Genomic DNA, 57671 nt, shown 5'->3' with positions numbered 1-57671 from the left:
ATTTATTGAGAAAAGCAGGATACAACGTTAAACCAATAATGAACTAGTACGGTTTTGAAAGAAAAAGAACAAGAATTTTTAACCCGAATTGAAAAGCACAAAGGAATCTTATACAAAGTTTCTAAAATGTACATGGACAATCATGATGATCAACAGGATTTGTTTCAGGAGATTGTTTGTCAGCTTTGGAAATCGTATGAGTCCTTCCGGAACGAAAGTCAGTTTTCGACCTGGATGTACCGGGTAGCCGTAAATACCGCAATCGTTTTCCTAAAAAAGGAAAAACGAAAGGTTGATAAGTACGAAATAGTCTCAGAAAACATTAAAGACGACGAAGGAGATTCGGCTATAAAAGAAAGTCAGTTAGAACATTTTTATAAAGCAGTTCAAAAACTGGAAAAAATTGACAAAGCCATTATCTTCTATCAACTAGAAGGATTCTCACACAAAGAAATTGGCGAAAACTTAGGGATTTCGGAAGGTAATGCCAGAGTAAAATTAAACAGAGCAAAAGAAAAATTAAAAGAAATTATAAAAAATCAAGGTTATGGATTTTAACGATATACAAAACGCATGGAATAATGAGAAGACTGAAAATGTCCTTCTACCTGATAATTTAGAAAAAATACATTCAGCAAATACGCCTTTGGATAAAATTAGAAAAAATTTAAAAAATGAATTAATTTACCAGACGATCTCTGTTCTCTTAATCGCATTTACACCGTATATTTTTCATTTTGAGCAAAAATTCATAATGCCTTTTTATTTGTTGTTTAGCATGTTTACGGCGGTTTGTGTTTATTATTTGGTAAAGCTTTATTTGTTTTATAAAAGACTAAACAACATTGCCTTAAAAACAAAAGACAATTTATACGAAACCTATTTTGATATTAGACTCAATATGGAATTGTACAAAACGTTTGGTTTTGCTTTAACCCCTTTTATGGTTTTATTCCTGGTGGTTTTTGTCTATTATCAAGCTTTAAAATCGGCCAATTTTAGCATTCTTGAGTTTAACAATACAGAACTAATTAGCATATTTTCTGTTGTTGTTTTTACCATGCTTTTTATGGGATTAATGTTGGAATGGTGGGTTCATTTTTTCTATGGTAAGTACGCCAAAGAAATAAAGAAAGTAATAGACGAATTAAAAGAAGAGTAAAAAATGCAGCCCATCGTAATGATGGGTTTGTTGTTTTATTGGTATTTTTGCATGTTATTAAAACAAAACAATGAAAATATTTGTAACAGGAATTTCTACGGATGTTGGAAAAACGATTGCTTCTGCTATTGTTGTCGAAGCTTTGGAAGCAGATTACTGGAAACCGATTCAGGCGGGAGATTTGGATAATTCGGATAGTCATAAAGTAAAAGCTCAAGTTTCGAATTCTAAATCACAATTTTATCCAAATGCATATCAGTTAAATACGCCAGCGAGTCCGCATTTGGCAGCTGAAATTGATGGAATTATAATTGATTTAAAACATATTCAGGAACCAAAAACAGCTAATCATTTGGTAATCGAAGGTGCTGGCGGAATTTTTGTTCCGTTAAACGAAAAAGATACGATTATAGATTTAATTCAGCCAGAGTATAAAGTGATTGTAGTTTCAAGGCATTATTTAGGAAGTATCAATCATACTTTATTGACCATTGAAGCCATTCAAAACAGAGGATTAAAGGTGTCCGGAATTATCTTTAGCGGAAGCGAAAATAAAGCAACAGAAAGTTTGATTTTGAATAGAACGGGCATCAAAAATATCGGAAGAATTGACGAAGAACCTTATTTTGATCAAAATGTAATTCGCGAATACGCCGATTTGTTTAAAGATAATCTTCTCGCATTAGAAGAATCTAAAATCTAAAATCAGAAATCTACAATTTACAACAGATGACTTTACAAGAAAAAGACAGACAATACCTTTGGCATCCTTATACCCAGCACAAAACTTCGCAAACGCCAATAGCTATTTCAAGAGGAAAAGATGCTTTGCTTTGGGACGAAAACAATAAAGAATATATTGATGCCATTGCATCGTGGTGGGTAAATCCGTTTGGGCACAGTAATAAAATTATTGCTGATGCGATTTACAAACAACTGACAACTTTAGAACACGTTTTATTTGGCGGCTTTACCCATCAACCTGCGATTCAGGTGGCTGAAAAATTAATGGATATTCTTCCAAAAAACCAGCAGAAAATCTTTTTTTCAGACAATGGTTCAACTGCTGTTGAAGTGGCAATCAAAGTAGCGTTGCAATATTTCTTCAATAAAAATGAAAAGAGAACTACGATCATTGCTTTTGAAAATGCCTTTCACGGCGATACCTTTGCTGCTATGGCAGCAAGCGGAATTTCATTTTACACGCAGGCTTTTCAGGGAATGTTTATTGATGTGGTTCGGATTCCGGTTCCTGTAAAAGGAAAAGAACAAGAAAGTTTTGATGCTTTAAAAAATGTAATTCAAAATCATAACTGTGCCGGATTTATCTTTGAACCTTTGGTTCAGGGTGCGGCCGGAATGGTTATGTATGAACCTGAAGCTTTAGCTGAATTAATCAAAATTTGTACAGCAAATAACGTTTTAACAATCGCTGATGAAGTGATGACAGGTTTTGGTAAAACAGGTAAAACCTTCGCTATGGATTATGTCTTAGAAGATCCGGATATGATTTGTTTGTCCAAAGCTTTGACCGGAGGGACAATTCCGATGGCAATTACAACTTTTACCCAAGATGTTTTTGATGCTTTTTATGATGATGACATCAATAAAGCGTTGTTTCACGGGCATACGTTTACAGCGAATCCAACGGGTTGTGCTGCTGCATTGGCAAGTATCGATTTACTGCAAACGGATGAAATGCAGGCTAATATTGAAAGGATCAATAAGAACCATTTAGCATTCAAAAAGAAAATTGAAAGCCATCCAAAAGTAATTACCGCCAGAACCTTAGGAGTTATTTTTGCAGTAGAAATCAAATCAGATGCTGAGGAAAGCTATTACGGCTCAATGCGTACCAAACTATATAATTTCTTTATTGACAAAGGTGTTATTTTACGCCCCGTTGGCAATATTGTGTATATTCTTCCTCCCTACGTTATGACAGATGAACAACTTGAAAAAGTATATTCGACGATTGAAGAAGCTATTATAATGGTATAGTTTTTTTTACCATATAAGTCATATCAGCTCATTTGAAAAACTTACTTACATAACTAACTTATATGGCTTAATTTTACATTAAAACATGGCGAACTTTGCGTAAACTTTTGCGAACTTTGCGGTAAATAAAAAGACATTGAATACTAAAATCGCTATAACTGCTTTTTCTTCCCTATCACCATTAGGAAATAATGCCGAAGAAGTCTGGAAAAAATATCTAAACAACCAACATTGTTTTTCAACACAGTTTCTTGATCAGCAGGAAACTTCGGTTGCTGCTTTAAGTAATGAATCAAAACAAATTGTTATTGCAGTTCGGGAATCAGATTCTAAATATAAATTTTTGGATGATTCGGTTTTGTTTGCTTTGAAAGCTTCGAGACAAGCCTTTAAAAAAGCCGGTTGGAATTCAGAAGATATTTTCGGAATCAATATAGGATCTTCACGTGGAGCAACTGATTTATTCGAAAAACATTATAAAGAATATATTGATACCGGAAAAGCGCAGACTTTGGCTTCGCCAACTACGACTTTGGGAAATATTTCGTCCTGGATTGCGCATGACCTACAGACTACAGGTCCTGAAATTTCACATTCTATTACTTGTTCTACCGCTCTTCATGCTTTATTAAATGGAGTTGCATGGCTGAAATCGGGAATGGCAGATAAATTTTTGGTAGGTGGAAGTGAAGCACCTTTAACCGATTTTACGATTGCTCAAATGCGTGCTTTAAAAATCTACTCCCGCATTAATCAGTCTGAGGAAACTTGGCCAAACTTGGCATTTGATTTTGAAAAAACACAAAACACGATGATTTTGGGCGAAGGAGCCGCAGTTTGTTGTTTGGAAGCAGGAGAAAAAGAAAATGCTATTGCGTATGTTACAGGCGTTGGGTATGCCACCGAAATTTTAGAGCATAACATATCTATTTCTGCAGAAGCTGATTGTTTTCAGAAATCCATGAAAATGGCTTTAAAAGAAACGGATTTAAAAGATGTCGACGTTATTGTGATGCATGCTCCTGGAACCATAAAAGGGGATCTAACCGAAATGCGTGCTATCGAAAAAGTATTTGGAGAAAATTTACCTTTGCTGACCACCAATAAATGGAAGATTGGCCATACTTTTGGAGCTTCAGGAATGTTGAGTTTTGAATTGGCACTTTTGATGATACAACATGATACATTCATCAATGTTCCTTTTGCAAAACAGCAAAATAAAAAGAAATCGATTCAAAAAATACTGATTAATGCCGTTGGGTTTGGAGGAAATGCAGTTAGTATTCTGATTGAAAAAGCATAATTCATAACAATATTGAAATAAAAAAAGGCTCAAAGTTTTACAACTCTGAGCCTTTTAATTTTTATAAAAGCTTCAAATTAATTGATGCTGTTGAGCATATCTGCAATTTCATCTAATCTTGGTGTCAGGATAATTTCGATTCTACGGTTTTTAGCTTTCCCTTCAGGAGTTGCATTACTTGCCAAAGGTGAAAATTCGCTGCGTCCTGCTGCTGTTAATTTTTGTTTGTTGATTTTAGCATTTTCGCTTAAAATAGCCACAATTGCTGTTGCTCTTTTCGTTGATAAGTCCCAGTTGTTTGCAATAGGGCCTGAACTTGAATATGGATCATCATCTGTATGGCCTTCAATAAGAACCGAAAGATCAGGATTATCGCCTAAAACTTTTCCAAGTTCTACAACTGCTTTTCTACCTTCTGTACCTACTGCCCAGCTTCCTGAATTAAAAAGTAGTTTATTTTCCATAGAAACATATACTTTTCCGTTTTTCTGTTCAACAGTAAGACCTTTTCCTTCAAAACCATTTAAGGCTTTAGACAGGGTTTCTTTCAGGGTTCTCATTGCGGCTTCTTTAGCTGCAATCATCGCTTCTAATTCATTCAAACGATTTGCTGTTTTGTCTAAACGTGCCTGTTCTTCCGCTAAAGCTTTTGATTTTGCTTCTAATTGTGCTAACAATTCACGGTTTTTACTCATGTTCTTCTCCAATGCATCGTTACTGTTTTTCTCTAATGCATTATAAGAATCCTGTAAAACTTTGAACTTCTTTTGTTCAGCAGCTAAATCGGCTTTTTGTTTTTCAAGCTCTGCTTTAGTACTGTTTAAATCTTTAGTTAATTTATCACGATCTAATTCTAATTGATTTTTTGCTTTTTGTAATTCGGCATTTTCATCAGCAATAGAACGATTTTCTTTTTTTAAATCTGAATATTTAGATTCAAGATCGTTGTAAATTTTCTTGGATACGCAGGATGTTGAAAGTGCTAAAATCAGTAATCCGAGTGAGACTTTTTTAATCATTTTACTTTTGGTTTTATGTGGTATTAATAATCTAAATTTCTTATTTAACGGAGAGCTTAGCCCTGATGGGAGGGAAAATCCTTTTGTGCCGGGGTTCGGCGCAAAAGACTTGGAAGGACAGCAGGAAATTGCTCCTCCGAAATCCAAATCCAACTGAACTTATTTGTACGTTTTAAAACGCTATTCTCTTTACAATAACAATACCAAAATTACTCGATTTCGACTAAAACAGGGCAATGGTCTGAATGTATGGCATCTGGCAAAATAACAGCACGTTTTAACCTGTGCTCTAAAGGTTCGCTCACCAGATTATAATCAATTCGCCAGCCTTTATTATTTCCTCTTGCTCCGGCGCGGTAACTCCACCACGTATAATGATGCGGATCTTTGTTGAAATGACGAAAACTATCAATAAATCCCGTTTTCATAAAACCGTCAAGCCAGGCACGCTCTGCAGGTAAAAATCCGGATACGGTTTTGTTACGAACAGGATCATGAATATCGATGGCTTCATGGCAGATATTGTAATCTCCACAAATAATTATATTGGGAATAGTAAGTCTTAGCTCGTTTACATACGTTTGAAAATCATCCATAAACATAAACTTATGATCTAATCTTTCAATATTGGTTCCGGAAGGAAGATACAAACTCATTACCGAACAATCATCAAAATCGGCACGAAGATTACGTCCTTCAAAATCCATGTGGTGAATCCCGGTTCCGTAAACAACATTGTTGGGTTTAATTTTAGATAAAATAGCGACTCCGCTATATCCTTTTTTTGTTGCAGGGTAGTAATACTGATACGGATAACCTGCAGCTGTAATATCTGCGGTCGGAATTTGTTCTTCAGTTGCTTTAATTTCCTGAAGACAAATTACATCAGGATTTGCCTGTTGAAGCCAGTTGATAAATCCTTTTGAAATCGCAGCGCGTATTCCGTTTACATTATAAGAAATAATTTTCATTCGGTTTTTTTAGATTCCCAAAAGTAATAAAAATGCGGAAAGTTTGCATAACAAACATTAAAAGTAGAGTTTTTTGTTATCTTTGTTCGCTGTTCTAATAAATTAAAAATAGTACATGGGTTTAGTTACCGCGAAAGAAGTTGCAAAGGCAATAAATGTTGATAAGTACGGAGTTTTTGGTACTTTTTCAGGCTGGATTCTTATGAAGGTTCTTAAGATATCAACCCTTAATAAAATATACGATCATAACAAACATTTAGAAGACGTTCCCTTTTTGAACGGAGTATTAGACGAATTACAAATTAAGTTTGAAATCCCCGAAGAGGACTTAAAACGTTTGCCAAAAGACGGCGCTTACATCACAATTTCGAATCATCCGCTTGGAGGAATAGACGGTATTTTGCTTTTGAAATTAATGCTCGAAAGAGAACCTAATTTCAAAATTATCGCCAATTTTTTATTACACCGAATTGTGCCGCTTAAAAAATACATCATGCCTGTGAATCCTTTTGAAAATCATAAGGATGCCAAATCAAGTGTGGTGGGAATTAAAGAAACGTTACGCCATTTAAGTGATGGAAAACCGTTGGGGATTTTCCCTGCCGGGGAAGTTTCGACCTACAGAGATGGAAAGCTGGTAGTTGATAAACCTTGGGAAGAAGGCGCTTTGAAACTCATCAGAAAAGCTAAAGTTCCTGTTGTTCCTATTTATTTTCATGCTAAAAACAGCAGATTATTTTATTGGCTTTCTAAAATTGATGACACTTTACGCACCGCTAAATTACCATCAGAATTGCTAACGCAAAAGGACCGTGTGATTAAGGTTCGTATTGGAAAACCAATTTCTGTCAATGAGCAAAATGAAATTGAATCTTTTGAAGAGTATTCAGAATTTTTAAGAAAGAAGACGTACATGCTGGCCAATCCTTTTGAAAAGGATCATAAATTACTGGATACTGCTAATTTAAAAATTCCGAAAGCACCTAAAAAAATTGCGACTCCAGCCAATGAGTTACAGATGATTGATGAGGTAAATATGCTTAGAGGAAGTAATTGCCGCTTATTACAGAGTAAAAATTACGAAGTGTTTTTTGCAACAGCGAAATCAATTCCGAATATTCTTCATGAAATTGGCCGTTTACGTGAAATCACTTTTCGCGAAGTTGGAGAAGGAACAAACGAATCTATCGACTTAGATAAGTTCGACCAATATTATCACCATATGTTTTTATGGGATGAGGATACTAAAAAAATTGCCGGTGCTTACCGTATGGGATTAGGCTCTGAAATTTATCCAAAATATGGTCTTGAAGGTTTTTATCTGAATGATCTTTTTAGATTTGAACCGGAACTGCATGATATGATGCACAAATCGATCGAAATGGGTCGGGCTTTTATCATAAAAGAGTATCAGCAAAAACCAATGCCTCTTTTCTTGTTATGGAAAGGTATTATTCATACAACATTACGTTATCCGGAACATAAATATTTATTGGGCGGCGTGAGTATCAGCAATCAATTCTCTGATTTCTCTAAATCTTTGATGATTGAGTTTATGAAATCAAACTATTATGATCCTTATATTGCACAATACATTCATCCAAAAAAAGCCTATAAAGTAAAACTGAAAGATGCCGACAAAGATTTCATCTTCGACGAAGCCGAATCAGACTTAAACAAATTTGACAAAATTATTGATGAACTGGAACCTGGAAATTTACGTTTGCCTGTTTTAATTAAAAAATACATCAAGCAAAATGCCCGTGTAGTTGCTTTTAACGTGGATCCTTTGTTTAATAATGCCATAGATGGTTTAATGTACATTAGAATCGCAGATATTCCGGAAAGCACTATGAAACCGGTTATCGAAGAATTTCAGATAGAATTGGAGCGTAAACTATCCGAAAAAGAGGATATCAATTAAAAAGAAATATATAAAATAAAAAATCCCAATCGAGCGATTGGGATTTTTTATGTTTTAAAACCAAGGCTTTCTACCCACTTGGTATGTTTGATAGAAATCTTCGTCAGTTTTTGTTAGATAGATAATCCCTTCTATTAATCCAATTAAACCACCTAACCCACATACCAGGTTAAGCAATATCTGAATTATTCCTTCTTTGGTATAACCTAAAATAAATTTATGAATTCCCAGATAACCAAAGATTATTCCTAAAACTCCAGCTAAAACTTTTTTGTTTTCTTCTCTTCGAATTGGAGGGTTGTTCCAGTGTTCAGTTGGTCTTGTAGTTTCCATTTTATAATTATTGTAATTCAATGTTTCCTATTTCACTAATCTCTTCAAAATCATTTTTAGGATCTGGACCATAATTATTTTCTCCGCTATCTCCTTCAGTACAAAGTAAAATCAATAACCAAATAGCTCCAATACCGGGAATTAAAGCAATAAAATAAAACCATCCGCTTTTTCCAACATCATGTAACCGTCTCACGACTACTCCTAAAGTCGGTAAAACCGTAGCTAATGAATAAAAACAAAATACCATATAACCGATAAATAACCCACCCAAAGCACTATCAAAAAGAGAACCTAAAATAGCTCCAACAACAACAAATGATATTAAAAGTATAAATTGCATAAGAGTAAAATACCAATATTCACTTCTTCTTGCTCTTCCATTAAAATTTGCATAATTTTCAAAAACCACTTTTTTGTACCATTCAATCATAATTAATAAATTAGTTTAGTTAATTCCTACTCTTTTAGGATTTTCAGTTACTCCTTTTTTAAAATTTTGTTAAATTTAACAACAATATTAAAAAAAAATAACTTCAAAAACTAATCCGGCAAATTAATTTTACAGAAAAAGCCTGTTATAAAAACCTAAGTCTAAAACGAAAATTACTTTAAGTTAAGCCCTTTAATTTTATCGACAATTACCTGAGCAAGACGTTCGTGGCTTTCGAATGTCCAGCCTGCAATATGTGGTGTCAGAATCACATTTTTACCATCTAACAGATATTGAAAAGCCTCAGGAGTGTTTTTATCCTGAAAAAGAGTTTCAAAAGATAGTTTTTCATATTCCAGAACATCCAGACCTGCCCCCAAGATCTTTTCAGACTTCATAGCTTGAACTAAATCTGCCGTAACTATATTTTTACCCCTAGAGGTATTAATAATCCAAAATGGCTTTGAAAATGCGTTTATAAAATCAGTATCAACCATTTTGTCTGTTTCCGGTGTCCATGGAAGATGCAGGCTCAAAACATCTGTTTTTTGCTGTAATTCCTGCAATGAAACCTGTTTTGCATGTTCATCTCCTACGTTATCCAAAATATCATAACACAAAACAGTGACGTCAAAACCTAGCAGTTTTTTTGCAAATGCTTTTCCCATGTTACCATATCCAATAATGCCAACGGTTTTTCCATCAAGTTCATATCCCCTGTTACTTTCGCGGTTCCATGCTCCTGAACGAATTTCACTATCAGCCTGATTCAGTTTATTGAAAAGTGATAAAATCATTCCCAATGTATGTTCTGCAACAGCGTTGCGATTACCTTCGGGTGCTGCAATTAAATGAATATCTTTTGACAAAGCATACTCACAATCAATACTCTCTAAACCCGCTCCTACTCTGGCAATAAACTGTAAATTGGTTGCTTTATCTATAAATTGTTTATCGATTTTAAAACGGCTTCGAATTACGATTCCTTTATAATCCTGAATTTTTGCTTCAATTTCTTCTTTTGAAGACTTAAAATCGGCATGATTCTCAAAACCTGTTTCTTCTAACTGATTCCATAAAATTGGATTATTGCTGTCAATATGTAAAATTTTAATACTCATGATTGAAGTTCTCTAAATGAAAAAACAAATTTATCAAAAAAAGCCCGCTTTACATTTTAAAAAATCATTTTGGCCATTTTAAAAATTTCACATTCTTAAAAAGCACCACCAGCTTTGTAAAACAATCCCTCATCATTTTTTATCCGCTATATATTTTTTAACTTTGGAAATTCAGGAATTAGAGCCAAAATTGGCCAACTGCAAATTAATCTGTAAAAATCAATAATGAAATTAACCAGAACGTTTAAAGACTTTTTTGAAAGTGAAAAATCAGGAGGTCTTATATTAATCTTTGTCACAATCTCTTCTTTATTATTAGCCAATTCTGATTCAGCTGCTGAATATATTGGTCTTTGGAATACCCATATTGGTCATCATACCGTTACTGAATGGATTAATGACGGATTAATGACTATCTTCTTTTTGATGATTGGTCTTGAATTAGAACGTGAAATTTACAAAGGGGAACTTTCGAGTCTAAAAAATGCCGCTTTACCAATTTTTGGCGCTTTTGGGGGAATGCTTGTCCCTGCAGGATTATTCTTATTGCTAAATTATGGTACACCCACTCAAAGTGGAGCGGGAATTCCGATGGCAACTGATATTGCTTTTGCAATTGGAATTTTATCCCTTTTAGGAAATAAAGTTCCAACTTCTTTAAAAGTATTTTTAACTGCTTTGGCTGTTATTGATGATTTAGGCGCTATTTTAGTCATTGCCATATTTTATACCAAAACAATTGCCTTTGCAAACCTTGCAATTGCAGGCGGAATATTGGGCTTTTTATTCTTTTTAAACCGAATGAAAGTAACCAATCTGATTCCTTATTTGGCAGGTGGAGCAATTATGTGGTTTTATATGTTAACATCTGGGGTTCACGCAACAATAACCGGAGTTTTAATCGCGTTTGTAATTCCGTTTGAAGATGGAAGCTCAAAAACCAATTCCTATAAACTACAACACTTTTTACACAAACCCGTTAACTATTTTATACTCCCAATATTTGCTTTAGCCAACACAGCGATCGCAATTGCATCAGATTGGCACGAAGGATTAAGCCATCCAAACGCTTACGGAATTATGTTGGGATTAATCGTTGGAAAACCATTAGGAATTACATTGGTTTCTTTTGCTAGTGTAGCCCTTGGAATTTGTGCTTTGCCAAAAGATTTAAAATGGAAACATATTGCAGGAGCTGGAATGTTAGGCGGAATTGGATTTACAATGTCTATTTTTGTAACGATATTGGCTTTTAATGATACCGAAACTATCGATTTTTCTAAAATAGCTATTTTAATTGCTTCCTTAATTTCAGGAACAATCGGATTTTTTTGGCTGAAGTTTGTTTTAAAAGGAAAACATAAAAAACACAAACATCATCACGCATAAACCATATACAAAAGGCTTTCAGAATATTAATATGAAAGCCTTTTTTAATTTATTTTGATTCTCTTAAAACTTATCCTTTAATCTGTTTTAAAGAAGTTTTGATTCCTTTTATTAATGAGGAACTGAAACCATTATGTTCCATTTCATTCAAACCAACGATTGTGCAGCCCTGAGGTGTCGTTACACGATCAATCAACTGTTCCGGATGCACTTTCTCCTCTAATAACATTTTAGCGGCTCCTTTTACAGTTTGTGCAGCAATTGCCAAAGCTGTCTGTGAATCAAATCCTATTTCGATTCCGGCCTGCATCGATGCACGAATGTATCGCAATGCATAAGCCGTTCCACATGCACCTAAAACAGTGGCTGCATCCATTAATTTCTCATCAATAACCGGAGCCGTTCCCAGGTCCTGAAATAAATCAACAATTGGCAAGGCTTTTTCTCTGTCTTCTTCAGGGAATGAAATACAAGTAGCTGATTCGCCAAACTGTGCTGCAATATTTGGCATGATTCGAATTACCGGATATTGATTGTTTGTTTTAGACTGAAGCATTTCCAAAGATAATCCGCTTACTGCAGAAGCAATTGTTTTTCCTTTAATTACAGGTAAAATTTCTGCTAAAACAGTATCAACCTGATACGGTTTAATTGTTAAAATTACCACATCAGCTTCCTGAATATTATTCTTATTATCTGAGGAAACTGTGATTCCTAATTCAGTTAAATATTGAATACTGGACGTATTTCTTCTGGTTACGGTAACCTTATTATTTTTAGAGAATTTCGCAATTCCCAAGGCAATAGAAACCCCTAGATTCCCACCTCCAATTATATGTACTTTCATTGCTTATGTAATGGCTGGTTAATAGCATATTTTCGATTTGCAAATTACATAGATTTTAAAGATCTTAAATCACTGTAATCTATTTATTTGTGGCAAAAATTTAAAACCCTAAAATTATTCTTGCTACTCCAAAATACAGCATAATTCCAAAAACGTCATTGGTTGTTGTGATAAACGGTCCTGTGGCAATTGCAGGATCAATTTTATTTTTATGAAGAAAAAGAGGCACCAAAGTTCCTAAAGTAGCAGCAAACAGAATTACCACAATCATCGAAATCGAAATGGCAATACCCACTAAATACTGCTGATACATAATAGAATGGAATCCTAATAAAAGTAAAGAAATGATACTTCCGGAAATCATAGACACTGTAATTTCTTTTGTAAAATAACCACGGCTGAACTCTTTTAAAGTTCCATTGGCCAAGCCCTGAACTACAATTGCTGATGCCTGAACCCCAATATTTCCAGCAGTTGCTGATAATAGAGGCACGAAAATAAATAAAGTTGAATATTTTTGAAAAAGACCTTCATTTCCCTTCAGAACAAATGAAGCTACTATTTCGATTACCATTCCGATTAAAAGCCACGGCAAACGTGCTTTGGTAAGTTCTAAAACACTGTCATTCGATTCGACGTCCTGAGTAATACCAGCTGCCATTTGGTAATCTTTATCAGCTTCTTCCTTAATTACGTCTACGATATCGTCAATAGTAATTCTTCCTACCAAACGACCGAGTTCATCCACAACCGGAATAGCCTCTAAATCATATTTCTGCATGATGCGCGCTACCTCAACGTCTTCGGTGTCGACATTTACGAAGTTCAATTTTCGAATATAAATATCCCCAATCTGAGTTTTCGTAGAGGTTGTCAATAAATCTTTAAGTGATAATCTTCCCTGAAGTCGGTTTTCATCATCAACCACATAAATCGAATGTACTCTGGATACATTTTCAGCCTGAATACGCATTTCTTTAACGCAAGTGAGTACATTCCAGTTTTCATTGACTTTTACCAGCTCTTTTCCCATCAAACCACCGGCAGAATTTTCGTCGTAGCGCAATAAGTCTACAATGTCTTTTGCGTGCTCGACGTCAATTAACTCTGAGATTACTTCGGCTTTTATTTCCTGAGAAAGTTCGGCAATAATATCCGCAGCATCATTGGTTTCAAGCTCATCAAGCTCTTCTGCAATTTCTTTAGGAGAAAGTCGGCTTAATATATTCTCACGCAAATCATCTTCTAATTCCAGAAGAATCTCTGCGGTTTTATCACTGTCTAAAACTTTAAAAATATAGGTTGCCTCGTCAAAATCCAGTTCATCCAGGATTTCGGCAATATCGGCGTGGTGCAGATCATTCAGTAAAATTTCAAGTTCCTTGTCATTTTTCTGAACAATATGCTCTTCTAATTGTTGAATTAATTCTTTGCTAACTTTGAACTCCATCGGCTTCTATTTTTTGAGTCAGTTCAATAAATTCTTCTACACTAAGTTGCTCGGGACGTTTATCAAAGATAATGTCTTCTCGTAACTTATCAGTTAAATTTAATGTTTTCAAACTGTTACGTAATGTTTTTCGTCTTTGCTGAAAAGCAGTTTTCACTACCGTAAAAAACAACTTTTCACCACATGGAAGACTATAATCTTCCTTTCGGGTCATTTTCATCACACCCGATTTCACCTTGGGCGGAGGAATAAAAACATTTTCGTCAACCGTAAACAAATACTCAGTAATATAGAAAGCCTGCGCTAAAACGGATAAGATTCCGTAAGCTTTAGAGCCTTTTTTCTCGCAAATACGTTCTGCTACTTCTTTTTGAAACATTCCGGAAAATTCCGGAATCTGATGTTTAAACTCTAAAGTTCTGAAAACGATCTGTGTCGAAATATTATAAGGGAAATTTCCAATTATGGCAAACTGCTTATTTTCGTAAACTTCGTTAATATTGTATTTCAGGAAATCCTGAGATATTATTTTATCTTTTAATTTTGGATAATTTTCACCTAAATACACAACTGATTCACCATCAATTTCAATTACATGTGTATTAATTGGTTTTTCAAGCAAATACTTAGTCAACACACCCATCCCCGGCCCTATTTCTAAAACCTCATCGTATCCTTTTAAGCTTAAAGTATCTGCAATTGCTTTTGCAATACTTTCGTCTTTTAAGAAGTGTTGCCCTAAATGTTTTTTAGCTTTTACTTTTTCCATTTCTTGTTTTGTTTTGCCTTGCCACAAAGGCACTAAGACGCAAAGTCTTTATTTATATAAAGGCGTTTTATTGTATTTTGTAACTGTTTTTACAGTACTTCACTCCAAACAAACAATCCTTTTCTTCCTATTTTAACTAACCTCTCTTCATCCACATTCTTTTGAACTGCCGATTGAATCCATCTTTTTACCGATAAACCCCAATAAATCCATCCTAAAATTACACCTATTAGCATTGCAATTTTAAAATGAACATCAAAATGGATACTTAAACCAAATCCAATTATAATAATAATTAAAACAACCGGTACGTTAACTGTCAACTGTCCTCTTAAAAATATATCGTAATCGGATAGTTTTTTATCATTCATAAATATAATTTGCTAATTTTTATAAACTGAAAACTAGAAATTAATGTTCCGAAATAACCTCCAATTCAGTTCTGAAAGAAAGCATTTTATCGGCAAACAACTCTAAGGCTTCCTGACGAAACTTTGGAGCATCTTCAAGATAGTAGCTTTCTAAAGTAGCTTTGCTATCGGTAAAATACTGAACGGAATACGTAACTCCGCCCATTTCTTCTTCAATTAGAACTTTTACAATTCTTGCCGAAGAAAACTTGTTGGTAGCCAGAATTTCTGGTATGTGTTTTTCCTGCATCCATTTTAACCACTGGTCGTGAACGCTCTCGTGTATATTGGTGGTAACGTTGTAAATAATCATTTTGTCTTTTCTTATTGTTTATTTTTTGAAATTTGGAAATTGTCGTTTGGAATTTTACAAATTCGTATCTCCTCTCAACTGTCGGTATTTCTTTCTTGCATCAACAAAGTAAATACTGTCCTGATGGTTAAAAATTACCTTTTCATACAAAGGTTTTGCCTTTTCAATATCTTTCAGTTGATTATTGTAAATTTCTGCGGAAAAAAACAGCGCTTCATCAACATAAATCCCGTCGCTATGATTGTCAATGATCTGCTGGTATTGGCTCAAAGCCGAATTATAATCTTTAACTCTTTCATAGACTTTACCTAAACGCAACATTGTTACAGCTTCAATTTCCTGCCCTTTGAAAGAATTTAAAATACTCTGAAACTGTGCAATTGCCTCCGGTTTTTTATTCTGATAAAGTAAAAAATCTCCTTTTGCAAACTGCTTTAATGCTGTTTGTGTCGAGTCAGCAACTGTATTGTCGTTTATCAATAAAAAATATTCCAGCGCGTCATTGGCTATCAATTGTGTATTGGCCGACTTTAATTCTTTGAATTGTTTTAAAGCCCATTCAAAATCAGCTTTAAAATAACTTGTTTTGGCTGCTTTTAAGCTTGCTTCATGTGACATTACATCATTCTTTAAATCCAACTGAATCTGAGAATAATAAATCAACGCCTGATTGAATTTTTCTTCCAACAGCAAAATATCTGCCAATTCCATTTTTGCATCGGCCTGCTGATAAGCATTCAAATTTAATTCAAGTGCTTTTTTTACAATCGTCTTACCTTGGTCTGTCTTTTTTAAATTAAAAGCCAGGAAATGCGCCTGAATTATTTGCAAAGATAAGGTAAAAGGAGTTATTTCATAAGTTGTAAGCAAATGTTCTAATTCGGCACTAATATCCGGGTAGTCTGTTTCAGATGCTTTAGCAATTTTAATCTGCATTAAACTGGCATTAGTCCGAATGAGTAAATCCAAATCTTTAGTATTCAGCAAAATAAAGTTTAAAATTTCAGAAGCTGTTTCTGTGTCATCTTCATTCAGTGCAAACTGACTTAAATTGACAATACTCATCAAAGATTCCGGTTCACGTTTGTAAATGGCTTTTTCCTGAATAAAAGCTTTTCCAAATTCTTTCTGCTGTACATAAAACCAACTCAGATAATGATTCCAGAACACATCCTGATCTTTTTGGGTTTTCAGAATTAAAGCTTTGCGCATAGCATCCTTGAAAGCAGTATTATCTGTTTCTCCCTGCATAAAACGAGATAATTGGGTCTGGATCAGATTAGAATTCTGTGGATTTTGAAATGATTCTGTCAGCAAAAGATCAATCATCAAATCGGTCTTACCCAACTGACCATACAACATTCCAATCTGGAAATTAAAATTGTAGTTCGGCTGTACCTGCATTGCAGTCTGATAGGCTTTTAAAGCATATTCCAACAATACTTTTTTCTCGAAAGAATTCCCTATTCCATAAACATCATTTGCATTGATTTTGATTTTTTCGATGGCCTGATCGTAATAATTTTTGGCTTTTGCCTCATTCTTTTGAAGCTGAAAATTATAACCCAATTCAACCAAAAAAACACCTTGTTTGTATCTGTTATAGCGTTCCTGAATTGCTTTCTCGGCTATAGCGAATTGCTGCAGCTGCTGATAACAATCAACGGTTCTTAAAAAATACTGAGTATTAGATGGCGCACTTTTCAAAAGTTCTTCGTAACTGATTTTTGCTTTTTCGAAATCGCCTTTGTCGTAGTAATATTGAGCGAGCTGTTCATTTTGAGAAAATGCAAAAACTGACCACAACAAAACGATATAGATAAAGATGTTTTTCATATTTCAATTTTTTAAGTTGTTGTGTTCAGTAATCTAAAACTAAACTCAGGCATGATCAAATTTCAATGTATTCTTTTCTTGTTTTCAATTTCCAGACAACCAAAACCAATCCAATTAAAATAAATGGAATACTCAATATCTGCCCCATATTAATCATCATATCATTCTCAAAACTTTCTTGATTTTCCTTAAAAAATTCAATGATAAATCGAGCTAAAAACAACATTGTCAGGAATGATCCAAAAATTAATCCATTGGCCTTTCTAATTGATTCCCATTTATACATACAAAGCAAAATTCCACAAATCAACAAATAAGCAAATGCTTCATACAATTGTGTTGGATGCCGCCTAATCAGATCATCTCTTTGAAAAACTACTCCCCAACTTCCATCAGTAGGCTTGCCATAAATTTCAGAATTCATAAAATTTCCAAATCTGATGAAAGCACCTGTAACAGGAACTCCAATCGCCATCCTGTCTAAAAGCCAAAAAAACTTTACTTTGTATTTCCTGCAATATAAAATCATTGCAATCAGAACACCTATTGTTCCACCATGACTTGCCAAACCTTGAAACCCAACAAATGCATAGGCCCCGTTAATCTTCTGAATAGGTAAAAGAATTTCTATCGGATGTTCAAAAAAATAAGCCGGTTCATAAAACAAACAATGTCCTAATCTCGCTCCCAAAATTGTCCCGACAATAACATAGATAAGTAAAGTATCGAGATTTTCTAATGATACATTTTCTTTTTTATAAATATTTCGAACAATATAATAACCCAATAATAATCCACAGGCAAAGAGAGCTCCATAATATTTTAAAGGAAAACTATCTGTTATCATTACAATTACAGGATCAACATTCCAATTTAAAACTCCATTCATCTCTCTTTCTGTTTTTTTGATTCTTTATTAAAATTAAGAAAACCTAACAGGTTATAAAACGTGTTAGGTTTGATTATAGAACTCTGTAAATTTAATTTATAATATCAAATCCGCAGTAAGGGCGTAAAACTTCTGGAATTACGATTCCTTCCGGAGTTTGGCAATTTTCTAAAATTCCGGCCAAAACTCTTGGCAACGCCAATGAACTACCATTAAGCGTATGAGCCAGTTGGTTTTTTCCGTCTTTGTCTTTGAAACGTAATTTCAGACGATTTGCCTGGAAAGTTTCAAAATTAGACACTGAACTAATTTCTAACCAACGATCCTGCGCTGTAGAAAACACTTCAAAATCATAAGTCAAAGCTGATGTAAAACCCATGTCACCACCACACAAACGTAAAATTCTGTAAGGTAATTTCAATTCCTGCAAAATGTTTTTTACGTGCTCTACCATTCCGTCAAGCGCTTCATAAGACTTATCCGGATGTTCAACTCTTACAATTTCCACCTTGTCAAATTGGTGTAAACGGTTTAATCCGCGAACGTGCGCTCCGTAAGAACCTGCTTCACGACGGAAACATGGAGTATAAGCTGTGTATAAAACCGGCAATTCTGTTTCTGTCAAAAGTACATCGCGAAATAAATTCGTAACCGGAACCTCAGCAGTCGGAATCAAATATAAATCATCAATTGTCGAATGGTACATTTGCCCTTCTTTATCCGGCAATTGCCCTGTTCCATAACCAGAAGCTTCGTTTACCAAATGCGGCACCTGAACTTCATTATATCCTGCAGCTGTATTTTTGTCTAAAAAGTAATTGATCAAAGCGCGCTGTAAACGAGCACCTTTTCCTTTATAAACCGGAAATCCTGCACCTGTGATTTTTACACCCAATTCAAAATCGATGATATCGTATTTTTTTACCAACTCCCAGTGAGGCTGTGCGCCTTCGTGTAAAACCGGAATTTCTCCTTCTTCAAAAACATTTAGGTTTTCTTCAGGTGTTTTTCCTTCAGGAACAATATCTGCCGGAAGATTGGGTAATGTATATAGTTTATTGGTCAATTCTGTTGCCAAAGCTTCTGCTTTTTCGCCTAATTCTTTGCTTTTTTCTTTTAATGAAACGGTTTTTTCTTTTAAGATTGCGGCTTTCGATTTCTCACCTGCTTTCATTAATTCGCCGATATCCTTGGATAATTTATTAGATTCAGCTAAAGTATTGTCTAATTCTGCCTGAGTTGCGCGACGGTTTTCGTCTAGTTGCACCACTTCTTCCACAACGCTTTTAGCATCGATATTTCGTTTTGCTAAAGCCTTGATTACTTTTTCCTGATTTTCTCTAATAAATGCGATTTGTAACATAGCTTGGTTTTTATACTATTGTATCTTTATAACGGAAGCAAATTTAAGGAAATGTTTCCTAAGATTACGACAAAGTTTTAAAGGAAAGTATATTCTGAAGGTTGTTGCGCAGAGTTGCGCGAAAGCTGCACAGACATTACCGATTTTTTTCCTTAGGAAAGATCAATTCTGTTTCTCAAAAAGACATAAAAGCACTATCAAACAATGCGTAAATGATGGTTCTTAAATTTATATTTAATTATAATCCAGAAATCTATATCTGTCATCTTTTTTAAACACATACGTTTTACCGTTATATTTTATTCTTTCCGATTCTTTTTTAACTTTCAGACTACGCTGTTTTTCTGTTTCTTCTTCTGAATCTCCTTCAACCACAACTTCGTATACAAAGTTTTTTGAAACGATTAAATCCAAAAAACCATTTGTTTCCTCATCAGAAATGATCAGACCGGTCTCTAAGGTTTCCATTTCAAAAGAGCCTCTGCCATTTGAATCTCCCTGGGTCTTTCTGATTGGATATTCGTATAAGAGTTTTTTAATTTTATTATTTACCAATGCAATTATTGTAAATTTTTGCTGCGAATATAAAGCAACCCGGCTTCCTGAACTTTCTTTGGTATAAAACGCAACGCCTGACGTATTATCGTTTAGCTGCATTAGATTTTTAAGAATATAGGTTTTCGAAAAATGCATCCCTTCATTTTCATTATAGCTCAAATTAAAATCGGTTTCCTGATCTATGATTTTGCCGTCTGCTTTATTGACAAAAAGGTATTTCCTTTCGAAATAATCCCCAAGATCATTCTCTTCTGCTTCTTTCCCTTGTTCCTCCGTATTGACCAGATAAGTGATGACAAAAAATGCAATCTCATCCATATAATTAACAGAAGTCGTCTCTTGCATTTTTAAGTCAGAATACCTGATATTCAAATTTAAGGTTACCTTTTTTAAGAGATCCAAATCCAATTCATCAGATAATACTATATCTTCATTGTCTTTAAAAATAAGTTTTTTGACGTGTTTTGGTTTAAGATCTTCAGCATGAAAGTGTTCTGATAAACGAGTTTCTTTTCCATCAATGACTTTCTTTTTATTTTTATCGCAGGAGCTGAAGAACAGAAAAGTACCGATGATAATTAAGTAGGTTTTAATTTTCATTGTTTTTTGATTTTATTGTTAGGGGGCTTTCAAATATAAAACATTCTTACTAAGCATTTTAAATAAAATCTGATAAATATCTTTTTTTAAACTACTTATGCTCTGTCAACAATTCTTTTAATTCATTGGCTTTTAAAAAAGTCGCCAGACGCCCTGCCAGCAATAGCATTTCTCTTTCTTCAGGATTTATTTTTAATTTTGTCTCTACATGTGAAGAGAATTCATATAAAATTAAAATATCTTCAGCATTTAATTTACTAAATCTATCCCGTTTCAATGTAGATAAAATTATTTCCCCATACTTGTCTTTTCTAAAACTAAGTTCTCCAAACTGATTAATTAGATTCTCTTTAAAATTATCATGAAACTTCAGCCAATTTCCATATTCATCATCAGTATTTTTTAGTTCTGTAACTTTTTTTTCATACGATTGGTCTTTTTTCTGCTTTAGCAAATAATCACGTAAAGTAGTAAAACCAATAACCTGATAATTTGAAACCGGTATTTTGTAACGTTCCAGCAAATTTTCAACATCTCTTTCAAAAGTCATATATCGGGTTTGAACCGTATATAAAGATGCCGTTTCCAATAAGGTTATCAATTTTATTTTTTCATCGTTAATGTAAGGTTCTTTTTTTCCTTGTCCCAGACAATCAATAAAAAGTGCTTTTTTATTTTTATTATCTACTTTCGAATCATTGTAAAGCAATTCTATTAAAGTCTTATAACCCATATTATCAGAAGCACCGCCATCAATAATACACAATATTTTTTCATGGTTTTTAACTCCGAATTTCACTTTTGGAAGTACGCCCGGAAAAGCAGAACTCGCCGTAATGCAATACGTAAGCGGAAAATCATAGCCGTCGTTTATTTCATCACCGTTTAATGAGATGGGGGCTTTGTTGGGCGCCAATGATGCATTTAAATTCAGATTTTTTATAATGTGCGGCATGAACGGAAAACGTTCTCCGTTGTTGTATGCAGTGCCATTAGCGACCATCATGGGTAAATATGGTGTGTTTGTACTTTCTTTAGAAACAAAAAAATCAGACAAAAGCATTTGAGTTTTAAACTTGCCCGGATTTTCGGGATTAGAAATATCATACTGCAAAACCTCCAAATCTAATCGCTGGGTCATAGATATTTTGTCTCCTTTTTCATTCCTGCTATTATTCAGAAGAGATAAAATCGTGGTCGATTTATGTACATAATCCTTATAAGCATCGGCTTTAGAAAAGTAAAATTCATTAAACGAACAATTTTCCTTATACAATATATTTTTAAGAATTGTTAAATAATAACCGGCAGAATAACAGCCTCCCGAAACGGTAGAGAAATAATCAGTCTCATTTAGAAAATTACGGTGTGCATAACCTTCTTCAATTTCTTCAAGTCCCAAAAGCACACCCATACTAAAAAACTGTGCTCTCGATCCCCCACCTGAAATACCGATTCCCAAAGCAATATTGGGATTCTGATAAAGAGAATTACGTTCCTGAACCGATTTATAATCATTCAATGAAACTTGTGGAATCGAATTGTAGTTGATCTCTGAAAAAAGATTGATTTTGTTTTGAGAAAACCCTTTATTCAAAAAAATAAGAAACAAGAAAAACAATTGCAGTTTTTTATTTTTCATCTTGAGGACAATTAATTTAGATTTTAAAAATACATAATCTGTCTTTATTCAATATTAAACAATCTTAAAATATAAGAAAGCTCATATACAATGAAAAAAATAGCCAAGACTGTATGAAAAAATTTGTTATGAAATTTTATCGCAACTAAACAAAGTAAAACATGACTGATAATTCGAACATAATATTCTGTTTGATTGTATAAAAAATAATCGCCACCTTTAATTGCTGTATCAATCACATCAGCGATAAAACTTACTGCCAGAATAGCAAAAAACCAGTTTTTACGAGAATAAAAATAATCCTTATATCCTGTATAATCTGCTAAATCGTCCGGATAAAGAATAGCACATAACAAATAGTAGATCAGTATATAACAGATTATAAAAAAGTAATCGATAAAATACCATTCGGTTATCAGTTTGAGATTAAACTCCCACCACCAAAAATGTATAATCAGCAAAAAAACATAAAATACCCAAAGCGAGTGTACAAAATAGATTTTCTTTCGTCCTGGATGCTGAATAAAAATAACCGATCCCTTAATAAGATGTGTTAAACTTAAACCGAGAATAATACCGATAATGGATTTAATATGTGCAAATTCTTCCATAAAATTAAATATATCTTATAAAGAAATAAAGTTAATTCAATTATTTGGAAAACAAGCGATTGAGAATATAATTATTTCACAGAGATTCACAAAGTTATTTCAAAAACTCTTTTTCGAATCCGCGAAAAACTTCGTGAATCTCTGTTAAACAAAAAAACATTAAGCACGCTTAATCTCATGCCCCACATATTGCTCCAAAGTTGCAAACATATCATCTACAGAAAGCACTTCAAAATCAGGATGGTTTTTAAGGAAATTAGCATTCAAAGTAATCAGATTTTCTTCAAGTTCATAAAAAGTATCATTATTTAAAGAATCGCGAACCGGATTCACTCCTTCAAATTTTCCGCTTACAAATTTATTCAGTTTTACACTGCTCATCAATCTGACTTTTTTGCTTTGCTGTTGAAACAATTCTAAATGTTTTTCGGCACCAATCAGTGCCAAACCTTCTTCTATAAGTTCGTTCAGTTCTCTATTCCAACCCGATTTATAAACGAATTGAGCAAAATTTCCTTCAGCGTATTGCGACCAGTAATAATCAAGATAATAACTCATCAAAGCATCTTCATGAATGAACTCGTCGTCGACACCCTCTTCACGCATTAAATTAATTACCGAAATATTTGAGTGAATAACATCCTGAAGATTTTCACTGTTCACTGCCGTTTCAGAAACTATTATTCTACCAAATTCCTCCATTTTGATTTTTGTTTTGGGATTATTTTGCAAATTTCGGCTAAATTAAAACAGAAACGAAATACAATCTGATTTATATAGCACGACCTTCGTTCTTCTGCTGTTCATTGATTTTTGCAACCAATGCTTTCAAACGCAAAGCGCGTTCTGTTTTTTCTTCTCGAAGTTTCGCTTTTTTCCGATTTAGCAATTTGGTATGCAAAGCCTTGTTTTTGTTATTTTTTTCGGGTCCTTTTGCCATGATTTTCACTCTTCTTTAATTGCGTTTGCAAATATAAGAAACTGATGCTAAGAAAGGATTACAAGTTCAACCGATATTAAAACCAAAAATAGTTCATAAAAAAACAGTAGTAAACTTTTGCTTACTACTGTTTAAATTATTGTAATACTTATTTTTTAAAACTGAGATATACTAAACTTTCCATCGGTAACCTCAACAGCTTGTCCATTCATAATACCGGAAAAATTAAATGTTCCTTCAATTCTTTCATTATTATTAGCCGTAATTTTAATTGTCCCTGATGTTGCGTTAAAAGTATTATCAGTACCCATGAAAGTAAAACTTGCCTGATAAGTCGTTGTCAAATTTGATAAATCATAAACAACAGGATGACTTCCAACTGAAGCATCTAACGGCATCCATAATGTAATTTGTTTGTATGTATTATCTATCCCTTCAGAACCTATTACATCTAAAGTCAAAGAACTCTGATATCCGGAATCAAAAGTATAAGTAGTGCCTTTGTATTTAAATTTAATATAATCTGTCTCCGTTTGATTCTCATCTGAATCATTACTACTGCAAGACGACAAAGCTAATGCAAAAACTGCAATAGCTAAAAACATAACTTTCTTTAAAATTTTCATTTGATTTGGCTTTAATTTATATATCCCAAATATATAGTTATTCCTTACAAAAAGACAATTTCGAGAAACTATTTTTTGGCGTTCCCTCAGGGTCGGGCTATTCGCTCCAAGTCCTCGCACTTCCTTCGCCAGCCTGCGGGTTATCTCCTGCTATCCCTAAAGCTCACGTTTTCATAAGTAGATTATTTATACTATAAAAATAGAAAGCATTATTAACTCTTGTCGAAAAGACAACCCGAACTATTATAAATGTTCTTAAGCACCTGCAAACACTCACTATACTTAACATCTTGCAGGTGGACTTATATAACAGGAAGAATTACCGGCAAACTGGCGTAAAAAGTGGTGATGAAACCAATTTAAAAAATGTTTGAGTCAGGGGATAATAATAAAATAAAGTCTAAATGAATTTAGACAACAAAATATTGCCAAACGTAATTAATTTGAATAAAAAACCTGCAAATACAAAATTTACAGGCTTTTTTAAAAAGTTAGAACTCAAACAAAGCAGCTTTTTAAATTATTAAGACTTATTGAGCAGCTTCCAACTGATTTTCTATCTCTGACTTTATCACATCCTTGTATTTGGCAAGTCCGATTCCTATTATGGGAACAGCTAATTTTCCAATAACAGATGCAGCCTGTTTTTTGCCTGTTTTAGAAAGGTAAGATGACAAAAGCAAGGAACCGATTGCTCCTATGAGTATATAACTGCCCGGCACATCGGCAATTTTACTTTCAATAAGTTCTCTGATGTCCTCAAGATTTTCTTGATTAATTAAATTTTCCATAATTTTATTTTATTAAATCATCTTTATATTTTAATGATTTTAAAATTACAGTGTTGCAGCTATTTTATTTTATATAATTGAAATAACTGCTTACATAATTAAACGTAATTAGTATTTTACAGGAAAAGCTATTCTGCCTTTATTATTTCCATATTCTTTTTATTTCATTTATCATGGTCGACGAACCACCATTATAAAGAATTCAAAAACGCCCGAATTAATTGGATGAATAGTCGTTTTTAATAATGCTCCCGAATATAAGATCTGGTGATGTAAAATTGATTATCGGTGACTTCAAGACAGATATAGCTGTATCGAAAATTTCTTATTGTAACCGGTGAAGTTATTCAATTGGAACACCATTTTTATATTCCAGTAAAAGACATTCAAAACCATTTCTAATTTATTCGTATTTTTGTTTTTATAGATATTATTTCTTACATAAGTATTTGCACGTAAGTCAAACTTTTAAAGGCTATTAAATTAAGAATAAAATGAATAATACTAAAGTTGATTTTTATTTTAGCCAAAACGAAAAGTGGCAAAAAGAAACCAGGAAATTAAGAACAATTATTCTGGACTGTCAGCTTACAGAAGAATTAAAGTGGGGAACTCCATGCTACACTTATCAAAAAAACAACATCGTTTTAATTCATGATTTTAAAGAATATTGTGCGCTTTTGTTCTTCAAAGGTGCTTTATTAAAAGACACTGAGGCCGTTTTAATACAACAATCGGCAAATGTACAGTTAGCCCGACAAATTAGATTTAAAAATCTACATCAGATAATCAAACTGGAACCTGTTTTGAAAAAGTATATTTATCAGGCTGTCGAAGTCGAAAAAGCAGGCGTGAAATTCGAATTCAAAAAAACCGAAGATTTTGAAACTGCAGCAGAATTTCAAAAAAAATTAGATGATAATCCGGATTTAAAAACTGCCTTTGAAGCCCTGACACCCGGACGACAGAAAGCTTATAAATTATTTTTTTCTGCACCCAAACAATCTAAAACAAGAGAATCAAGAGTTGAAAAATCAATACCGAAAATTCTTATCGGAAAAGGACTGAATGATTAACCAAAATCAAATGCTATCAACCAGAACTTATTTGCCTTTGATTAAACCTTAATAAATAGTACTTTTATTAAATTCAAAAAAAGTTTCAATGAGGGAAAGAAAAGTACTGAAATATTACGTTTTAGATGTGTTTTCAAACGAAAGCTATAAAGGAAATCCACTTTCAGTTGTTTTTACTGATGGCAATTTAGACTTAGAAACTTACCAGAATATTTCTAAAGAATTTGGTTATTCTGAAACTTCTTTCATTTATTATTCTAAAACAGAAAAGGCATTAAATGTTCGTTCGTTTACCCCTACGGGAATTGAAATTGACGGAGCAGGACATAATTTACTTGGAGCTGTCTGCGGTGCTTTACTAAAAAAAATACCCGTTTTTGAGGAGCAACAGGAACACAATCGTTTTGTTATCATGAAGCATTCCCCAATTCCGGTAACCGTAAGTTTTGATCCGGTAACCCAATATCCTGTCGTACAAATGCATCAAAAACCAGCGATAGTGATTGCCGAAATTCCCACTTATAAACTGGCTGTGGCGCTGGGATTGAAAATGGAAGATTTAGACAGCAATGATTTTGTACCGACAATTGTTAAAACAGAAGTTGCCCACACGATGGTTCCTATAAAAAGTAGTCAGATACTTAATGACTGTGTTCCTGACAATCAGCTTTTGATTGAAATTTCAAAAGAATATAAGTTTGAAGGATTTTATTGCTTTACAATTTCAGATCAAAATCAGGGAAATATTGCCGAAGCCCGATTTTTCAATCCGATAATTGGAATATATGAGGATCCGGCCACAGGAACAGCTGCGGGGTCATTAATTGGCTTTTTAACTCAAAAAAAGTTTACTAAACCCAATACCGAATATAAGATTTTGCAGGGCGTCAAATTAAACCAGCCTTCGCTGATTGAAGTTATGAATCGGGAAAATGATATTTTGGTGGGCGGCTCTTCGATTATTACGATGAAAGGTGAGCTCTATTTATAAAACAATGATGAAAAAATTACTAATTAGTATTTCTGAAAAGGCAATTAAGTATGAGGATTTCAATTTCACACCAGAGCAAATTGAAAATAATTGGTTAGGAATTATTCCTGCAACTGAAAAACAAATAAGTGAAACTGAAAACAAGCTCGGTATAAAATTACCAAATATTACATTGAGTTTATAAAGATAACTAATGGTTTTTCTGCACCAAATGAGATAGAACCACGTTTTGAAAATATCAAAAATATTGATTTCTTAAAAAACATCGAAGCTTTTGCAATCGAAGCTTATTGTTATTTACCAGAATTACAAAATGCGATACTGGTTGCAGGCATTGAAGAAGAACAATGTTTTTTATTACTGCCTCCAGAATCAAAAAACGAAGACTGAAAATACTGGAAATTTTCAAATTGGCATCCAGGTGAACATCCTTTCAGAAATTTGAAAGAATACTTTAAAGAGGTTGTTGAATTTATAATTAAAAATCACGAATCAAAAAAAAGCTGCACTAAAAAATGCAGCTTTAAATCTTATTAAGAAAAAAATTTCTTACTTGGTTTTCATTGGCGGTAAATCAAATGCTTTTGCTTCGCATTCAAAAGTATTTCGGTGTGCACCATCGCAAAAAGGCTTGTTTGCCGATTGTCCGCAACGACAAAGCCCTAAAGCTTGTCTTCCTTGTAGTCCGTAAATTGTTCCGTCCTGATCCATGATTTCAAAATCACCTTCGATTTTGATTGACCCGTTTTTATTGATGATAAGTTTTGTCTTGCTCATAAGATTGTTTGTTTTTCTGGTGCAAAGGTTGCAAAATATATTGCACTTTTTAATAGTTTTTATGTCTTCAGCGCTAGTTTAAATTGGTTCTATTTTAATCGCCATTCCCACGATCTTGTCCATTTGACGGAAGGAGAAATCACACCACAAACTCCGTACTTAAATTTGTTAATTTTTGTCGAATTACATGTCCAATCGAAATGAACAAACTGTAACAAAAACGCTCTTATGAAAACAGGTTTCTTAGCCCAGATAGAAGTGAAAATCCTTTTGTGGCGGGGTTCGCCACAAAAGATTGTAACGGATAGCTGGAAATAGCTCCTTAAAAAACCATAAAACTCTCAATACTATTGCTTATTTTTGCACTCAATAAAATTGAAAGATGAAATGAGCGAAACCAAAATTAGGGTAGTAACACCAAATTTAATTAGCGAATTACATATGACAAGTGAAAAACAATAATATCAACATATGATACAGAATCCTAAAAGATATACTATTACGGCGGCATTGCCTTACACCAACGGACCTATTCATATTGGGCATTTGGCGGGGGTTTACGTGCCAGCCGATATTTATTCGAGATACTTGCGTTTGCAGGGAAAAGATGTTGCGTTTATTTGCGGAAGTGATGAACATGGCGTTGCGATTTCGATGAAAGCCAAAAAAGAAGGCGTTACGCCGCAGGAAGTTATTGATAAATATGACGGAATTATCAGAAAATCATTCGCTGATTTTGGAATTTCGTTTGATAATTATTCCAGAACTTCGGCTAAAATTCATCATGATACGGCTCAGGAATTTTTTAGGACTTTGTATGATAAGGGTGATTTTATTGAAGAAGTCACAGAACAATTGTATGATGCAAAAGCAGATCAGTTTTTGGCAGACCGCTTTGTGGTAGGAACTTGTCCGAAATGTGATAATCCGGAAGCGTACGGTGATCAGTGCGAAAAATGCGGATCGACTTTGAATGCTACGGATTTGATTAACCCGAAATCGACGATTACCGGAGAAACTCCTATTTTAAAGTCAACAAAACACTGGTTTTTACCGCTTGACAGATATACTGATTTCCTAACAGAATGGATTTTGGTTGGACATAAAAACGATTGGAAACCGAATGTTTACGGTCAAGTTAAATCGTGGGTTGATGGCGGATTAGAACCCCGTGCCGTAACACGTGATCTTGATTGGGGAATTGATGTTCCGGTTGAAGGTGCCGTAGGAAAAAAATTATATGTTTGGTTTGATGCGCCTATCGGGTACATTTCATCTACAAAAGAATGGGCCGCCCGCGAAGGGAAAGACTGGGAACCGTATTGGAAAGATGAACACACGAAACTGGTTCACTTTATCGGGAAAGACAACATTGTTTTTCACTGTATCATTTTCCCGGCAATGCTGAAAGCTGAAGGAAGCTATATTTTACCAGACAATGTGCCTGCAAATGAGTTTTTGAATCTGGAAGGAAATAAACTTTCAACTTCTAAAAACTGGGCGGTTTGGCTGCACGAATATTTAGAAGAATTTCCGGAGAAACAAGACGTTTTGCGTTATGCCTTAACCTCAAACGCTCCAGAAACTAAGGATAACGATTTTACATGGAAAGATTTTCAGGCGAGAAACAACAACGAATTGGTTGCGATTTTCGGTAATTTCATAAATCGAGTTGTCGTTTTAACCAACAAATATTATGACGGTATTGTTCCAAAACCAAATGAATTATCTGAAGTTGACGAACAAACTTTAGCAGAATTAAAGGCGTATCCGGCTGTGATTTCAAGTTCAGTAGAGCGATACCGATTCCGTGAAGCGTTGGGAGAGTTGATGAATGTGGCTCGTTTAGGTAATAAATATTTAGCAGACGAAGAGCCCTGGAAAGTCATGAAAGACAATCCTGAAAGAGTAAAAACGCAGATGTATGTGGCGCTGCAAATTGCGGCGGCTTTAAGCGTTTTAGCTGAACCATTTTTGCCATTTACTGCTGCTAAATTGTCTAAAATTCTGAATTTAGGTGATCTTAAAGAGTATTTTGAGGGATTTAGCAAGTTTCTTAAAGAGAAAAATCGTGATGCAAAAGACATTATTATTGATAAAACATTAGGCTGGAATGATATTGCTGAGAATTCAGATTTAATTCCGGCAGGACATAAAATTAGCGAAGCCGAATTGCTTTTTGCCAAAATAGAAGATGAAGAAATACAAAAACAAATAGACAAATTGGAAGCTACAAAAACTGCTAATCTTGCCGAAAGCAAACAGCCGGAACCACAAAAAGAATTAATTCAGTTTGAAGATTTCGCTAAAATGGACATTCGTGTTGGAACTATTCTGGAAGCAGAAAAAATGCCAAAAGCGAATAAACTTCTGGTGCTAAAAGTAGATACCGGAATTGATGTTCGCACCATAGTTTCCGGAATTGCCGAAAGTTTTTCTCCGGAAGAAATTATCGGAAAACGTGTTTCAGTTTTAGCTAATTTGGCTCCAAGAGCGTTACGTGGCGTTGAAAGCCAGGGAATGATTTTGATGACAACCAATGCTGAAGGAAAATTGGTTTTTATTAATCCGGATGCTGATGCACCGAATGGGGAAACGGTCAACTAAAGTTTTATAGTACATAAAATGGCGTGAATCGATTATACATTTAATTGATTTGCGCTTTTTTATTTAATTTATTTAAAAATATATTTTATTTCTAAAAAAGCAAGATATTCGCCCTAAACTAAATACAGTGAAATAATGTTGAAAAAAATATTACTTGCTTCTCTATTTTTAAATGGTTTGGTCTCTTTTTCCCAGGAAATTGTAAAGGAATTTGACCTTAAATTAGACAAGAAAAGAGACTATTTTCAGGTGACAAACGAAACCGACAAAGAAGTTATTTTGTTTTTAAATGATAAAGAAAATATAACTTCTGTTAGATTTGATGAAAAATTTGACATAAAAGATTCTTTATCGACAACAAGACCAGAAAAAAAGTATAAGGAAATTGTTGGATATAGCAGGAATGATCGCAATTATTTCCTTTATTGGGCATCTGAAGACAGAAAAGAAATTAATGTTCAGCATTTTAATTTCACAAATAAAGAGACCCATACAACCCCGATCACTTTAGAATTAAAAAAAGAAAAAATCGTTAAGGAACTTACCATTAATAATACTTTTTATTTAATTACAATTGTTAAGAATACAAGTATATTGAAATTCTACATTTCAGATAATAATGGTAATTTAAATGAAAAAATTGTAGATCTTTCTCATTTGGAATTTAAAAATATATTTGATAATCCTAAAGATTTATATACTGTTTTAACTGATGAATCTGCAGATCCATTTTTTCAAACTATAGATAATGACAGCCCGCCATCATTAGCACTTAGTGCTAAAAGATACAAAATTTACACCTATAATCATGACGAAGTTATTTTCACTATTGATAATACTTCAAATGGAACACATGTATTAAGAATTAATCTTCAAGACTTTACTCCAAACCTTAAATACATTGCACAACCGAAAACTGTTAAGGGAGAATATGGAGCAATTGAATTTAGATCAAATTCATTTTTAATTGATAATAAAATTCTGCAGCTTAAAACGAATTCATTTGTTTTATTTTTTAATGTTAGTGACTTTGATGGAAACAAAATAAAGGAATTTAAAGTTTTTCATGATAAAGAAATAGACTTTAATAATTCTGAGTTTTTTCAGGAAAATGCCAGTATTGAGGATAAAAAAACGATTCTAAATACAGAAAAATTTCTTCGCAAGATCCACAATTTCCCCAGCGTATCCTGTTATAATTTAAATGGAACATATTATACAGCTATAGGAAGCAGCGTTGATAGATATCATCAAAATTTTTCATCTGTAATGGGAATGTCTTCTAGTGTAACAGGAATTGGTTTGGTTAATGGCGGATTGGTACCAATTTCATATGGAACACATCATACTATTGAAAATCTCATTTCTTACCGGGATAAGTTTGTAGTTTATACTAACTGCCTTTTCGATTCCAATTTTAATCATATTGATGAAAAATTGAAAACTTCTGCTTTTGAAAAAGCTCGAATTTTCCTTGAAGAGAATAAGGAAATCCGTGAAAATCTTTTGCTTTTTAAAACTAATTTATACAAAGATTTAATACTTTTTAAGTTCGACAAAAATTTATATCTCGGGAATTACAATATCAAAAATAAAAAATATCAGATTTTTAGTTTTACGGAATAATAACAATACAATTACATTTATAAAACTCCCGATTCTGCAATTCGGGAGTTTTTTTATAAGAACACTTTCAAAACACTAATTTTGCATTTCGATCAAATAATAAACAAATGAAACTCACCAAACCAAGATTAGCCTTAATCTGCGGAATACTTTGTATTTCAATCTTTCCTATATTGATTAAACTGAAACTGGCTCCGGGATTGATATCGGCTTTTTACCGAATGACATTTGCTGTGATTCTGCTTTTGGCTTATGTCCTTTTGACTAAAAACTTAAAAATTCCAAATCTAAAACTAACTCTTTTAGCTATTCTTTGTGGCATTTTGTTTTCTTCGGATGTTGCGGTTTGGAATATTGCGATTCAGGATTCGAGTGCGACCCAGGCTTCATTGCTGACAAATTTGGCACCGCTTTGGGTTGGAATTGGTTCTTTTTTGTTTTTGAAATCAAAACCGGCAACTAATTTCTGGATCGGAACCGTTGTTGCTTTATTCGGAATGGTGACTTTGGTTGGATTTGGCTTTTTTATGGAACTGAATTTTGATCAGGCGTTTTTGTTTGCCGTTTTATCCGGAATCCTGTATTCGATTTATCTTTTGGTCAGCAAAAATGTACTTTCGGAAGTTGATGTTTTATCGTTTATGACGATTAGTCTGATTGCTTCCAGTATTTATTTGGGAATTCTTTGCTACTGTTTAAATCAGCCTTTTACCGGTTTTTCAGACACTGGCTGGTTTGTACTGGTTCTTCAGGCGGTTATTTGTCAATTGTGTGCCTGGCTTTCTATTAGCTACGCTACCCAAAATATGAGGGCGACCAGAGTTTCATTAAGTTTACTGAGTCAGGCTGTAATTACTGCAGTTTTAGCCAGTTTGTTTTTAGAAGAACAAATAACTTTACAAATGGTTTTTGGAGGTATCATTTTGCTTTTTGGAATCCGAATTACTTTTTATGATAAACCCATTTCATTTCAATATTTGTTCAGAAAATAAAAAAATCCCTTCTGTTTAGATTTTACAGAAGGGATTTTGATTTAGAATGATGTTAAAATTAATCGGCAAAAACCTTTTTCCAATCGTCTTTCATACTCATCACATGATATTTGTTTTGTGCAGCGGTACTTAAAGAGAGATTCGATTTTTCCTGATAATAGGATTCTCTAATTGAATCATTATGATTTACAATTAACTGAAAAGATGGATATTTATTTCCCTGAGAAAATTTAAGCATGGCCAGATCACCTTCTGCACCTTCATTTCCGCAGGCAAAAACTGGACGCTGACCAATATGCAGTTGTATTGCAACAGGTTTTCCTTCTTTATCATCGAAATGACTTAAGTCAGATTCTCTTATAATCATATTTTTTTTAGGATCATATTTATATTTAAACGAAGTCCCCACCACTTGTTCTTTAGGGATTCCGTAGAAATCGGCAGAGATACCGCGAATAACTTCAACTGTTCCACCTGATACAATGAAAGTTTTAAAACCATTTGCTCTCAGATAATTTAATAATTCTAATTGAGGCTGATACCGTATTTGCTTTAAAGGAACATTTTTACCGGGAACTTTAGCTTCAGCAAAAAACGCTTTGATGGAAGCTTCAAATTCATCTTCGGTCATTCCGGTATGTGTTGCCCCCACAAGATCTAAAATTGCTTTCATCCCTCCTTTTTCAAAATAAGCTTTGTCTTTTTCGACCACTGCTTTATAAGGTTGTTTTTTTGCTAGTTCCGGATTGGCTTTAACCATTTTTTCTACCTGATAAAAAGCAAATAATTCCTGAGGCAAAGGTTTTTCAGACCATAGCGTACCATCATTATCAAAAGTAGCAATTCTGCTTTCAACCGGAATAAAATCGGGTGTTCCTTCTTTTGTTACTTTTTCAACATAAGCAATGATATCTGTTTTCAAGACTCCCGCATTCCAGTTAGGTAATGGGTCAGAGTTTGTTGCAACTACTGCTGTACTATCTTCAGGATTGGCTGTTGTAATGGTATCTGTCTTTTTACAGGAAACCAGCAATAATAAAAACAGGGGAAGGATAACTATTTTTTTAGACATAATGTTTATTTTTTAAGTCATTAATTAAAAACTGAGTTTTACGGAAACTCTTCAATGAGAAAAGTTTATTAAGTGACTCAAATTTAGCCATTAAACAAAGTAATCATTATTCTTATAAGACATTAGATGGTTTCATTTTATAAAATGAAACATAATAAAAGTCTTTTGATGTCATTTTATAATTCAGTAATGAAGAAATCAAAATCCTGCTTTTACTATAATTTAACTCCTGGCTTTGTTTTTATATTCTTAAATTTCAGGTTAAATTATTGTGTATCGCAATAAGAAGAAATAACTTTACCAATACATTTTAGAAAAAAACAGATGTTACATAAAAATAAAATCCCGGATTTAAAAGTAATCGCATTTGATGCAGATGACACTTTGTTTGTTAACGAACCTTACTTTCAGGAAACCGAACATAAATTTTGTGCTTTAATGGAAGATTATCTTTCGCATCAAGGTATTTCGCAACAATTATTTAAAATCGAAATTGAGAATTTACCTTTGTACGGTTATGGGATCAAAGGATACATTTTATCGATGATAGAGGCTGCCATGAATATCTCCAACAATACTATTCCGATTGAAGTTATTGAAAAAATCATCCGATACGGAAAAGAGTTACTCGAAAAACCCATCGAACTTTTAGATGGAATCGAAGATACACTGCAAGCATTACACGGAAAATATAAACTGGTAGTAGCCACAAAAGGCGACTTAAAAGACCAGCACAGCAAATTACACCGATCTGGTTTGGGTCATTATTTCCATCATATCGAAGTAATGTCAGACAAACAGGAAATTGATTATCAAAAATTATTAGGCCGTCTGGACATTCAGCCACACGAATTTTTAATGATCGGAAATTCTTTAAAATCAGATGTATTGCCTGTTTTAGGAATTGGTGGTTACGCTGTTCATATTCCGTTTCATACCACTTGGGAACATGAAAAAATCAATCATAAAGTAGAACACGAGCATTTTAGTTCTTTCGAAAAAATCACAGAAGTTGTCCATAATTTATTATAATGAAAACCCTTTTAGATTTAGAAAACTGGAACAGGAAAGAGCATTTTGCACATTTCAGTAAAATGGAAGAACCTTTTTTTGGCGCTACTGTAGAAATTGATTGTACGAAAGCCTATCAAAAAGCCAAAACCCTCAAAACATCATTTTTTATCTCTTACCTGCATAAAACTTTGGTTGCTGTAAATGCAATTGAAAATTTTAAATATCGAATTTCTGAAGATCAAATTTACATCAATAATCGTGTGGATGTCTCGGCAACAATTGGTCGCGAAGATGGTACTTTTGGGTTTTCTTTAATGGAATATAATCCTGACTATACGATTTTTGAAAAAAATGCTTTAGCAGAAACTGAACGCATCCAGAATACAAGCGGTCTTTTTACCCGATCATTTGATGATGATAATGTGATTCATTTCTCGGCAATTCCTTGGCTGAATTTCACTTCTCTTTCACATGCCCGCAGTTATTCCTATCCTGACAGCTGTCCTAAAATTTCTTTTGGAAAAATGATTACCTTAGATAATGGTAAAAAAACAATGGCAATGTCTGTCCATGTTCATCATGGCTTAATGGACGGATTGCATGTTGGAAAATTTGCAGACCTTTTTCAAGAACTTATGAATGAGTAAAACAGAAACGGAACAATATTTGAGCGTAAAAACACATGAAAAAATTATTCCTTATTTTTTGCGTCTTTTATAATGCTGTCTTATTCAGTCAGACGGTATTAAATTCTTTTTCATTAAACCTGAACAGTCCTTTAGAAAATGGCCAAATCCTCAATGCCGAAGATGTAAAAACCAATGATATTTATGTTTTTGCAGCCGATGATAAATACATCAATATCTTAAAATATAATAAATCTCTTTTCCTTACCAATCAATTTACCGACTCGATAAAACTTGCAGAAAACAGATCATTAATTGGTTACAGTATAAGCGATGACGGGAATCCGCTTCTTTATTGGGCAACAGACAATTTAAGAAACATCAGAATCATTAAATATTATCTGGAAACAAAAACGACAAAGGCTTTAAATTTTGACTTATCGCCAAATAATGAATCTCTTATTACAACTTTTCAAAAAAACAATGATTTTTACATTCTCTGTAAAGAAAAAAATCAACAGCATTTAGTACTTTATGAATTCAATAACGGAAAAGCAGAAGTAAAAATGTTTGACTTATCGGGTATACAATTTCAGAATGAAAAAGGACAAAATTTGGCTTTTAAAACTGTAATTCGATATTATCCAATTGAAAAAATGGAGATTGACAATCTTAATACCTTAGATAAAACAATTCACAAAACCAAAATGTATTTGTCAGATGGACATATTCTGCTGACATTTGATTACAGTTTAAACAAAACCAAAATTTTAGATCTTAACCTTACAAACGCTGAAGTTACAGAGAAAAATTTTAATCAGCCTGTCACTAAAAAATCATCCAGAACTTCAAATTCTTTTTTTTACGACAATAAATTATTGCAAATCAAGGCAGCCAAAGAAGAACTATTATTTGAAATCAAAGATTTTGATTCTGGCAAAACGCTTAAAAGTGTAAAAGTTTCAAAAAAAGATACAATTAGTTTCAAAAACTCCCCTTTGCTTTTACAGATAAACGATAAAAAACCTCAGGAAATTAAAACCACTGATAGATTTTTAAAACAACTTTCTAGTCTAAACGTCGGAATAACAGCTTTTAAAAACAAAAAAAACACCTTTATATCCTTTGGTGGATTTGCAGAATATCAGATTTCAGGTTATAATTACATACAGAGTAATGCGCTTGCAGATTTTTTTGATAATGACTATGGAGGATATTCAGAATACGAAAGCAAAATAGTTTATTTTGATGCCATGCTCAATTCTGATTTATCATTTGTACATCAAAAGCAAGCAGAACCTCTGGCAATTGATAATGTTTTTTATTATCTAAGTATCAATAAAAATGTTGCGCTGCAAAATATCCTTAAACTAAAAGATTACTACATTTTGGGTTATTATGATCTGGCTTCAAAAAAATATATTATGCGGAAATTTACAGACGGATTCAATTATGAGGAAAGAAACCCAATTATAAATAAGGCTATTCTTTCTCAACCGGCGTCTTTTGAAAAAATTAAGTCCTACTAAATTTAGTGAGTATTAATCTATATGTGTTGCTGTTTTTATGTGCACATTATTTAAAAAAATGATACAGCTCACATTTTTTATACGTGTATGTGTCTGAATAAATTGGAAAAGAAGCTAAAACTCAATCGATGATAAAGCAACCTAATTGATGATGATAAAGGTGGATTTTACTTATTTAATATTGATATTCAACAACTAACAGTTAACAGCTCTATTGTGATGAACCCTTAATAGAAAAGTTAAAGTTTATTTAGAACACATAAAAATAATATTTTTCTTTTATATTTGTCCTGTTTATAATTCAGAGGATGAGCAAGAAAGAGAAAGATAAGGACAAGAAAAAGGATAAAAAGAAAAAGAAGAAAAAAGATATCCTTGAAAACATCAAGAAGCTTGAAAATTGCAAGTCTTCTTGTTGTGAGAAATATAAAAAAAGCGAAAAGAAACGTTGTACTCGTTGTCCTATGTTTGACTTAATCAAAAAAACAGCTTAACAAATATACAAACCCATCAAGAAATTTGGTGGGTTTTTAATTTAAATAGAATTACCTTTCTGATAATGATCAACATATATGAAAAACCAAATTCTTATACCCAAATCCAGTCTTGATTTTTTGCTTCAGCTTAAAGAAAACAATAACAAGTTCTGGTTTGAGGCTAATAAAACAAACTATTTAAAAGAATTAAACCATATTGAAACTTTTGCTGATGCTTTGCTTCAGGAACTTTCAAAAACAGATATTTTAGAAACATCATCAGGTAAAAAAAGTGTTTACCGTATTTATCGTGATATTCGTTTTTCTAAAGATAAAACCCCTTTTAAAACTTTTTGGGGAGGTAGCTTTACCCGTGCAACAGCCGCAAGACGAGGGGGCTATTATTTTCATCTCGAACAGGGAAACAGTTTTTTTGCAGGTGGCTTTTGGGGACCAAATGCAGCTGATTTAAAACGCATAAGAAGCGAATTTGATAATGATGCTGAATCATTTAGAAAAATCCTAAATTCAAAATCTTTTATAAACACTTTTGGAACTTTACAAGGAGAACAGCTTAAAACAGCACCAAAAGATTTTGATATACATCACGAAGCCATCGATTTACTTCGCTACAAACAATTTTTGATTATGAAACATTTTTCAGATGAAGAAGTTTTAAGTGATCATTTTTTAGAAAAAGCTTTAGAAACCTGCAAAAACATGAGGCCTTTTTTCGATTATATGAGCGAAGTGCTTACGACAGATGTAAACGGTGCATCTGTTTTATAAATTTTCTAAAATGATAAACCCGACAGATCTTAAGAAACTGTCGGGTTCGAATAGCAAATTATGGGGTTATTTGCTTAGCAACAAAATTTCATTTACAACAATATCAGTTACATAACGCTTTTCGCCGTTTTTATCATCGTAGCTCCTATGAGTAAGCTTTCCTTCTACGGCGATTTCCTTGCCTTTTACCACATATTTTTCGATAATTTCTGCTGTCTTCCCCCAGGCTGTAATACGGTGCCATTCCGTTTGTTCTACTTTTTCGCCTTTATCATTCGTATATTTATCATTCGTTGCAATATTTAAATGCGCTAATTTTTTTCCGTTTTCTAATGTTTTGATTTCAGGATCATTACCTACGTTTCCGATTAATTGTACTTTGTTTTTCATGGCGTATATTATTTTTAAGGTTTATATAAAATTGAATTCATTCGTCAAATTCAACAGGGCAAAGATGTGATACCTTTCAAAAATTATTCGGTTGCAAACTATTTACTTTCGGTTGTAACTATTTGTAACCGTTTGTAAATGGAAATATTTTTACTATATTTGAGAGAAATCATAGTTTATGCAAACCCAAATCAACAAGGTAGAGTTACGAAATTTAGAATTTGACGATTACAAACAATTGAAAAATTCAATGGTTGAATCCTATCCGGAAATGGCCGACTCTTACTGGGAAGCCGATGAAATTAAAAAATTACTTTCTATATTTCCTGAAGGCCAATTGGTTATACTGGTTGATGGTAAAGTTGTAGGCTCTGCATTATCGCTAATTCTTGATGAAAAATTAGTAGACAAAAAACACAATTACAGACAAATTATAGGGGATTACTCTTTCTCAACGCACAATCAAAACGGAGAAATATTGTATGGAATCGACGTTTTTATACATCCCAATTATCGAGGATTGCGTTTGGGAAGACGTTTATATGATGCCCGAAAAGAATTATGCGAGCAATTGAATCTTAAAGCCATCGTTTTTGCAGGACGAATTCCGAATTACGCGCAGCATTCCAAAAAAATGACGCCAAAAAATTACATTGATAAAGTAAAACACAAAGAATTACACGATCCTGTGCTTTCTTTTCAGTTAAGTAATGACTTTCATGTCTTACGAATTATCAAAAACTATCTGGAAGGCGATGAAGAGTCAAAAGAATTTGCAGTTCTTTTAGAATGGAATAATGTCTATTATGACGAAAGTCCAAAACTGATTAATCTGGAAAAAAGCGTTATTCGTTTAGGACTTGTGCAATGGCAAATGCGCCCTCTTAATAATATTGAAGAATTTTTTGAACAGGCAGAATTTTTTATAGACGTTGTTTCTGGTTATGGAAGTGACTTTGCCTTATTTCCGGAACTTTTTATCGCGCCCTTAATGGCCGATTATAATCATTTATCAGAGGCAGAAGCGATTCGGGAACTTGCCCGGCATTCAGATCCAATTCGAAAACGTTTCCAGGAATTCGCCATCTCATACAACATCAATATTATTACCGGAAGTATGCCCTATTTAGATAATGGGAATTTATATAACGTTGGTTTTTTATGCAAAAGAGACGGAACTTCCGAAATGTATACCAAAATTCACGTAACACCAAACGAAGTACAGCATTGGGGAATGAAAGGTGGATCACATTTTCAGACCTTTGATACCGACTGTGGTAAAATTGGAATCTTAATTTGTTATGATGTCGAATTCCCGGAACTTTCGAGAATTATGGCTAATGAAGGCATGAATATTTTGTTTGTACCCTTTTTAACCGATACTCAAAACGCCTATACGCGTGTAAAACACTGTTCTCAGGCACGTGCCATAGAAAACGAATGTTATGTAGCGATTGCGGGCTGTGTTGGGAACCTGCCAAAAGTAAATAACATGGATATTCAGTATGCACAAGCCTCCGTTTTTACGCCATCTGATTTTGCATTTCCCAGTAATGGTATCAAAGCAGAAGCAACTCCGAATACCGAAATGACTTTGATAGTTGATGTAGACCTGAATTTACTGAAACAATTGCACGAGCATGGAAGTGTAAGGATTTTAAAAGACAGACGAGATGATTTGTATGAAATTAGGAAGATAAATCCTTGATTTAATAAATTAATTCTAAAGCTTACGTCACTTTGAGTTGTTTTGGCTGCTGGATTTGTTTTAAAAACCATTAAAATTAACCTAGCCCTGATTACTTCACTTAATTTCCATTTTCATTGGAGTTCAGTGAACTTTGTTTGAGCCGGCATCCTCGTAACGCAGTGCCGAAATAAAGGGGAAAGCAGGAACGATGTTAGCAAACAAAATAATTAATCCGCTCAAAATAAACATATAAAGTTGCCTTATTTTCAACTTAAAAACAAACTCATGAAAACATGCCTCGAATGCTCCGAAAAAATTGTAGGCCGGGAAGACAAGAAATTTTGCTCTGACAGCTGTCGAAATGCCTACAACAATAAAATAAATAAAGACAGCACGAATTTTATGCGCAATGTAAACAATAAATTGCGTAAAAATTACCGAATTTTGTCTGAGTTAAATTCGGAAGGAAAATCAAAAGCAACACGTGATAAATTGATAAACAAAGGCTTTGATTTTGATTTTTTTACCAATATTTTGCAAACCAAAACAGGAAATACCTACTATTTCCTATACGACCAGGGATATCGGTCTTTGGACAATGATTATTTTATGCTCGTAAAAAAAGAAATTTAGTACACATTACCATTATGAAAAAAAATCCTACTTCAATACTAGCTTTTTTAAGTATCTTAGTAATCCTGGCTCTCATATTTGCCTCAATGATGCCCCAATGGATTTCTAAAGACGAAGAAGCCCTTGCTGAATTCTCAACAGAAAGAGCTCTAAATCAGGTTCAGATTATAGCCCAAAAACCCCACTTTGTCGGCTCAACAAATCATCAGTTAGTAGCTAATTACCTTAAATTGGAATTAAACCGAATAGGTTTAGAAACCAGTATTCAGGAAGGTTTTACCCTTAATGACAAAGGTCTTTTGGTGAAATCAAAAAATATTCTGGCCCGCATAAAAGGAACTGATAGTTCAAAGGCCCTTTTATTGCTTTCACATTATGACAGCGCTCCACATTCATTTTCTAAAGGAGCAAGCGATGATGCTTCAGGAGTTGCGACAATTCTTGAAGGAATCCGGGCTTTTTTATATGCTAAAGAACAGCACAAAAATGACATTATAATTCTTTTCTCTGATGCCGAAGAATTAGGTTTAAATGGAGCTGCCCTTTTTGTTAACAATCATCCTTGGGCAAAAGATGTTGGTCTGGTTTTAAATTTTGAAGCAAGAGGCTCTTCCGGTCCAAGTTATATGCTGATGGAAACCAACAATGGAAACGAAGGCCTTGTAAGAGAGTTTTCGAGAGCAAAGGTAAAATATCCGGTTTCAAATTCTTTGATGTACAGTATTTATAAAATGCTCCCCAACGATACTGATTTAACTGTTTTTAGAAAGCAGGGAAACATTCAGGGATTTAATTTTGCCTTTATTGATGGTCATTATAATTACCACACACAACAAGATGATATCCAGCATTTAAACAAAACTACATTAGCGCATCAGGGCAGTTACTTCATGCCATTATTAAAATACTTTTCAAATATTGATTTAAATTCTATTCAAACTACAGAAGACCATGTTTATTTTAGTATTCCTTTCGGATTTATTAATTATTCTTTTTCCTGGGTTTTTCCAATGTCAGTCATTGCTTTAGGGCTGTTAATTTTCTTCATATTTATAGGGAAAGTAAAGCGCATTATTACTTTTAGAGAAATCTTTAAAGGTTTTGTGCCTTTATTAGGATCTATTATCATTGCAGGACTGGTAACTTTTTTAGGATGGAAAATTATTCTGGAGATCTATCCTCAATACTCAGATTTACTAAATGGTTTTACCTATAATGGTCATGCTTATATTGCAGCATTTGTAGCACTTAGCATTGCCATTTGTTTTGCTTTTTATCATCATTTTTCAGAAACAAAAATCACGATGAATCATTATGTAGCACCTTTGTTGCTTTGGATTATCATCAATTTATTTTTAGCTAACAGCTTAACTGGCGCCGGATTCCTGATTATTCCGGTTTATTTTGGAATATTTTTATTAGGCGCTTTTGTCATTACGCAGCATTATAGTCTGGGCTTAAATTTATTATTCAGCATTCCGGCATTAGCAATAGTAGCACCATTTATTCTAATGTTTCCAATAGGCTTAGGTTTAAAAATTCTTTACGGTAGTGCAGTCCTTACCGTATTGCTTTTTGGATTATTACTCCCGATATTTGGAACCTTTCATAGAAAAGGCGCCTGGACGATGCTTTTCTTTATCATAGCAATCAGCTTTTTTGTTTATGCAGGATACCATTCAGACTATGAACCCGGAAAAGCAAAATCAAACAGTTTATTGTACGTTTATAATGCAGACACTGATTCTGCAGTCTGGACCACTTATGATAAAAATCTGGACGATTGGACAAAAACGTATCTTGGCAATATAAACCAAAAGGCAGTTGGTTTAAATGGACTACCAATAGCAAGCAAATACAACTCTACTTTTACGTATAGTGCCATTGCGCCTAAAATAGAGATTCCAAAACCAACAATTGCTTTTCTTAAAGACAGTGTGATTGGGAATAACAGATACTTAAAAATAAAAATTACGCCAAACAGAAAAGTGAATCGTTACGATATTTTTGCCAATAGAAAAATGACTTTTTACGATTTTAAAGCCAATGGCGTTTCGACTTCCGGGCAAAAAGGAAATCGTTTAGAACGTGATGATAATAAGGTTTTATGTTATTATGTTGTGGGCAACGAACCTCTTGTGTTGGAATTCTATATTAACAGATCAACTGTTCTTGATATGGATCTAATCGAAAGTTCGTTTGATTTATTGACAAATCCGCTGTTTCAGATCAAACCGAGAAGTGACTGGATGATGCCGACACCTTTTGTTTTAAATGATGCAGTTTTGATTCAGCAAAAAATAAAAAGATATACTGCACCTCTAAAACCTTTAGAAACTGCTCCTGTAAATGATAGCCTTAACATGTTAAAAGATAGCTTAAAACCTATAATGAAAATTAAAAAAGAAGTCATAAATCAATAATCATCTAAAAATAAATTAATGAAAAAAGCATTCTTGGTTCTCTTAATTATTTTCAGTTTCCAGTTCGGATTTTCTCAGACTATTCAGGAAAAAATAGCAAAACAAACATGTGATTGTTTAAATAAAAAAACTGAAATAACAGAAGAAATTTACGCTTCCTGTTTAAGTACTTCTATGACTGATGTAGTTTTAAGCGATACAGATATAAAAGTAAGAGAGTCAATAAATACTGTTGAAGGCATTCAAAATCTTTTAGAAAGCTCAAATACTGAATTAAAAAAGACCTGCGATAAAGTTCCTAAAATAGAATTAGAAAGTAAAATGAGCCCATTCTATTCTGAATCAAAAAATGAGCAGGCACAAAACTCTTATATTATTGCCAAGGATTTCATGCGTGACCAAAACTATAAACTGGCTATTGAGAGTCTGCATATGGCCTTAAAAAAAGACCCAAAGTTTGTTTTGGCCCTTGATGATATTGCCATGTGTTACAGACAGCTAAATGATTATGATAACGCCATAAAATATTATAAAAAATCACTTGATATTTATCCTCAGGGAGATTTTGCATTAATGAATATTGGTGTGGTCTACTCTTTAAAAACTGATTACAAAACGGCTATTACCTATTATGAAAAACTGATAAAATACGATCCTAATAATGCAGAAGGCTATTTTGGAGCAGGAAAAAGCAATTTTGCCCTAAACAATGATGAAAAAGCATTGGATCAAATTTTTAAAGCCCATAGAATCTATACCACGGATAAATCAGATTATATAAAAGATACTGAAACTATAATGGGAGCTATTTATCAAAAAATGAAGAAAGAAAATAAAGAAGACGTTTTCAGGAAAATTGCAACAGAAAACAATATTGCAATTGAATAATTTTGTTTTTAAAAATAAAAAAGGGCAAATTTGAATTTAAAATTAGCCCTTTTTTTATTAGCAGGATATTCAAACTTGAAACGAAACTATATCTTAGGTTTCATATAACTTTCGTTACTTAATATGGAATGTAGAACATTTATTTAATTCAATTTTTTAAGAATAAAGCACCACAAATTTGAATTGGAGGAGTATTAATCTAATAAATTGAAAAAATAACAAAGGCCAAGAAAAACTCTTATAAGTTAGCTTCACCCTTTGTACCTTTGAAACTCTGAAACTCATAATAGATGACTCAAATAAGTATTTTAGGCTGTGGCTGGCTGGGTTTGTCCCTAGCGAAAAAATTAATCGAAAAAGGACATCCGGTCAAGGGATCAACAACTTCTGAAAATAAACTTTCTGTTTTGAAAGATTTCGGAATAAATCCTTTTTTAGTTACGCTTGAAATCGCAGGTGTTTCAGAATCTATAACTGATTTTTTGGCAGAAAGCGAAATTTTAATTATTGATATTCCGCCCAAATTACGAGGAACTAATGCTGCTGCAGCAAATTTATTACAAAAGGTTTTTGTAGAAAAAATACAAATTCTAATTCCATTTATAGAAAAATCACCCGTAAAAAAAGTACTTTTTGTCAGCTCAACTTCTGTTTATGGTAATGAAAATGATTTCATTACCGAAGAAACAATTCCGAATCCAGAAACCGAAAGCGGTAAACAATTACTTTTAGCAGAAGCAATTCTGCAAGAAAATAAAAACTTCGAAACTACAATTTTACGTTTTGGCGGATTAATTGGTGAAGACCGTCATCCGGTAACTTCTTTATCCGGAAAAGAAAACTTAGAAAATGCAGATGCTCCGGTAAATTTAATTCATCAAAAGGATTGTATCGAAATTATCGAAGCGATCATCAATCAATCAAAATGGAATGAAGTTTTCAACGCTGTTGCGCCTTTTCATCCATCACGTTCAACATATTATATACAAAAAGCAAAAGAGCAAAACCTGATTTCACCCAAATTCAGTACAGAAAAATCGAATATCAAAAAGACTATTTCAAGCGAAAAAATTGAAAACAATTTAAACTATAAATTTAAATTGGACGAATATTAAACCATATAAGTTCATAAAAAAGCAAACTGCAAAACTTTGTGGTCTCTAAACTAAAATGCAACAACAACAAACTTTGAATAGTTTGCGTGAAACCTTTCTGTCTTTTCGTAAAAAAGAGAAGACTTAAATTAACTTACATAACTTATATAGTTTAAAAACTTTGCTAACTTTCAGTAAAACTTATGGAAACAGCTTATATCAACTCGCCTTTAGGAATCACCAAAATTACTGGAGACGAAAGCGGTATTGCTGTCATTTCCGTTTTAGATGTAGACTCAAATGAAGTTTCAGTAGAAATTCCGGATGTTTTAAAAAAAGCCGTTTCTCAACTGGAAGAATATTTCGAAGGAAAAAGAACTGATTTCGATTTGAAACTGAATCCGCAAGGCACAGAATTTCAGCAAAAAGTTTGGAAAGCTTTATTAGAAATTCCGTACGGAAAAACCATTAGTTATATGGATCAAACCAAAAAACTGGGCGATATCAAAGCGATTCGCGCGGTGGCATCGGCCAATGGTAAAAATCCATTATGGATTGTGATTCCGTGTCATCGGGTTATTGGTACAAATGGATCTTTAACAGGTTACGCTGGTGGATTGTCTCGCAAAAAATGGCTTTTAGAACATGAAAACCCAACTAAACAGCAAAGTTTGTTTTAAACATAAATATTCTTAGATCTATTAAAATAAAGTATGCCAAAAGTAGTTTTTGAAAGCTGGAGTGAAGGATTAACAGCAGTTTCATTTGTAATGTTGCAAAAAGAAATGTTAGGAATAGATTTAAAAGAAGCTAAAACTAATTTAGACAATCTTTTAGACGACGTTCAGATAATTCTGGAAATAGATGATGAAAATTTAGCTAAAGAATTTTTACAAAAAGCAGATAAACTTGGTGTTAACTTCAGATTTGTAAAATAAATTTAATAATAGTAAGAATTTTACGCATATTTGTAAATAATCTTAAGTATAAATCTAAGAAGTCCATAAAATAATGATTGAAAAAATAAACCTCAACAACATTTTATTCCTTGACATAGAAACCGTTCCCGAAGAAGAAAATTTTAATTCGCTGGATACAGAAATGCAATCGCTTTGGGATTTGAAAACACAATATCAGCGTAAAGACGATTTCACTCCGGAAGAATTTTACGATCGTGCCGGAATTTGGGCAGAATTCGGAAAAATCATTTGTATCTCGGTTGGGTATTTTACAATCAAAGGCGACATTCGAAATTTTAGAGTAACTTCTTTTTTTGGAGATGAAAAGAAGATTCTGAAAGACTTTAACAATCTGCTAAACAATCATTTTAATCAGCCACAGCATCTTTTGTGCGGACATAATGCAAAAGAATTTGATATACCGTTTATGGCGCGGCGAATGATTATCAACCAAATTGCAATTCCGGATAAACTGAACCTATTTGGTAAAAAACCTTGGGAAATTCCGCATTTGGATACTTTAGAATTATGGAAGTTTGGCGACTACAAACATTTTACTTCTTTAAAGTTGCTTACTAAAATTTTAGGCGTTCCTTCTCCAAAAGGAGATATTGACGGAAGTCAGGTTGCCCATGTTTTTTATGTAGAAAAAGATATCGACCGAATTGTAACGTATTGCGAAAAAGATACAATTGCAGTAGCGCAGATTTTCCTTCGCTTGCGCCGTGAAGATTTATTGATTGAGGATGAAATTATTCATGTATGAAAAATAAAATTTCAAAAAAAACATTAAATCAATATTCCGTTTTTTATGCTTGAGAATTCTTTCATTGACATTGCAATTGAATTTTGAAATTGTGATTGATTTGTTACATTTACAAAAATTAAAAAATTATGGTATTAAGTAGATTCTGGCTTGTAATTTTTGTGTCTTCCATTTTATTCGTGGTTGTTAGTTTATTTTCTGGCACAACGTACACCGTTGATTATGTTTTGAATGGAGCCAAAGGTGATCCTATTTTAATATCTGAAAAATATATCGATCAGGTTCCTGCATTTGTTAGAGACAGTATTGAACTGAAAGAAAATAAAACAATGATTGTAAATCGTGATTTATCAAATGCTGATACCACTTACGTTTACAAAAACAAGACGGTACAAATTTACAGCGGTGTACAAAAATCTGATGGTTTATTAGCGACTTGTAAAAGTAGTTTAATTGATATTATTATTCCGCTTATTGCTTATTTAGCCTTCTTTTGTGGATTAATGGAACTGCTGATTATATCAGGTGTCTCAGGAAAATTAGCCAAAGTTTTAAGTCCTGTATTTGTAAAAGTATTTCCAAGTATTCCTAAAGATCATCCCTCGATATCGTATATGACATTAAATTTTGCTGCTAACTTTTTAGGTTTAGATTCGGCTGCAACGCCTTTTGGTTTAAAAGCTATGGAAAGTTTGCAAGAATTGAATCCCGACAAAGATACAGCAAGTGATGCACAAATTATGTTTATGTGTTTACATGCTTCGGGATTAACATTAATCGCTACTTCTATTATTGGGTATCGTGCAGCCGCTGGTTCAAGCAATCCAGCCGATGTAATGTTGCCTTGCATTATCACTTCTTTTATTGGTTCTATTGCGGCTTTTTTAATCGTAGGAATCAAACAAAAAATTAACTTTAAAAGTGCCTCTTTAGTCGTTGGTCTAATGGCATTAATTGGAGCAATCATTGGTTTATTGATGTACATCAATCATTTGGATTTAATTGGGAAAAATTATTTTACTTCTAATTTATCTGGACTAATATTATTAGCAATTATTGGTTTTACATTGATTTATTCTTTCAAACAAGAGAAAAAATTTATCGATGCCAATACTACTCCGTTTGATTCGTTTGTTGTGGGAGCCAATAATGGCGTAAAAACAGGAGTTACCATTTTTCCGTATGTTTTGGGAATGTTAGTGGCTATTTCGTTATTTAGAAATAGTGGTTTATTTGATATTATAAGTAATGCTTTGGCGTTTGTTTTTTCGAATATGGGAGTAAATAAACAAATTACAGATGCTTTACCAGTTGCGCTGCTGCGACCATTTAGCTCCGCTGGATCAAGAGGATTTTTAATTGATTCGATGAATACCTTTGGTGCCGATTCGATGACAGGAAGGTTAAGCAGTATTTTTCAATGCAGCGCCGAAAGTACTTTTTATGTAATTGCGGTTTACTTTGGCTCTGTAAATATTAAAAATACCCGCTACGCTTTAACAACAATGTTGTTAGTTGACCTTATTTGTGTTATTACAGCTATTTTTGTGGCGAGTTGGTTTTTTTAAAATGTGAAGCAAATATCAAAATTGATCTTTCTGTTAATTGGAAATTTATGCCGATGGATTTCTTATGGAGGTACAAAATCTATGGACGAAGTTGTAACAGAAGATAATGAAATTCTAGGATTTATAGTAGCAGTTATTATTTTCTTCTTCCTTTATTCCTTTACGAAATTTTCATGAAGTAAAATAAGTGGCATTAAAGACAAAACAACAAAATGCCCTGTAATTCAAATTCTTTCTTAGGCAAATAATTTTTAACTTTGCCAAAAAACAAAGAAATGATTGATTTTACATACCAGGATCCCTATCCTATTTTAAAGGATGATACCCAATACCGCAAAATTACTTCTGATTTTGTAAAAGTTGAAAAATTTGGAGAACGCGAAGTTCTTAGTGTTGATCCAAAAGGTTTAGAACTATTAGCTGAAGAAGCTTTAACCGATGTTTCGTTTATGCTGAGAACATCACATTTGCAAAAACTAAGAAACATCCTTGACGATCCTGAAGCAACAGACAATGATCGCTTTGTGGCTTACAATTTACTTCAAAATGCTTCGGTTGCTGCCGAAGGACAATTGCCAAGCTGCCAGGATACCGGAACTGCAATCGTTATGGCCAAAAAAGGGGAAAGCATTTTTACCGGTGTTGATGATGCAGAATGGCTGAGCAAAGGAATTTTCAATACGTACCAAAAACGTAATTTACGTTATTCTCAGATTGTACCCATTTCGATGTTTGAAGAAAAGAATTCAGGTTCGAATCTTCCGGCACAAATTGATATTTATGCTAAAAAAGGAACTTCTTATGAATTTTTATTCATGGCAAAAGGTGGCGGTTCTGCCAATAAAACCTACTTATATCAACAAACAAAATCACTTCTGAACGAAAAATCGATGGATGCTTTCGTTCGTGCCAAAATTAAAGATTTAGGAACTTCGGCATGTCCGCCTTACCATTTAGCATTGGTAATTGGAGGAACTTCAGCAGAAGCGAATCTAAGTGCTGTTAAAAAGGCATCTGCAGGATATTACGATCACTTGCCTACTACCGGAAACATGTCTGGTCAGGCTTTCCGGGATATCGAATTGGAACAAAAAGTACAGCAAATTTGCCAGGAAAGTGCTATTGGCGCTCAGTTTGGCGGAAAATATTTTACGCACGACGTACGTGTAATTCGTTTGCCTCGCCACGCCGCGTCTTGTCCGGTTGGATTAGGCGTTTCGTGTTCTGCCGATAGAAATATCAAAGGAAAAATTACAAAAGAGGGAATCTTCGTTGAGCAGTTAGAAGTAAACCCAAAACAATTTTTACCGGAAACAGCACCACATTTAGAAGCTCCGGTTGAAATAGATTTGAATATGCCAATGGCTGATATGCTGGCAAAACTGACTCAATACCCAATCAAAACCCGTTTAAAACTTAACGGAACCGTAATTGTTGCCCGTGATATCGCGCACGCCAAAATTATGGAAATGCTGGAAGCTGGAAAACCAATGCCAGAATATTTTAAAAATCATCCTGTGTATTACGCAGGGCCAGCAAAAACGCCAGAAGGAATGGCTTCTGGAAGTTTTGGACCAACAACAGCCGGACGCATGGACGTTTATGTGGATGAATTTCAGAAACATGGCGGAAGTATGATTATGCTTGCCAAAGGAAACCGTACCAAACAAGTTACTGATGCTTGTAACAAATACGGAGGATTTTATTTAGGATCTATCGGAGGTCCTGCTGCTATCTTGGCTCAGGACAATATCCTGAAAGTTGAAGTCGTTGATTTTGAAGAATTAGGAATGGAAGCGGTTCGAAAAATTACCGTAAAAGATTTCCCTGCTTTTATTATTACGGATGATAAAGGGAATGACTTTTTTGAAAATTTGTAGACTGACGGACTAAGATTCTAAGTTTTTTAAATATTAAAACCGCCTGATTTTGGCGGTTTTGTTTTTTTATAATGTAAACCTAATTTACAACACAAGAAAAAATTACTATCAGTTATTTTTACTCAAAAGGATTGGCGTTACAAATCAATGGACTTGATAAAAGGAGTCATTGGATATCGTTAATTCAGAATTTTAATTCCTTTTTTGTATTCCGTTAAACATTTTTTCCCCAATTCTACTTTCGGATTGTAAGTTGTATTCCCTTCTGTAATTGATTTATCAGAAATGTCAAAATTAAGATAATATGGCATAATATCTTTTGAATGATACCAAGAAGCTGATAAATTCAGTTTAGTTTTTTTTTGCTCAAAATAGTAATTGATACATTTTGGGAAAATGAGTTCCTTGTTATTTATTCTCAATTTTTTCTTATTCCAGTCAAATTTTGCAGGATTAAATTGTTTAGGCAAACCAATTATATTTCCATTATTGTCAATTTGTAAGCGTGTATCTTGGTGTATTACATCTTCATTTGTCAGAAATAGAAATGATATTAAAATAAAAAGTGTTTTCATTAATAATTATTTGTTTGGAATTAGCCAATTTAAGGATTTCAGCAAAAGAATATTCCTTTAAAACCCCATCTCCGGAATCTGACCATCAATAATCAAATCAGCTTCAGTAGAAGCAATTATATGTTCGACAGAAACGCCTGGCGCGCGTTCTAAGAGCTTAAAACCTCTTTCAGTTACTTCCAGAACCGCAAGCTCGGTTACGACTTTTTTAACACAGCCTACGCCCGTTAATGGCAAAGTGCATTTTTTTAGGATTTTTGATTCTCCCGCTTTGTTGACATGCATCATGGCAACGATTATATTTTCGGCGGAAGCCACTAAATCCATTGCGCCTCCCATTCCTTTTACCATTTTTCCCGGAATTTTCCAGTTGGCTATATCACCGTTTTCAGAAACCTCCATAGCACCCAGAATAGTCAAATCGACTTTTTGGCTACGAATCATTCCGAAACTAAACGCCGAATCAAAGAAACTCGCTCCCGGAAGTGTGGTAATCGTTTGTTTTCCTGCGTTGATAATATCCGCATCTTCTTCTCCCGCAAAAGGAAAAGGGCCCATCCCGAGAACGCCATTTTCACTTTGAAATTCCACTGCAATATCTTCTCTTACATAATTCGCCACCAAAGTCGGAATCCCGATTCCTAAGTTTACGAAATAACGGTCTTTTACCTCTTTTGCAATTCGTTTTGCTATATCTTCTTTTGTTAACATATTTTCTAATGTGTCAATTTATAAATGTGTCAATTTGATAATTAGATAATGTTTTGCTTTATGCTTAATATTAATTATCTAATTGACAAATTATCTCATTATCTAATTTTTTTTCGTAAAATAATCCCAGGTTGCTTTTGTAATATCTGCAATTATTTTCTCTGTATCCTCTTTACTTTCTGTGATGTTTTTTAAATACACAGACAGAATAAAGTGTTTACCGTTTGAAAGCTTTACAATGCCAACATCATTCATTGCAACCCTCATATTGTTATCATTTGTTCCTGAAATTCCGGTTCGATGTGCCAGTTCAGTGTATTCAGGAAGTCCGGCTTTCATACAGGTCAGTCCTCTTGACGTTTCTACCATTATTTGGTATAAATATTTTGTAGTAGTTTCTTTTAAAACTTCTCCATTATAAAATTTGTCAAGCAATTCAGTTGTTGCCAATGGAGTTGAAGTATTTAGATAAAGGTTTTCCCAAGATTGCATTTGCTCTTCATTAACCTTGATGATGAAATCTTTAATTCCTTGTTTTTTTATAAATTTTTGTACTTTTTTTGTACCTCCAATTATATTGAGCAGTATATCGCATCCGTTATTATCGCTATGTGAGACAGTATATCGCAGCAATTTATCCAGGGTTAAATCTATATTTCCCTCTGGATAATCATCTCTCATTGGACTCCAGGTATCAGGAAGCAAGTATTTCTTTTTAATAAAGAATTTTTGGTCTAATGAAAGCTTACCTTTATCAACTTTGTTTAAAACCGCCAAAGCAATATGAAATTTAAAAACGCTCATTAAAGGCGCTTTTAAATTTCCTTTAATGCTTAAAGTGTCTTTATCTTCAATACTTTTTATAGAAATGCCAACTGTTGCATTCTTTCCGGCAATAATCTGATTTAATTGTACGCGAAGTTCGTTTGTCGTTTGAGCAAAAATCTGAAACGATAAAAATGAAATCAGAATTGTATAAAAAAGTTTTGTCATCCTATGGGTTTTGAATGTGCCAATTAGAAAATTTGATAATTAGATAATGATACTTCCGATCAGCATTAATTATCTAATTGACAAATTATCATTATCTAATTAAGCTCTCTGTCTTACTGTTCGCTGTTCAATACGCTTTTCAAATTTCTCGCCCTGAAAAATGCGCTGTACCATAATTCCCGGAATATGAATCTGATTGGGGTCTAAAGTCCCAACCGGAACCAATTCTTCGACTTCGGCAATGGTTATTTTGGCTGCTCCTGCCATACAGGCGTTAAAATTTCTTGCGGTTCCCTTAAAAATAAGATTTCCTGCTTCATCTCCTTTCCATGCCTTTACAATAGCAAAATCGGCTTTGAAAGCTTCTTCCATAATGTGCATTTTTCCGTTGAATTCACGAACTTCTTTTCCTTCGGCAACCTCAGTTCCATAACCCGCTGGCGTAAAGAAAGCTGGAATTCCAGCCTGTGCAGCCCGACAGCGTTCAGCCAAAGTTCCTTGTGGAGTCAGCTCAACTTCTAATTCTCCTGAAAGCATCTGCCGTTCGAATTCAGCATTTTCACCAACGTACGAAGAAATCATTTTTTTGATTTGTCTCTTTTGAAGAAGCATTCCTAAACCAAAATCATCTACGCCTGCATTATTCGAAATACAAGTTAAATCTGATATAGTTGTGGTTACTAAAGCTGCAATTGTGTTTTCAGGAATTCCGCATAAACCGAAACCTCCAAACATAATCGTCATACTGCTTTCGATTCCTTCAATAGCATCCTGAACATTGTCTACTTTTTTTGTTATCATAACAAATGGTATTTATTTTCGTATACTTTTGATAAAAATAAGATTTTTAGATGATATTATTACAATTTCGTAAAGAATATAATAATAGAAATCAAAATTCATTCAGATAAATTTCAATTTCCTAATTTACAGAGGAAAATATACAAATACAAAAAAAATCCTTTTGTATGCTTCTAAGAATTAGAAGTCACAAAAGGATTTTTTATATTTAAGGGAAAGCTCAGATTACAATTCGAACTCGTCTGTATTCTGTTCTGTTTCTGTAGTATCTTTTACAACCGCTGGACGAGCATAACAATCTACCTTTATAGAAAGATTTTTTGGTCGCTCAAACTCTGATTTTGAAACCTGTAAAGCCGGATCAGCGTAACATTTTTTCATAAAGTAACCCCAAACAGGTAATGCAGCTGTTGCACCCTGACCGTAAGTAAGGCTTTTAAAACGTGCTGAACGGTCTTCGCAGCCTACCCATACACCTGTTACCAAATTAGGAACCATACCCATAAACCAACCATCAGACTGGTTTTGTGTCGTTCCTGTTTTACCTGCGATAGGATTTTTGAAACTGTATGGATAACCTGTCCAACGCTTGTCACCGTTTCCTCCGCCTTGCGTACGTAAACGTGCGCCTGAACCCGTTTCGGTAACTCCTTGTAATAATTTGATAACTGCAAAAGCAATATCTTTATTTAATACATCATGTGATTCCGGAATTGGCTCGTAAATAACCTCTCCGCTTTTATTTTCTATACGGCTTAAAAACTGAGGTTTCACATATACTCCCTGATTGGCAAATGTACTGTAAGCGGCTACCATATCTTCAACCGTAATATCTACAGCTCCCAATGCGATTGAAGGCTGCACGGGAATTTCCGTTTTAACACCTAGTTTTTTAGTGAGTTCTACAACAGCTTCAGGACCAGTTCTGTCAATTAATTTTGCTGAAACTGTATTGATAGAATTTGCCAAACCTTGTTTTAAAGTAACCATTCCACGATACCTGTTATCAGAATTTCTTGGTTCCCAATCTGCTGTTACATGATGGCGTCCTTTGCGAATCATAAACGGACCGTCAAGAATCGAGTCACAAGGAGACATATTTAATTGCTCAATCGCTGTAGCATAAACAAAAGGTTTAAATGTAGAACCTACCTGCCTTGCTCCCTGCCCTACGTGATCATATTGAAAATATTTATAATTGATTCCTCCAACCCATGCTTTAATAGCTCCGGTTTGTGGTTCCATCGCCATTAAACCTGACTGCAGAAAGTGTTTGTAATAACGGATGGAATCCATTGGTGTCATAGTAGTATCACGCTCACCTTTCCAGGTAAAGATGCGCATCTTTGTTTTTACTTTAAACGATGCTATGATATCATCTTCGCTTTTATCCATTTCTTTCATCTGAGCCCAGCGAACAGAATTCTTCATTGCCTGCATCATGATTCTGTCTGTTTCTGCTTGGGTAATATTTACGAAAGGAGCATTTTTATTGGTTTTCATCTCAATAAAAAATTGCTGTTGCAGGTTTTTCATATGTTCAGAAACTGCTTCTTCAGCATATGCCTGCATTCTGGAATCGATAGTAGTATAAATTTTCAGACCATCTTTATATATATCATAATCCGAACCATCAGGTTTTTTGTTATCTGCCATCCATTTTTTCATATAATCACGAAGATACTCCCTGAAATAAGTTGCTGTCCCTTCCCGATGACTTTCTAATTTGAATTTTAAAGCAATTGGTAATGCCTTATATTTCTCTTTTTGAGATTCTGTAATCATCTTGGCTTTTACCATTTGACCCAATACCACATCACGACGATTTTTTACACCAACTGGATTTCTCAACGGATTATAAAGAGACGAATTATTAAACATTCCAACCAATATTGCCGATTCGTCTATAGTTAAATCTTTAGGTTCTTTGGAAAAATAAGTTTGAGCTGCCGAACTTACTCCTACAGCATAATTCCCGAAATCATAAATGTTGCAATACATCGCTAAAATTTCATTTTTGGTATATTGTCTTTCCAGACGAATAGCAATAATCCATTCTTTTATCTTTTGCACAATCCTAAAGGGTAAAAAGCTTGATCCTCCACGATGAAATAACTGTTTTGCCAGCTGTTGTGTTAGGGTACTAGCTCCTCCATTGGTTCCGAAGGAAAAAGCGGCACGTAAAGTCCCGCGTCCATCGATTCCTGAATGTTCATAAAAACGAGCATCTTCGGTAGCAACCAGAGCATCTACCAGGTTTTTTGGTAAATCTGAATATTTTAACTGAGACCGGTTTGTTTTAAAATACTTTCCAATTACAACTCCATCAGATGAAATAATTTCTGTAGCCAGATTAGAATCCGGATTTTCTAAGTCTTCAAAAGAAGGCATGGAACCAAAAAGTCCCCATGATGCAAATAAAAAGAATGCTAAAACAGCCAATAATCCATAAACAAAAATTCTCCAGAATTTTTTTTGATAATACTTAATATCCTTTGTGCTATTTGTTTGATTGTTTTTTTTAGTAGCCATAACTATTTTTCTAATCTTTTTGTTCTATTCTAAAACCTACATCCGTAATACCTTCTAACTCCTGAACTCCAGGAATTTTTCCTGATTCCCTGACAGCCTGTTTGATATGTACTTTGTATTTACCTCTAAACTTTACGTTTTCTTTTAAATACAATTTACTTTCCTTAATATCCGAAAAACCATTACCTAAAAGTGTTCCGTCAGGATTTGCCATTTGATATTCAAGGGTATCTACTTTTGTAAATCCGTTTGGCATTTCGATGGCTACAATTAAAAATAAATTATTGAACGGATAATTGTTGTTATCTCTCAAATTTACAAATAAATTGTATCGTTTTGTGGAATCTAAAACGGGCAAATCGAAGGTTACAATACTGTCTTTGTGCCACGCACTGCCAACAGATTTGTACTCATCAAATACTCTTTTTTTATCACAGGAAAAAAGAAGTATTGCTGCCAAAATAAGAATTCCGCTATTTTTTATTCTCATTTTTAGTAATAATTATAGGTTTTCTTGGTTCAGAGGGTTTATTATCGTTCGATTTGGGCTTATTCGAATGATTTGGTTTTTTGTTATTGTTAGGTTTGGTTTGATTGTTCGGGTTTCCTACAGGCTTATTCTTGTTGTTGGCTTGTTGAGGTTTGCTTGGAGTTGCCACAATTGCATTTGCATTTTCAGTGTTTTTGCGTTTGCGATTTGGTTTTTTCTTCTTTTTAGGCTGATCAAAACGAGTTAAGCTCTCCTGGCCCATTGCATTATTAAAGTCTTTTTCAGGCTCGGCCATTACTTCGATCGCAAAATCTTCAAGTGAAGATACTTTGTTTTTTTGTTTATTTTCGGCTATAATTTCTTTTACCTGATCAATTTTCAAAACATGCCAGTTTGCAAAGT

59 protein-coding genes (2 of these 59 cut by a window edge) are annotated in these 57671 nt (G+C 33.6%); 29 read left to right on the top strand and 30 right to left on the bottom strand.

What is annotated here, in order from left to right; translation table 11 throughout:
* From ACEN2I_RS13465 to ACEN2I_RS13440, 6 genes are all read left to right on the top strand, one after another.
* On the top strand, nucleotides 1–47 hold the final stretch of the coding sequence (locus ACEN2I_RS13465; RefSeq protein WP_441766620.1) for a TraB/GumN family protein. It extends 817 nt beyond the left edge of the window; 47 of the gene's 864 nt are visible here — the last part of the coding sequence; its start codon lies off the left edge, out of view; the stop codon is at nucleotides 45–47.
* Between the two features lie 7 nt (nucleotides 48–54).
* On the top strand, nucleotides 55–558 hold the full coding sequence (locus ACEN2I_RS13460) for an RNA polymerase sigma factor (RefSeq protein ID WP_441766619.1): 504 nt from the start codon (nucleotides 55–57) through the stop codon (nucleotides 556–558).
* Nucleotides 548–1162 (top strand): hypothetical protein, encoded by a 615-nt coding sequence (locus ACEN2I_RS13455; protein ID WP_441766618.1) that lies wholly within the window; start codon nucleotides 548–550, stop codon nucleotides 1160–1162. Before ACEN2I_RS13460 ends, ACEN2I_RS13455 begins: the two co-directional genes overlap by 11 nt.
* 70 nt (nucleotides 1163–1232) lie before the next feature.
* On the top strand, nucleotides 1233–1865 hold the full coding sequence (gene bioD, locus ACEN2I_RS13450; protein ID WP_441766617.1) for a dethiobiotin synthase: 633 nt from the start codon (nucleotides 1233–1235) through the stop codon (nucleotides 1863–1865).
* A 26-nt stretch (nucleotides 1866–1891) separates the two neighbouring features.
* Nucleotides 1892–3163, top strand: coding sequence for an adenosylmethionine--8-amino-7-oxononanoate transaminase (bioA, locus tag ACEN2I_RS13445; RefSeq protein ID WP_441766616.1), 1272 nt, complete (start codon nucleotides 1892–1894; stop codon nucleotides 3161–3163).
* 136 nt (nucleotides 3164–3299) lie between these two features.
* Nucleotides 3300–4466 carry a beta-ketoacyl synthase N-terminal-like domain-containing protein gene (locus ACEN2I_RS13440; RefSeq protein WP_441766615.1) on the top strand — a complete coding sequence of 389 codons (1167 nt, stop codon included), beginning with the start codon at nucleotides 3300–3302 and terminating at the stop codon, nucleotides 4464–4466.
* A gap of 77 nt (nucleotides 4467–4543) precedes the next feature.
* Here the strand turns inward: ACEN2I_RS13440 and ACEN2I_RS13435 are convergent, their stop codons facing one another.
* Nucleotides 4544–5485: an OmpA family protein gene (locus ACEN2I_RS13435; RefSeq protein WP_441766614.1), complete on the bottom strand. Its 942-nt coding sequence runs from the start codon at nucleotides 5483–5485 to the stop codon at nucleotides 4544–4546.
* 209 nt (nucleotides 5486–5694) lie between these two features.
* Nucleotides 5695–6456 carry an exodeoxyribonuclease III gene (locus ACEN2I_RS13430; protein WP_441766613.1) on the bottom strand — a complete coding sequence of 254 codons (762 nt, stop codon included), beginning with the start codon at nucleotides 6454–6456 and terminating at the stop codon, nucleotides 5695–5697.
* A 115-nt stretch (nucleotides 6457–6571) separates the two neighbouring features.
* On the opposite strand from ACEN2I_RS13430, the gene ACEN2I_RS13425 reads away from it, so the two are divergent.
* Nucleotides 6572–8380, top strand: a complete 1809-nt coding sequence (locus tag ACEN2I_RS13425) for a GNAT family N-acyltransferase (RefSeq protein ID WP_441766612.1) — start codon at nucleotides 6572–6574, stop codon at nucleotides 8378–8380.
* A gap of 54 nt (nucleotides 8381–8434) precedes the next feature.
* On the opposite strand, the gene ACEN2I_RS13420 is transcribed toward ACEN2I_RS13425, so the two are convergent.
* From ACEN2I_RS13420 to ACEN2I_RS13410, 3 genes are all read right to left on the bottom strand, one after another.
* The gene (locus tag ACEN2I_RS13420; RefSeq protein WP_441766611.1) at nucleotides 8435–8713 is read right to left on the bottom strand and encodes a TM2 domain-containing protein; all 279 of its coding nucleotides are present in this window, start codon (nucleotides 8711–8713) and stop codon (nucleotides 8435–8437) included.
* A 7-nt stretch (nucleotides 8714–8720) separates the two neighbouring features.
* On the bottom strand, nucleotides 8721–9146 hold the full coding sequence (locus ACEN2I_RS13415; RefSeq protein WP_441766610.1) for a DUF805 domain-containing protein: 426 nt from the start codon (nucleotides 9144–9146) through the stop codon (nucleotides 8721–8723).
* A gap of 173 nt (nucleotides 9147–9319) precedes the next feature.
* Entirely contained in the window at nucleotides 9320–10267 is a 948-nt protein-coding gene (locus ACEN2I_RS13410; protein ID WP_441766609.1) for a 2-hydroxyacid dehydrogenase, read from the bottom strand.
* Nucleotides 10268–10492: 225 nt separating this feature from the next.
* Between ACEN2I_RS13410 and nhaA the strand changes: the two genes are divergently transcribed.
* Nucleotides 10493–11656: a Na+/H+ antiporter NhaA gene (gene nhaA / locus ACEN2I_RS13405; protein ID WP_441766608.1), complete on the top strand. Its 1164-nt coding sequence runs from the start codon at nucleotides 10493–10495 to the stop codon at nucleotides 11654–11656.
* A 70-nt stretch (nucleotides 11657–11726) separates the two neighbouring features.
* Here the strand turns inward: nhaA and proC are convergent, their stop codons facing one another.
* From proC to ACEN2I_RS13330, 15 genes are all read right to left on the bottom strand, one after another.
* A complete protein-coding gene (gene proC / locus ACEN2I_RS13400; RefSeq protein ID WP_441766607.1) occupies nucleotides 11727–12503 on the bottom strand; it encodes a pyrroline-5-carboxylate reductase in 777 nt (258 codons plus the stop codon).
* A 100-nt stretch (nucleotides 12504–12603) separates the two neighbouring features.
* Complete coding sequence (mgtE, locus tag ACEN2I_RS13395) at nucleotides 12604–13953, bottom strand: magnesium transporter (RefSeq protein ID WP_441766606.1); 1350 nt, start codon at nucleotides 13951–13953, stop codon at nucleotides 12604–12606.
* Nucleotides 13937–14722, bottom strand: a complete 786-nt coding sequence (gene rsmA / locus ACEN2I_RS13390; RefSeq protein WP_441766605.1) for a 16S rRNA (adenine(1518)-N(6)/adenine(1519)-N(6))-dimethyltransferase RsmA — start codon at nucleotides 14720–14722, stop codon at nucleotides 13937–13939. Before rsmA ends, mgtE begins: the two co-directional genes overlap by 17 nt.
* An 89-nt stretch (nucleotides 14723–14811) precedes the next feature.
* Nucleotides 14812–15093: a hypothetical protein gene (locus ACEN2I_RS13385; protein WP_441766604.1), complete on the bottom strand. Its 282-nt coding sequence runs from the start codon at nucleotides 15091–15093 to the stop codon at nucleotides 14812–14814.
* Between the two features lie 40 nt (nucleotides 15094–15133).
* Nucleotides 15134–15445 carry a DUF4286 family protein gene (locus ACEN2I_RS13380; protein ID WP_441766603.1) on the bottom strand — a complete coding sequence of 104 codons (312 nt, stop codon included), beginning with the start codon at nucleotides 15443–15445 and terminating at the stop codon, nucleotides 15134–15136.
* Nucleotides 15446–15499: 54 nt separating this feature from the next.
* Nucleotides 15500–17281 carry a tetratricopeptide repeat protein gene (locus tag ACEN2I_RS13375; RefSeq protein ID WP_441766602.1) on the bottom strand — a complete coding sequence of 594 codons (1782 nt, stop codon included), beginning with the start codon at nucleotides 17279–17281 and terminating at the stop codon, nucleotides 15500–15502.
* A gap of 55 nt (nucleotides 17282–17336) precedes the next feature.
* A complete protein-coding gene (lgt, locus tag ACEN2I_RS13370; protein ID WP_441766601.1) occupies nucleotides 17337–18170 on the bottom strand; it encodes a prolipoprotein diacylglyceryl transferase in 834 nt (277 codons plus the stop codon).
* A 91-nt stretch (nucleotides 18171–18261) separates the two neighbouring features.
* Nucleotides 18262–19533 (bottom strand): serine--tRNA ligase, encoded by a 1272-nt coding sequence (gene serS / locus ACEN2I_RS13365; RefSeq protein WP_441766600.1) that lies wholly within the window; start codon nucleotides 19531–19533, stop codon nucleotides 18262–18264.
* 234 nt (nucleotides 19534–19767) lie between these two features.
* The gene (locus tag ACEN2I_RS13360) at nucleotides 19768–20691 is read right to left on the bottom strand and encodes a hypothetical protein (RefSeq protein ID WP_441766599.1); all 924 of its coding nucleotides are present in this window, start codon (nucleotides 20689–20691) and stop codon (nucleotides 19768–19770) included.
* 91 nt (nucleotides 20692–20782) lie between these two features.
* Complete coding sequence (locus tag ACEN2I_RS13355) at nucleotides 20783–22333, bottom strand: patatin-like phospholipase family protein (RefSeq protein WP_441766598.1); 1551 nt, start codon at nucleotides 22331–22333, stop codon at nucleotides 20783–20785.
* 44 nt (nucleotides 22334–22377) lie between these two features.
* Nucleotides 22378–22944 carry a hypothetical protein gene (locus ACEN2I_RS13350; RefSeq protein ID WP_441766597.1) on the bottom strand — a complete coding sequence of 189 codons (567 nt, stop codon included), beginning with the start codon at nucleotides 22942–22944 and terminating at the stop codon, nucleotides 22378–22380.
* A gap of 159 nt (nucleotides 22945–23103) precedes the next feature.
* A complete protein-coding gene (locus tag ACEN2I_RS13345; RefSeq protein WP_441766596.1) occupies nucleotides 23104–23646 on the bottom strand; it encodes a DMP19 family protein in 543 nt (180 codons plus the stop codon).
* Between the two features lie 70 nt (nucleotides 23647–23716).
* Nucleotides 23717–23884: a hypothetical protein gene (locus ACEN2I_RS13340; RefSeq protein WP_441766595.1), complete on the bottom strand. Its 168-nt coding sequence runs from the start codon at nucleotides 23882–23884 to the stop codon at nucleotides 23717–23719.
* Nucleotides 23885–24039: 155 nt separating this feature from the next.
* Nucleotides 24040–24510, bottom strand: a complete 471-nt coding sequence (locus ACEN2I_RS13335) for a hypothetical protein (protein ID WP_441766594.1) — start codon at nucleotides 24508–24510, stop codon at nucleotides 24040–24042.
* Between the two features lie 530 nt (nucleotides 24511–25040).
* Complete coding sequence (locus ACEN2I_RS13330; RefSeq protein ID WP_441766593.1) at nucleotides 25041–25301, bottom strand: hypothetical protein; 261 nt, start codon at nucleotides 25299–25301, stop codon at nucleotides 25041–25043.
* 494 nt (nucleotides 25302–25795) lie between these two features.
* On the opposite strand from ACEN2I_RS13330, the gene ACEN2I_RS13325 reads away from it, so the two are divergent.
* The 3 genes from ACEN2I_RS13325 to ACEN2I_RS13315 all read left to right on the top strand — a co-directional run bounded on the left by ACEN2I_RS13325 (nucleotide 25796) and on the right by ACEN2I_RS13315 (nucleotide 27552).
* Complete coding sequence (locus ACEN2I_RS13325) at nucleotides 25796–26377, top strand: YdeI/OmpD-associated family protein (RefSeq protein ID WP_441766592.1); 582 nt, start codon at nucleotides 25796–25798, stop codon at nucleotides 26375–26377.
* An 88-nt stretch (nucleotides 26378–26465) separates the two neighbouring features.
* A complete protein-coding gene (locus tag ACEN2I_RS13320) occupies nucleotides 26466–27368 on the top strand; it encodes a PhzF family phenazine biosynthesis protein (protein WP_441766591.1) in 903 nt (300 codons plus the stop codon).
* 4 nt (nucleotides 27369–27372) lie between these two features.
* A complete protein-coding gene (locus ACEN2I_RS13315) occupies nucleotides 27373–27552 on the top strand; it encodes a hypothetical protein (protein ID WP_441766590.1) in 180 nt (59 codons plus the stop codon).
* 365 nt (nucleotides 27553–27917) lie between these two features.
* On the opposite strand, the gene ACEN2I_RS13310 is transcribed toward ACEN2I_RS13315, so the two are convergent.
* Nucleotides 27918–28145, bottom strand: coding sequence for a CDGSH iron-sulfur domain-containing protein (locus tag ACEN2I_RS13310; RefSeq protein ID WP_441766589.1), 228 nt, complete (start codon nucleotides 28143–28145; stop codon nucleotides 27918–27920).
* Between the two features lie 471 nt (nucleotides 28146–28616).
* On the opposite strand from ACEN2I_RS13310, the gene metG reads away from it, so the two are divergent.
* The 3 genes from metG (at nucleotide 28617) to ACEN2I_RS13295 (ending at nucleotide 33370) form a co-directional block, all read left to right on the top strand.
* Nucleotides 28617–30752: a methionine--tRNA ligase gene (gene metG / locus ACEN2I_RS13305; protein ID WP_441766588.1), complete on the top strand. Its 2136-nt coding sequence runs from the start codon at nucleotides 28617–28619 to the stop codon at nucleotides 30750–30752.
* Nucleotides 30753–30887: 135 nt separating this feature from the next.
* Nucleotides 30888–32378: a hypothetical protein gene (locus ACEN2I_RS13300; protein WP_441766587.1), complete on the top strand. Its 1491-nt coding sequence runs from the start codon at nucleotides 30888–30890 to the stop codon at nucleotides 32376–32378.
* 107 nt (nucleotides 32379–32485) lie between these two features.
* Nucleotides 32486–33370, top strand: coding sequence for a DMT family transporter (locus tag ACEN2I_RS13295; RefSeq protein WP_441766586.1), 885 nt, complete (start codon nucleotides 32486–32488; stop codon nucleotides 33368–33370).
* A gap of 58 nt (nucleotides 33371–33428) precedes the next feature.
* Here the strand turns inward: ACEN2I_RS13295 and ACEN2I_RS13290 are convergent, their stop codons facing one another.
* Nucleotides 33429–34442, bottom strand: coding sequence for an HAD family hydrolase (locus tag ACEN2I_RS13290; RefSeq protein ID WP_441766585.1), 1014 nt, complete (start codon nucleotides 34440–34442; stop codon nucleotides 33429–33431).
* A 324-nt stretch (nucleotides 34443–34766) separates the two neighbouring features.
* On the opposite strand from ACEN2I_RS13290, the gene ACEN2I_RS13285 reads away from it, so the two are divergent.
* The 5 genes from ACEN2I_RS13285 to ACEN2I_RS13265 all read left to right on the top strand — a co-directional run bounded on the left by ACEN2I_RS13285 (nucleotide 34767) and on the right by ACEN2I_RS13265 (nucleotide 38876).
* Nucleotides 34767–35474 (top strand): HAD family hydrolase, encoded by a 708-nt coding sequence (locus ACEN2I_RS13285; RefSeq protein ID WP_441766584.1) that lies wholly within the window; start codon nucleotides 34767–34769, stop codon nucleotides 35472–35474.
* Nucleotides 35474–36103, top strand: coding sequence for a CatA-like O-acetyltransferase (locus tag ACEN2I_RS13280; RefSeq protein WP_441766583.1), 630 nt, complete (start codon nucleotides 35474–35476; stop codon nucleotides 36101–36103). Before ACEN2I_RS13285 ends, ACEN2I_RS13280 begins: the two co-directional genes overlap by 1 nt.
* A 35-nt stretch (nucleotides 36104–36138) precedes the next feature.
* Complete coding sequence (locus ACEN2I_RS13275) at nucleotides 36139–37611, top strand: hypothetical protein (RefSeq protein WP_441766582.1); 1473 nt, start codon at nucleotides 36139–36141, stop codon at nucleotides 37609–37611.
* Nucleotides 37612–37919: 308 nt separating this feature from the next.
* On the top strand, nucleotides 37920–38105 hold the full coding sequence (locus ACEN2I_RS13270) for a hypothetical protein (protein ID WP_441766581.1): 186 nt from the start codon (nucleotides 37920–37922) through the stop codon (nucleotides 38103–38105).
* Between the two features lie 78 nt (nucleotides 38106–38183).
* The gene (locus tag ACEN2I_RS13265; RefSeq protein ID WP_441766580.1) at nucleotides 38184–38876 is read left to right on the top strand and encodes a DUF2461 domain-containing protein; all 693 of its coding nucleotides are present in this window, start codon (nucleotides 38184–38186) and stop codon (nucleotides 38874–38876) included.
* A 66-nt stretch (nucleotides 38877–38942) separates the two neighbouring features.
* Here ACEN2I_RS13265 and ACEN2I_RS13260 read toward each other — a convergent pair whose 3' ends face one another.
* Nucleotides 38943–39266 carry a single-stranded DNA-binding protein gene (locus tag ACEN2I_RS13260; RefSeq protein WP_441766579.1) on the bottom strand — a complete coding sequence of 108 codons (324 nt, stop codon included), beginning with the start codon at nucleotides 39264–39266 and terminating at the stop codon, nucleotides 38943–38945.
* A gap of 178 nt (nucleotides 39267–39444) precedes the next feature.
* On the opposite strand from ACEN2I_RS13260, the gene ACEN2I_RS13255 reads away from it, so the two are divergent.
* From ACEN2I_RS13255 to ACEN2I_RS13210, 10 genes are all read left to right on the top strand, one after another.
* The gene (locus ACEN2I_RS13255; protein WP_441766578.1) at nucleotides 39445–40974 is read left to right on the top strand and encodes a GNAT family N-acetyltransferase; all 1530 of its coding nucleotides are present in this window, start codon (nucleotides 39445–39447) and stop codon (nucleotides 40972–40974) included.
* Between the two features lie 267 nt (nucleotides 40975–41241).
* Nucleotides 41242–41589, top strand: coding sequence for a hypothetical protein (locus ACEN2I_RS13250; protein ID WP_441766577.1), 348 nt, complete (start codon nucleotides 41242–41244; stop codon nucleotides 41587–41589).
* 14 nt (nucleotides 41590–41603) lie between these two features.
* Nucleotides 41604–44012, top strand: coding sequence for a M28 family peptidase (locus ACEN2I_RS13245; RefSeq protein ID WP_441766576.1), 2409 nt, complete (start codon nucleotides 41604–41606; stop codon nucleotides 44010–44012).
* Nucleotides 44013–44030: 18 nt separating this feature from the next.
* Complete coding sequence (locus ACEN2I_RS13240; protein WP_441766575.1) at nucleotides 44031–44900, top strand: tetratricopeptide repeat protein; 870 nt, start codon at nucleotides 44031–44033, stop codon at nucleotides 44898–44900.
* Between the two features lie 290 nt (nucleotides 44901–45190).
* Nucleotides 45191–46015: an NAD-dependent epimerase/dehydratase family protein gene (locus ACEN2I_RS13235; RefSeq protein WP_441766574.1), complete on the top strand. Its 825-nt coding sequence runs from the start codon at nucleotides 45191–45193 to the stop codon at nucleotides 46013–46015.
* Between the two features lie 182 nt (nucleotides 46016–46197).
* The gene (locus ACEN2I_RS13230) at nucleotides 46198–46674 is read left to right on the top strand and encodes a methylated-DNA--[protein]-cysteine S-methyltransferase (RefSeq protein ID WP_441766573.1); all 477 of its coding nucleotides are present in this window, start codon (nucleotides 46198–46200) and stop codon (nucleotides 46672–46674) included.
* Between the two features lie 33 nt (nucleotides 46675–46707).
* A complete protein-coding gene (locus ACEN2I_RS13225) occupies nucleotides 46708–46932 on the top strand; it encodes a hypothetical protein (protein WP_441766572.1) in 225 nt (74 codons plus the stop codon).
* A 73-nt stretch (nucleotides 46933–47005) separates the two neighbouring features.
* Complete coding sequence (locus ACEN2I_RS13220) at nucleotides 47006–47719, top strand: 3'-5' exonuclease (protein WP_441766571.1); 714 nt, start codon at nucleotides 47006–47008, stop codon at nucleotides 47717–47719.
* A gap of 128 nt (nucleotides 47720–47847) precedes the next feature.
* Nucleotides 47848–49287, top strand: coding sequence for a nucleoside recognition domain-containing protein (locus ACEN2I_RS13215; RefSeq protein WP_441766570.1), 1440 nt, complete (start codon nucleotides 47848–47850; stop codon nucleotides 49285–49287).
* A 275-nt stretch (nucleotides 49288–49562) separates the two neighbouring features.
* A complete protein-coding gene (locus ACEN2I_RS13210; RefSeq protein WP_441766569.1) occupies nucleotides 49563–51167 on the top strand; it encodes a fumarate hydratase in 1605 nt (534 codons plus the stop codon).
* A 179-nt stretch (nucleotides 51168–51346) separates the two neighbouring features.
* Here the strand turns inward: ACEN2I_RS13210 and ACEN2I_RS13205 are convergent, their stop codons facing one another.
* From ACEN2I_RS13205 to ACEN2I_RS13175, 7 genes are all read right to left on the bottom strand, one after another.
* Nucleotides 51347–51742, bottom strand: a complete 396-nt coding sequence (locus tag ACEN2I_RS13205; RefSeq protein WP_441766568.1) for a hypothetical protein — start codon at nucleotides 51740–51742, stop codon at nucleotides 51347–51349.
* Nucleotides 51743–51799: 57 nt separating this feature from the next.
* Nucleotides 51800–52453: a CoA transferase subunit B gene (locus ACEN2I_RS13200; protein ID WP_441766567.1), complete on the bottom strand. Its 654-nt coding sequence runs from the start codon at nucleotides 52451–52453 to the stop codon at nucleotides 51800–51802.
* 102 nt (nucleotides 52454–52555) lie between these two features.
* Entirely contained in the window at nucleotides 52556–53446 is an 891-nt protein-coding gene (gene bla / locus ACEN2I_RS13195; protein WP_441766566.1) for a class A beta-lactamase, subclass A2, read from the bottom strand.
* A gap of 99 nt (nucleotides 53447–53545) precedes the next feature.
* Complete coding sequence (locus ACEN2I_RS13190; RefSeq protein ID WP_441766565.1) at nucleotides 53546–54247, bottom strand: CoA transferase subunit A; 702 nt, start codon at nucleotides 54245–54247, stop codon at nucleotides 53546–53548.
* Between the two features lie 225 nt (nucleotides 54248–54472).
* Complete coding sequence (locus ACEN2I_RS13185) at nucleotides 54473–56779, bottom strand: penicillin-binding protein 1A (protein ID WP_441766564.1); 2307 nt, start codon at nucleotides 56777–56779, stop codon at nucleotides 54473–54475.
* A gap of 10 nt (nucleotides 56780–56789) precedes the next feature.
* Nucleotides 56790–57269 carry a gliding motility lipoprotein GldH gene (locus ACEN2I_RS13180; protein WP_441766563.1) on the bottom strand — a complete coding sequence of 160 codons (480 nt, stop codon included), beginning with the start codon at nucleotides 57267–57269 and terminating at the stop codon, nucleotides 56790–56792.
* Nucleotides 57253–57671 carry the 3' portion of a PSP1 domain-containing protein gene (locus ACEN2I_RS13175; RefSeq protein WP_441766562.1) on the bottom strand. It continues 916 nt past the right edge of the window, so 419 of the gene's 1335 nt are visible here — the last part of the coding sequence; the start codon falls outside the window, past its right edge; the stop codon is at nucleotides 57253–57255. The genes ACEN2I_RS13180 and ACEN2I_RS13175 overlap by 17 nt, the downstream gene beginning before the upstream one ends.

Origin of the sequence: Flavobacterium sp. W22_SRS_FK3 (assembly GCF_052113665.1) — a bacterium.
Lineage (GTDB): Bacteria > Bacteroidota > Bacteroidia > Flavobacteriales > Flavobacteriaceae > Flavobacterium.
The sequence above is the reverse complement of the archived record's forward strand: the minus strand, read 5'-3'. Positions and strand labels throughout refer to the sequence as shown.

What these genes read in the sequence shown, in the direction of transcription:
- ACEN2I_RS13455 (WP_441766618.1), top strand. Translation starts at nt 548, where the DNA reads ATGGATTTTAACGATATACAAAACGCATGGAATAATGAGAAGACTGAA.
- bioD (WP_441766617.1), top strand. Translation starts at nt 1,233, where the DNA reads ATGAAAATATTTGTAACAGGAATTTCTACGGATGTTGGAAAAACGATT.
- bioA (WP_441766616.1), top strand. Translation starts at nt 1,892, where the DNA reads ATGACTTTACAAGAAAAAGACAGACAATACCTTTGGCATCCTTATACC.
- ACEN2I_RS13435 (WP_441766614.1), bottom strand. Translation starts at nt 5,485, where the DNA reads ATGATTAAAAAAGTCTCACTCGGATTACTGATTTTAGCACTTTCAACA.
- ACEN2I_RS13430 (WP_441766613.1), bottom strand. Translation starts at nt 6,456, where the DNA reads ATGAAAATTATTTCTTATAATGTAAACGGAATACGCGCTGCGATTTCA.
- ACEN2I_RS13425 (WP_441766612.1), top strand. Translation starts at nt 6,572, where the DNA reads ATGGGTTTAGTTACCGCGAAAGAAGTTGCAAAGGCAATAAATGTTGAT.
- ACEN2I_RS13420 (WP_441766611.1), bottom strand. Translation starts at nt 8,713, where the DNA reads ATGGAAACTACAAGACCAACTGAACACTGGAACAACCCTCCAATTCGA.
- ACEN2I_RS13415 (WP_441766610.1), bottom strand. Translation starts at nt 9,146, where the DNA reads ATGATTGAATGGTACAAAAAAGTGGTTTTTGAAAATTATGCAAATTTT.
- ACEN2I_RS13410 (WP_441766609.1), bottom strand. Translation starts at nt 10,267, where the DNA reads ATGAGTATTAAAATTTTACATATTGACAGCAATAATCCAATTTTATGG.
- nhaA (WP_441766608.1), top strand. Translation starts at nt 10,493, where the DNA reads ATGAAATTAACCAGAACGTTTAAAGACTTTTTTGAAAGTGAAAAATCA.
- proC (WP_441766607.1), bottom strand. Translation starts at nt 12,503, where the DNA reads ATGAAAGTACATATAATTGGAGGTGGGAATCTAGGGGTTTCTATTGCC.
- mgtE (WP_441766606.1), bottom strand. Translation starts at nt 13,953, where the DNA reads ATGGAGTTCAAAGTTAGCAAAGAATTAATTCAACAATTAGAAGAGCAT.
- rsmA (WP_441766605.1), bottom strand. Translation starts at nt 14,722, where the DNA reads ATGGAAAAAGTAAAAGCTAAAAAACATTTAGGGCAACACTTCTTAAAA.
- ACEN2I_RS13385 (WP_441766604.1), bottom strand. Translation starts at nt 15,093, where the DNA reads ATGAATGATAAAAAACTATCCGATTACGATATATTTTTAAGAGGACAG.
- ACEN2I_RS13380 (WP_441766603.1), bottom strand. Translation starts at nt 15,445, where the DNA reads ATGATTATTTACAACGTTACCACCAATATACACGAGAGCGTTCACGAC.
- ACEN2I_RS13375 (WP_441766602.1), bottom strand. Translation starts at nt 17,281, where the DNA reads ATGAAAAACATCTTTATCTATATCGTTTTGTTGTGGTCAGTTTTTGCA.
- lgt (WP_441766601.1), bottom strand. Translation starts at nt 18,170, where the DNA reads ATGAATGGAGTTTTAAATTGGAATGTTGATCCTGTAATTGTAATGATA.
- serS (WP_441766600.1), bottom strand. Translation starts at nt 19,533, where the DNA reads ATGTTACAAATCGCATTTATTAGAGAAAATCAGGAAAAAGTAATCAAG.
- ACEN2I_RS13360 (WP_441766599.1), bottom strand. Translation starts at nt 20,691, where the DNA reads ATGAAAATTAAAACCTACTTAATTATCATCGGTACTTTTCTGTTCTTC.
- ACEN2I_RS13355 (WP_441766598.1), bottom strand. Translation starts at nt 22,333, where the DNA reads ATGAAAAATAAAAAACTGCAATTGTTTTTCTTGTTTCTTATTTTTTTG.
- ACEN2I_RS13350 (WP_441766597.1), bottom strand. Translation starts at nt 22,944, where the DNA reads ATGGAAGAATTTGCACATATTAAATCCATTATCGGTATTATTCTCGGT.
- ACEN2I_RS13345 (WP_441766596.1), bottom strand. Translation starts at nt 23,646, where the DNA reads ATGGAGGAATTTGGTAGAATAATAGTTTCTGAAACGGCAGTGAACAGT.
- ACEN2I_RS13340 (WP_441766595.1), bottom strand. Translation starts at nt 23,884, where the DNA reads ATGGCAAAAGGACCCGAAAAAAATAACAAAAACAAGGCTTTGCATACC.
- ACEN2I_RS13335 (WP_441766594.1), bottom strand. Translation starts at nt 24,510, where the DNA reads ATGAAAATTTTAAAGAAAGTTATGTTTTTAGCTATTGCAGTTTTTGCA.
- ACEN2I_RS13330 (WP_441766593.1), bottom strand. Translation starts at nt 25,301, where the DNA reads ATGGAAAATTTAATTAATCAAGAAAATCTTGAGGACATCAGAGAACTT.
- ACEN2I_RS13325 (WP_441766592.1), top strand. Translation starts at nt 25,796, where the DNA reads ATGAATAATACTAAAGTTGATTTTTATTTTAGCCAAAACGAAAAGTGG.
- ACEN2I_RS13320 (WP_441766591.1), top strand. Translation starts at nt 26,466, where the DNA reads ATGAGGGAAAGAAAAGTACTGAAATATTACGTTTTAGATGTGTTTTCA.
- ACEN2I_RS13315 (WP_441766590.1), top strand. Translation starts at nt 27,373, where the DNA reads ATGATGAAAAAATTACTAATTAGTATTTCTGAAAAGGCAATTAAGTAT.
- ACEN2I_RS13310 (WP_441766589.1), bottom strand. Translation starts at nt 28,145, where the DNA reads ATGAGCAAGACAAAACTTATCATCAATAAAAACGGGTCAATCAAAATC.
- metG (WP_441766588.1), top strand. Translation starts at nt 28,617, where the DNA reads ATGATACAGAATCCTAAAAGATATACTATTACGGCGGCATTGCCTTAC.
- ACEN2I_RS13300 (WP_441766587.1), top strand. Translation starts at nt 30,888, where the DNA reads ATGTTGAAAAAAATATTACTTGCTTCTCTATTTTTAAATGGTTTGGTC.
- ACEN2I_RS13295 (WP_441766586.1), top strand. Translation starts at nt 32,486, where the DNA reads ATGAAACTCACCAAACCAAGATTAGCCTTAATCTGCGGAATACTTTGT.
- ACEN2I_RS13290 (WP_441766585.1), bottom strand. Translation starts at nt 34,442, where the DNA reads ATGTCTAAAAAAATAGTTATCCTTCCCCTGTTTTTATTATTGCTGGTT.
- ACEN2I_RS13285 (WP_441766584.1), top strand. Translation starts at nt 34,767, where the DNA reads ATGTTACATAAAAATAAAATCCCGGATTTAAAAGTAATCGCATTTGAT.
- ACEN2I_RS13280 (WP_441766583.1), top strand. Translation starts at nt 35,474, where the DNA reads ATGAAAACCCTTTTAGATTTAGAAAACTGGAACAGGAAAGAGCATTTT.
- ACEN2I_RS13275 (WP_441766582.1), top strand. Translation starts at nt 36,139, where the DNA reads ATGAAAAAATTATTCCTTATTTTTTGCGTCTTTTATAATGCTGTCTTA.
- ACEN2I_RS13270 (WP_441766581.1), top strand. Translation starts at nt 37,920, where the DNA reads ATGAGCAAGAAAGAGAAAGATAAGGACAAGAAAAAGGATAAAAAGAAA.
- ACEN2I_RS13265 (WP_441766580.1), top strand. Translation starts at nt 38,184, where the DNA reads ATGAAAAACCAAATTCTTATACCCAAATCCAGTCTTGATTTTTTGCTT.
- ACEN2I_RS13260 (WP_441766579.1), bottom strand. Translation starts at nt 39,266, where the DNA reads ATGAAAAACAAAGTACAATTAATCGGAAACGTAGGTAATGATCCTGAA.
- ACEN2I_RS13255 (WP_441766578.1), top strand. Translation starts at nt 39,445, where the DNA reads ATGCAAACCCAAATCAACAAGGTAGAGTTACGAAATTTAGAATTTGAC.
- ACEN2I_RS13250 (WP_441766577.1), top strand. Translation starts at nt 41,242, where the DNA reads ATGAAAACATGCCTCGAATGCTCCGAAAAAATTGTAGGCCGGGAAGAC.
- ACEN2I_RS13245 (WP_441766576.1), top strand. Translation starts at nt 41,604, where the DNA reads ATGAAAAAAAATCCTACTTCAATACTAGCTTTTTTAAGTATCTTAGTA.
- ACEN2I_RS13240 (WP_441766575.1), top strand. Translation starts at nt 44,031, where the DNA reads ATGAAAAAAGCATTCTTGGTTCTCTTAATTATTTTCAGTTTCCAGTTC.
- ACEN2I_RS13235 (WP_441766574.1), top strand. Translation starts at nt 45,191, where the DNA reads ATGACTCAAATAAGTATTTTAGGCTGTGGCTGGCTGGGTTTGTCCCTA.
- ACEN2I_RS13230 (WP_441766573.1), top strand. Translation starts at nt 46,198, where the DNA reads ATGGAAACAGCTTATATCAACTCGCCTTTAGGAATCACCAAAATTACT.
- ACEN2I_RS13225 (WP_441766572.1), top strand. Translation starts at nt 46,708, where the DNA reads ATGCCAAAAGTAGTTTTTGAAAGCTGGAGTGAAGGATTAACAGCAGTT.
- ACEN2I_RS13220 (WP_441766571.1), top strand. Translation starts at nt 47,006, where the DNA reads ATGATTGAAAAAATAAACCTCAACAACATTTTATTCCTTGACATAGAA.
- ACEN2I_RS13215 (WP_441766570.1), top strand. Translation starts at nt 47,848, where the DNA reads ATGGTATTAAGTAGATTCTGGCTTGTAATTTTTGTGTCTTCCATTTTA.
- ACEN2I_RS13210 (WP_441766569.1), top strand. Translation starts at nt 49,563, where the DNA reads ATGATTGATTTTACATACCAGGATCCCTATCCTATTTTAAAGGATGAT.
- ACEN2I_RS13205 (WP_441766568.1), bottom strand. Translation starts at nt 51,742, where the DNA reads ATGAAAACACTTTTTATTTTAATATCATTTCTATTTCTGACAAATGAA.
- ACEN2I_RS13200 (WP_441766567.1), bottom strand. Translation starts at nt 52,453, where the DNA reads ATGTTAACAAAAGAAGATATAGCAAAACGAATTGCAAAAGAGGTAAAA.
- bla (WP_441766566.1), bottom strand. Translation starts at nt 53,446, where the DNA reads ATGACAAAACTTTTTTATACAATTCTGATTTCATTTTTATCGTTTCAG.
- ACEN2I_RS13190 (WP_441766565.1), bottom strand. Translation starts at nt 54,247, where the DNA reads ATGATAACAAAAAAAGTAGACAATGTTCAGGATGCTATTGAAGGAATC.
- ACEN2I_RS13185 (WP_441766564.1), bottom strand. Translation starts at nt 56,779, where the DNA reads ATGGCTACTAAAAAAAACAATCAAACAAATAGCACAAAGGATATTAAG.
- ACEN2I_RS13180 (WP_441766563.1), bottom strand. Translation starts at nt 57,269, where the DNA reads ATGAGAATAAAAAATAGCGGAATTCTTATTTTGGCAGCAATACTTCTT.